The sequence below is a fragment of the Limnohabitans sp. WS1 genome (assembly GCF_003063265.1).
Classification (GTDB): Bacteria; Pseudomonadota; Gammaproteobacteria; order Burkholderiales; family Burkholderiaceae_C; genus Limnohabitans_A.
The window spans coordinates 1-57671 of record NZ_NERU01000004.1 but is presented as its reverse complement, the minus strand read 5'-3'; the positions used below and the strand labels follow the sequence as shown (position 1 = coordinate 57671).

The window sequence follows — 57671 nt, the reverse complement described above, 5'->3', positions numbered from 1 at the left end:
ATGACCTTCTTGATACTGTGCAAGGCCCGCCTTTGCTCTTGGTGCTGGACGGCGTGACCGATCCGCACAACCTGGGCGCTTGCCTGCGCGTGGCCGATGGTGCGGGCGCACACGCCGTGATTGCCCCCAAAGACCACGCGGCCGGCATCAACGCCACGGTGGCCAAAGTGGCCAGCGGTGCGGCCGAAACCATGCCTTATTTCATGGTGACCAACCTGGCGCGGACCTTGGGCGAGCTCAAGGAACGCAGCATCTGGGTGATTGGCACCAGCGGTGACGCGCCACGCAGCATCTACCAAGCCGACCTCAAAGTGCCCACCGCCTTGGTGTTGGGCGCTGAAGGCGACGGCATGCGCCAGTTGACCCGCAAAAACTGCGACGAGCTGGTCAGCATCCCCATGCGCGGAGCCGTGGAGAGCTTGAACGTCTCGGTTGCCAGCGGCGTGTGTCTGTATGAAGCTTTGCGCCAGCGCAGTTGACGGCATCCGTAGGTCGGCGGCTTCAGCCCCGACACAGGGCCTAGGCCGAAGCCAGCCATGTCTGACCTGAAAGCTCCTTCGGTAGCCACGTATCCGTAGGTCGGCGGCTTCAGCCCCGACATGACCCTTAGAGCCATTTCACACAAGGAATTTTCCATGTTGCAAAAAATCAAACACACAGCCCTGATCACCACAGTCATTGGCGTCAGCCTGCTGGCCGCTTGCACGCAAGAGCAACAAAACAAAATCAGCCGCAGCATCCAGAACTGGACCGGCACCAACGGTGTGATGGAGGTGTATGCCGGCGACAAGCTGGTGCGCCGCTTCATCAAGGTGGACAAAGTCAGCACTGCGTTGGGCACCGATGACAAAGCCCCACGCGCTTACCGCTATGGTTACGGCGTGCTCGATGAGAACTTCAATTTTGAGGTCGATCCAGGCGAGAAAAAAGTCTATTTTGAGGTCAGCGATTACTCGAACACGGTGTTCTTCGAGAGCCCGCGCTGACTCGCCTCAGACCCAGCCCAAGCCGCCCAGCAGGGCACCCAGCCCAATGAGCCAGAGCATGTGCACCTGGGTGCGCCAGACCACCAGCGCGGTCAGGGCCGTCAGCACATACAAGGGCCAGTCCAGCGCGGGCTGGTTGTGAGCGAGCGTCAGCAGCCACGACGTTGAAAGCAGCAGGGCAATCACAATCGGTGCCATGCCCGACTTGAAGGCGCGAATGCCCAGCTTGTCTCGGTGTTGGTGCGCCCACCGTGTGGCGGTATAGGTCAGCACTGAAGAGGGCAGCATGATGCCCATCAAAGTGAGCACCAGTCCCAAGCTGGCCAGCCCCACACTCATCCAGCCGCCACCCAGACTGGCTCCGGCGTTCATGCCCACGTTGAAGCCCATCAAAGCCACAAACAGGATATTGGGGCCCGGTGCAGCTTGGGCCAACGCGATGGAGGAGGTGAACTGCGATTCACTGAGCCAAAGTTTTTCTTCCACCAAAAAGCGGTGCATGTCCGGCGCCACGGTGATCGCCCCCCCGACGGCCAGCAGGGACAGCGACGCAAAGTGGTTGAACAGGCTGAGCCAGTCACTGGTGCTCAGCTCCAGCACCGGGTTCATGGATGCCCTCCGGCATTTGCCGCTTTTTGGGCCAGTTGCCAATAGGCCCAACTGCAGGCCACCAGACCGGTGCCCAACAACACATAAGCCAAGGGCCAACGCAGCAAACCCACGCCCGTGAAACTGGCGCAGGCCAAGCCGATGCACATGGGCATGCCCATCGGGTTGTTGCGCAGGGCCGACATCAGTTTGAGTCCCACCGCGGCAATCAGCCCGGCAGAGACGGCCCCCATGCCGCGCAAGGCCCCTTGGGCCCAGGCTGCGTCAGACACGCCTCCAAACGCCACGGCCAGCAAGAGCACCACCACCATCGGCGCGGCCAACATGCCCGCAACGCCAGCCAGGGCGCCGGCCAGCCCAAAATAACGCCCACCAATCATCAGGGCCAAGTTGATCACATTGGGGCCGGGCATGATTTGCGCGACGGCCCAGTCTTCGACAAATTGCTCACGGGTCATCCAGCGTTTTTTTTCAACCATTTCGCGCTGCACCACGGCCAGCACGCCGCCAAAGCCTTGCAGGGCCAGCACCGTGAAAGACACAAAAAGATCGGTTTTCGAGCGTGGTTGATTCAGTGGCAGGATTTCAGACATGCAGCAGATTATCCCCGCAGGGGCTTATGCCAGGGTGTCATCCCTGAGCCACGGCCTCTGCCAACTTGAATTGGCCAAGGCAGTTTCATAAAGACTGAAAACTTCTTTGGAGCAGATCAGCCTACCCGATCGGGCTGAATGCCTGGGTGTTCTCTGAAGCAGATTGTTTTGTTGACCTCCCTGGTTTTCCTGCTGACCGAGTTCCATTCGGATCGACCATAAATGCGGTCTGAGCATGAAGTGTTCTCAGTTGTTTAGGGGCCTGCAGCATCTGAGCTTGTGCCCAGTGGTGGGGGCAAGCCAAGAACGGGCAAAACTCCAAGACAAAGAATTCAAAAAATAAGCAGATTTGTAAGTAAAAAATAATCTTAAAGAATTATCAAAAAATTTTTTGTGAATAATGTCGTTTTTTGTCTGTTTTTGTCGTTTTTTTGCGTGCGATAAATCTAATTTCATGGATTACGATAACTTTTCTTCTTTGTGGTGAAAGAGGAGGTTTTATCGTTTTTGATTTTTACAGACTGTGCTGCAGCAAGTCTGTGGCAATTGAGAAAGGTCAAGCCGTAGTTGAGCGCAAGGTTGGCAACCAGGGAGTCGGATCGAAGCTCACTTCCGTCCGAATTCATAAACATCAATTTTTATCAAAAAGGATCTGCTTCATGTTTGAGCAAGTCGTACCCGTCAATAAAGAACGCCACGCTGGCAAAAAAGTGCGGATGAGCAATGACTTCGGTTTTGCCTCCAAATTTCACATCGCCTACATCACCCTTCATGAGTTCGCACGTGCTGCGTCGATCTATCCGGTGATGTTTTTGGAAGATCAGGCCAACGATCAATTTCGGCCAGTGGTCCTGATGGGCCTGGACGCTGGTGAAAACCTGTTCATTGACGCGCAGGGCCAGTGGTCTGCTTCCTACATCCCCGCCATCATCCGCCGTTATCCTTTTGCGCTGACCAAAGCGCCTGAGGCTGACCGCTACATCGTCTGTGTTGACGAAGGCAGTGACTTGCTGAGCGATACCGAGGGCGCACCCATGTTCGATGAGCAAGGAAACCCCACCCAGGTGATCGAGAACGTCAAGCGGTATCTCGGAGAGTTGCAACAGATGGATCAAATGACCCACGAGTTCAGCAAATTTTTGGTGCAAAACAACCTGTTGACCCCCTTGAACATGCGAGTCAACGCCGCTGACCAAGTCCGAAACATCACAGGTTGCTATGTCATCAACGAAGAGCGATTGAACAATTTTTCGGACCAGAAATTCCAGGAAGTGCGTCAGAAAGGTTATTTGCCCGCGATTTATGCCCACCTGATTTCTCTTTCGCAAATCGAACGCCTCGCTGCTTTGAAAAAGCCCGCTGTGCCATCTCAAGACCTGAGCGCAGCGCAAGCGCCTTCTTCCGAACAGCTTCAGTGATCCATTCTCAGGGGCATGAAGCGATGCAAAACCTCCATGCTCCTGATGGCTGGGACTTTGATTCTTGCCCAAACAAGGCGCCGGTGTGTGCAATCTGATGTTCAGGACTCGCATGAAAAACTCTGATAAATCTTTTCGTCTTATCGCCCCTACTGCACTGATGCTCTCGATCGGTTTGGGGCTGCATGCCGATTCTTGGGCGCAAGCGGTCGCCTCGGCTGGCCGTGAGCCCACCGCGGCGGCACAGCAGCAGGCACTGAGCCTCAAAGAGTTGGTGGAACAGGTGCGTGTTCACAACAAGGCGATCCGATCCAAGCAAGCTGAAAGCAAGATCACGGCCACCGGTGTTGAGCGCGCTGCTGGTGCATTTCAGCGCACGGCCAGCATCAACACCACGCGTGGCATGAGTTCGACCAAAAACACCTTCGAAGAAGACCTGGTCAGGCAGGGGCAGGGGGTTTATGAACGCACCGCCAATGACTACAGCGCGGGTATCTCTCAACTGCTGCCCTCGGGTGGCAAGCTGGAGGTGAAAACTTCGCTTTCGCGATTTATTTCCAACATCAATAACCAAACCACACCCCGTCCGCCAGGTTTGCTGGATAACCGCAGCCAGTTTGGCTTTACCTTGACACAGCCCTTGGCCCGGGATGCGGGCAAGGAGGTGACCAGTGCACGTCTGAATGTGGCCAAGCTGGATGCATCTGCTGCTGAGCTCACCGCACGTGACACCGAAACCAGTGTTGTGGCTGAAGCGACCATTTATTACCACGAATTGACCTTCGCTCAGTACCGGGTGCAGGCTGCGCAAGAACGAATTCGCAACGCTCAACGTTTGCTTCAGGAAGCTCAGGCCATGAAGCGTGGTGGACGTCTGCCAGATACCGACGTATGGGAGGTTGAGAACGCACTCGGTCGTTACCAGGCGGGATTGGGCGAAGCTCTGCAGCAAGAGCGAGAAAAAACCAATCGGCTGCGCACCATGCTCATGACGGTATCGGCCAATGATCCTCGAAGCCTGAGAACAACAGACGCTTTGCCTGAAGTTGGGCTGACTCAAATTTCACAAGAGGACAGTCTTCGCACGGCGCTTGAGCGTCGTGATGACTTCTTGATGCGCAAAGTTCAGGTCGAGCGCGAGGGTGTGCAAGTTTCCTATTCGAAAAACCAGATGCTCCCTCGGGTGGACTTGGTGACAGGCTATGGCGTGGGGGCCTTGGAGTACTCCTACCGCAAGGCGTTGACCGCCTCCAACGCGGTGGACTACCCGACTTGGTCCGTGGGGCTTCAGTTGTCATTCCCCTTGGGTCCCAATCGTCAGGCTAAAGCAGACGTTGAAGCGGCGGTGGTGCGGCGCGAAGACGCGATGCTGGCTCTTGAAGCCTTGCAGGTACAGATTGCGAATGACATTGATACCAGTCTCGCCATGCTCCAGTCGTCTGCCGAAAACTGGCAATTGTGGAAAGACGTTCATGAGCGTGAGAAAAAACAATTAGAAGCTGAGCGGCGCAAATTTTCAGGTGGTCGCAGTGACACCCGAGAAGTCCTGTTGCGTGAAGAGCGGGTGATCAACTCGATGCTCAACGTGCGGGAGCAACAACTGGCGCATGCGCGTGCCCAAGTCATGTTGCAATCTGCCCAAGGCACTTTGCTCGATCGATTCCGCTGAGATGGTCAGACAAAACTCAGGGAGAGATTTTTGACAGAAAAACGAGCAAAACAAAGCAGATGTTGTCCACTTGCAGCGGTCCTTGGACCTGGCTTTTTTCTGCAAGTGGCCGCTGGCTGCTTGTTGGCCACAGTTTCTTTGGCGCAACCCGCTGTGACTGCGCGAGCAGCACCCGCTGGGGGCGCGTCCACTTTTTTGGCCCAAGGTGTGACTCAGGCCATCAAGGACATCAAGTTGGGGATGACTGTGGCCGGGCGGGTCGATGGCGTGTTGATCCGCGAAGGCCAACGGGTTCGGCAAGGTCAGGTCTTGTTGTACCAAGACAAGCAAGCCGAAGAGCTTGAGGTGCAACGCAGGCGCTTGTTGCTTCAAGACAACTCTCGATTGAATGAGTTGCGCAACAAGGAGATCGTGTTGACCGAGCAAGTCGGCTCCTTGCGTTCTTTGTTGACGTCGGGTGCTGTTTCTCGCAAACAGCTTGAAGATGAAGAGATGTCAATGAACGCGGTGGTGTCTGAGCGCAAGGCCCTCGAAATAGCCAAGCAACGCGAGCAAGTTGAGCTGGAAATGGCCATGGAGGCTTTCGAGCGACGTCACTTGCGCTCGCCCATCAATGGCATCGTGACCAAGGTGATTCCGCGTACCGGTGAAAGCATTGGCGCTCATGAGCCTGTTGTGCACGTGGTGGACACCAGCAGGGTACGTTTCATGGGCAACATCCCAGCTGCACAGGGTGCACTGCTGCGTGTCGGTGCTCAAGTAACGCTTCGTCTCGGGGTCGACCCGGGGATCACCCGCACTGCACGGGTGATGTTCGTCTCACCAATTGCCGATCCCGCCAGTGGGCTCGTCGAGGTCATCGCCGAGTTCGATAACCCCGATGGTGCAGTTCGTCCGGGGATCACCGGACGCTTGGTGTTGTGAGGCCGACCGACATGTCCGCGCCATCGAGCCCGCCCCCGGAACAAAATAGCCAAACCGCCAGTGCTCGTTTGGCCAGTTTGGTGCGATTGGGCGGTACGGCGGAGCATTTCTGGTCACATTATTTGCAAGCGGTAGGGCAAGCGCTGTCTGCGCGTCGGGTGTTGTTGTTGACCTCGTCGGTGGGGCGGCCCTGGCAGGCCCGTGCGCAATGGCCTGTGCGTGGCGGCGATCAGCCGGGCGATGTTGATTGGACGCTGGAGTTGGTGGGTGAAGTGCGCAACGGTCAGCCTCGCATGCGTCGCAACGGGGCAAATCAGCTGGCCTTGGTGATGACACCTTCTGCGGATGCGGCCGAATCCGGGGCGCAAGTGCTGGCTGTGGTCGCATTGGGCATCGATGCCGACGCTTGGGACGAGACCCGTTTGTTGGCTTGGGCCGCATTGGCCGAATGGATTCCATCTCAGTGGTCCCTGAACACGGCCATGTCGGGGCACCCCCCCGAGCGCGAGGTGTCGGTTGTTGCCAGCCAGGCATCCGACGCTACAGTGCCTGAAATCGCCTCGGTTAAGGAGCCTGATCAAAGTGCGCAAGATCGGGCACAAACGCTTCACGATGTGATGCGACTGGCCATTCGGCTGCAGGAAGAAAAACGCTTCATGGCCATGGCCATGGCCATGTGCAATGAATTGGCGCTGAGATTTGCCTGCGAGCGGGTTTCATTGGGCTGGGTCGATCGTCATGATCTGAAGCTCACGGCGGTCAGCCATGTGGAGCATTTTGACCCCAAGTCACAGGCCACCCGCTCGCTTGAAGCTGTGATGGATGAGGCGTTGGCGCAGGAATCGGTGCTGTTATACCCCGCCGAACCCGGGACCGACCCTGTGCTGCGTGCGCATCAGGCTTATTGTGAAAAAGTGGGGGCCACCTGCATGACCACCGTGCCCTTGTTGCATGCCGATTCGGTCATGGCCGTGCTGTGCCTGGAGCGGCAGGCAGGCACGCTGACCGCGGCGCAGTTGTGGGAGCTTCAGCTCATTGCGGATGCCGTCGCACGCTGGCAGTTCACCTTGCATGAGCAAGACCGTTGGTTTGGCGCACGCTGGTGGGCTGCCTTGAACCGGCAGGCAAGTCAAGTTTTCAAGCCCAGCCACATAGCCCTCAAACTCACTGCCCTGACGGTCAGCCTCCTGCTGGCTTTGTTGTCTTTGCTGTCCTGGCCTTATCGGGTGGACGCTGCCTTGGCCATTCGCAGCCAGGATTTGCTGTTCATGCCCGCGCCATTCGATGGCTACCTGCGCAAAGTCAATGTGCATGTGGGTGAACAGGTGGCAGAGGGCGCAGTGCTGGTCGAGTTGGACACCCGCGATCTGGCCTTGGAGGCGTCCATGGCCGAGGCGGATTTGCTGCGCCACTCGCGTGATTCCGAAAAAGCCATGGCGGCGCATCAACTGGCCGAGATGCAGATCGCAGCGGCCAGGGCGCAGCAATCGGCTTCGCGCCTGGACATGATTCGTTATCAACTGGAGCATGCGCAGGTACGTGCACCTTATGCCGGCGTGGTGATCGAGGGTGATTTGAAAAAAAACCTGGGTGCTCCCGTGCGCAAGGGTGATCTGCTGCTCAAGCTGGCCCAAACCAGCCAAGCCTACATTGAGTTGGAGATCGACCAAGCGTACATCCACGAAGTGAAAGTGGGCAGCCGGGCTGAATTTGCCTTGGTCGGTCGGCCCCAAGACCGTTATGACATCACGATCAGCCGCATTGACCCTGCGGCAGTCAACCGGGATGGTCGCACCTTTTATGTGGCGCGTGCTGATGTGGACGGCAATTTTGAACCCCATTGGCGGCCAGGCATGGGGGGCAATGCCAAGATTGATGTGGGCCTGCGAAGCCCTCTTTGGATCATGACGCAACGCACGGTGCGTTTCATGCGTGAGTTTTTCTGGTTATGAGTCTCGAAGAAGCCAGCGGCCGGACCTTCAGTGATACGTGGCACCGTGTCGCGGGCGTGCGTGCCCATTTGCGCACCAGCGTGACGGCGCATCGCCAAATTTTTCGTGGCCAACCTTGGATGGTCTTGCGCGACAAGTTCAGCCACGAATGGTTTCGTGTCACCCCTGATGCCTGGACATTTTTGTGCCGCTTGGGCGAAGGCACGACGGTGGACGAGGCTTGGAACCGATCGTTGGAGTTTGATGCAGGCCGGGCTCTGACACAGGAAGAGGTGGTGCAACTGATCGGTCAACTTAACCTTTCGAATCTGTTGCACTTTGACCGTGCTGATTCGCAAGCCAGCCAATTTGAACGTCATCAAAAACGAAAATCACGCGAACTCAAAGCCCTGTTGATGGGCTTTTTGTCGGTGAAGATCCCTCTTTTCGACCCAGACCGCTTACTGGACAAGGCTTTGCCCTTGATCCGCGCCATTTGCAGCCGCTGGGGTCTGGCGCTGTATCTGCTGTTGCTCTTCATGGGCCTGAAGGCTGTGGTCGATGAGTCTGACCGCTTGTTTGACCAGTCATCGCATCTTTTGGTGCCAGGCAATCTGCCTTTGTTGTATGTGGGCTTCTTGCTCTCCAAGACACTGCATGAGTTCAGCCACTCGGCGGTTTGCAAGCTTTTTGGCGGCGAGGTGCACAAACTGGGTGTGATGTTGCTGTTTTTTGCACCGGTGCCTTACATGGATGCCACTTCGGCTTGGGGCTTTCGCAGCCGATTCGAAAGGGTGATGGTGGGGGCCTCTGGTGTTGCGGCAGAACTGGCGATGGCCGCCTGTGCTGCGCTCGTCTGGGCATCTACAGCGCCAGGCACCCTCAACTCTTTGGCTTACGACATCATGTTTGTGGCCAGCATTTCAACCGCGGTTTTTAACCTCAATCCCTTGTTGCGCTTTGACGGTTATCACATTTTGGTGGATGTGCTGGATGTGCCCAATTTGTTTCAGCGCTCGCGTGACCAATTGCGCTATCTGGCCGAGCGGCATGTGCTGCGACTGCATGACGCACAACCGGCTGCACGCACCCCCACCGAGGTGTTCATGCTGCCGCTTTACGGTGTGATCAGCTTGCTGTATTGGGTCATGCTGATGGTGACCATTGTGATCTTCATTGCGGGTGAGTACCTGGATCTGGGGGTGGCCTTGGCGATCTTGCTGACCTTCACGTCGGCGGTCATGCCCTTGTACAAATATGTCAAATATTTGTACAGCGAGCCGCGGCTCGGTTATCGGCGTGGGCAAACAGTGGCGATTTCCGCTGGATTGGCCTTGTTGGCCGTGGGCCTGTTGACCTTGATCCCTGTGCCTGACCGCATTCGCGTGACCGGCGTGGTGGAAGCGGTGCAGTCTCGTCAACTGCACACCGACACCGATGGTTTTTTTGATGAACTGCTCACTCGCCCTGGTAGCCAAGTCAGTGCTGGGCAGCCCTTGCTGCGCTTGCGCCACCCCGAGCTTGAATTTGACATTCGTGCTGCACAAATGCAGCGTGAACAACTCGAGGCCCAGCGCATTCAGTCGGTCTCCAAATCGTCAACCGATCTGGCGACCATTGAGCGTCAGCTCGAATCGGTGTTGCAAAACCTGACCGAGCTGCATCGCCGACGTGATGCGCAGCTGATCGTGGCCCCGATTGCGGGCGAGTGGAGCGCCAGTGATCTGGATGGCATACGTGGTCAGTGGCTGGCCCGCGGTGCATCGGTGGGCACCATCGTGAACCCCGATCAGTGGCGTTTTGTTGCGGTCTTGCCCCAGGTTGGCAGTCATGTTCTGGGCGAATCGATCGAAGGCAGCGAAGTGCGTTTGAGGGGTCAAGAAGGCATCAACATCACCGTGGCTGCCACGTCGGTGATGCCCTTTGAGCAAGGCCTCCTGCCGTCACGCGCCTTGGGTATGTCAGGGGGTGGCGACTTGGCCGTTTCACCGTCTGACCCCAACGGGGTGGTTGCTGCTGAGCCTTTTTTTCGAATTGAATCGCCATTGATGCCCGATGCCGAGCACGCTCCGATGTTGGTGCATGGCCGAATTGGCGTTATGCGCCTGACCTTGAGCAGTCGACCTTTGCTGGTGCAATGGGAGCGGCGATTGAGGCAATTCCTGCAGCGGAGGTTCAGGGTATGAACACCATGGCCAACACCACGTCATGGTTGAAGGGTGTGTCTACCCCTGCAGCGGGACTCATCGGTCATGCCCGCACGCTGGCCCCGCTGACACCGCTGCCTCAGGGGCTGGACGCAGCCTACCAGTCCTTGCAAGGGTACTGGATGCGCTTGCGCAGCCCGCGATCGCAGTTGCTGGCCCAGGCCAAGCGCACTTTGGTGGCCTTTGATGCCTTGATGGGGTTGACGCAGGAGGAGATCCAGGCGCGTTTGAAGCAGGCACGTTCCTGGATGCGACTGGATCCCAAACGGGCAGATGGGCATCTTGAGGAAGTTTTGGCTGTGGTGGGCCAATTGGCTTGGCGGCATTTGGGACTCAAACCTTACGCGGTGCAATTCATGGGGGCCTTGGCACTGCACAAAGGGCTTTTGGCTGAGATGGCGACGGGTGAGGGCAAAACGCTCACCGTTGGATTGGCTGCAGTGCTGGCTGGACTGTCTGGCCGAGCCTGTCATGTGATCACCGCCAACGATTACCTGGCCCACCGTGATGCCGAAGAAATGAGCCAACTTTTCTTGGCTTGTGGTTTGCGGGTGACCTCGATGGCCGGGGAGCTGGAGCCACCCGAACGAGCCCTGCGTTATGACGCTGATGTGGTTTATCTAACGGCCAAGGAATTGTTGGCGGACTATCTGCGTGACCAGATGGGTGAGGCTTCGCCCGCCAGTGATGAGCAGCTGTGTTTTGAGCAGTGGTTACGAGGTGAATTACCCCAAGGAGCCAGCGCCTTGTTGGTGCGTGGCCTTCACACCGCCATCGTTGACGAGGCCGACAGCATCCTGATCGACGAAGCTGTCACGCCTCTGATCTTGGCAGCCCCCCGTGAAAGTCGCGGCTTGCAGGAGGCCGTGCGGCTGATTTCCGATCTGGCCAATACCTTGTTTGAAGGCCCCGACTACCAGGCCAACGCCAAGGGTCAGTCGGTCACGCTGAACCCTCCTGCACTGGCGCAATTGACCGATTTGTCCAGTCAGTTGCCCCCTCTGTGGCGGCCTGCGCCCCGGCGCGAAGAGTTGCTTCGGCAAGCGCTGGTGGTTCGCCACTTTTTTCACCCAGGTCAACACTTTGTGGTTCAAGACGACGAGGTGGTGCTGCTCGACGAGTTCACTGGCCGCATGACACCCGGCCGAAGCCTGACCGCGGGCCTGCACCAGGCCATTGAAGCCAGTGAGGGGGTCACGATCACCGACCCCAACCAGTCCCTCACGCAGATGAGTTTTCAAACCTTCTTTCGGCGCTTTCGCAAACTGTCCGGTTGCAGCGGCACCATCTGGGAGGCTAGTTCCGAGGTCTGGCGTGTCTATGGATTGCAAGTGGTTCGGGTACCTACTCACCGGCCTCGCTTGACGGTTTACGACCCGCCGATATTGGTCAGAGACGCCGTGCACAAATGGGACACGATTGCCCAAGAGGTGTGCAGACAGATCGCGCGAGGTCGTCCTGTGTTGGTGGGCGTGCGCAGCGTGACCGCCAGTGAAGCGCTGGCCCGTGTGTTACAGGCTCAAGGCATCGAGCCCCGGGTGCTCAATGCCTTGGCTCACGCGGAAGAAGCGCCCATCGTTTCGGGGGCGGGTCAGCGTGGCGTGGTCACCATTGCCACCAACATGGCGGGCCGCGGCACCGACATTCGTTTGGGAGAAGGGGTCCCAGAGTTGGGCGGGCTGCACGTGATCGTGGCCGAAGTCAATGAATCAGGGCGAATCGATCGGCAGTTGGCTGGCCGATGTGGGCGCCAGGGTGACTTGGGCAGCGTCTCCACCTATTTGTGCCTGGACGATGACCTGGCCCAACGCATGATGCCCGCGCCCTGGCGTCAGTTGGTTTCGATGGCCCTGCGCACTTCAGCTGGTCGGTCGTCACGCATCGCGGGGTGGGCTTTTGCAAGCGCCCAGCACCGTGCTGAGTCGGTGGCTTTCCAGCGGCGTTGGTCGGTCTTGCGTTCAGATGATTGGATGAGGGCAGCCCTGCCATTTGAAGGGCGTCAGCGGAGAAACCGGTCATGACGCGTGTTTCAACCTGGCCCTGGACAGCAGGTGAGCGCAGCGAAGCTTTGTCGGACTGGCTTGGGCCTTGGCTTCGTCACAGGGGGCAGATACCCGCGACAGGGTATGAGTTTTCGTGCCGTTTTGGGCCCGATGGCGCATGGCCAGACCGTCTGTTGCTGGCGCTTGATCCAGCCCCAATGCGCACCGAAAAAGGCGCACAACTGTTGTCTGACTGGGACATGCCCGATGGCCTGAAGCACTCCTGGCAGCAGGACGCGCGGTATGCGAAGCAGTTTTTGATGGCCGCTCAGGCCTCTCATGACGGGGTGGAGCGCCGTGCCTATCTCGGTTTTGAGACCGAAGAACATCCGCTCATGCCAGGTCTGGTCATGCGCGGTTACAAGTGGTGCAAGGGCCGCGAACGGGTGAGCGATTACTGGCGTGTGCCGGTGTCCGCTCAGCAATTGTTGCAACAAGGCGCCTTGTCATCGGGCTTGCCCATCCAAGCCGAAGCGGTTTGGGGTGTCTTGATGCAGGTCCTGCAAACCGCCTGGGTTCGTGACCAGGGCGTGGACCACATCGAATTGTGGGCAGTGACTGAAGCCGCCACCGCGCGTGGCTCGGTCTGCTTGCGCTTGTACGAAACAGGATTGTGTGTGGCCGATGTGGCCCACGCCTTGAAGCGACTGACGACCCTTTGGCCGTCGTGTGCGCTCGTGTGTGAAAAAACCTTTCAAGCCCTGGGCCCCAGAGCCCTGGGCTGGTTGGCCGCCGGAACCGATGGTGCTGGCCTGCCATTCATGACCATTTATTGTGAAGCTGGACCTCAAGACGTCCAGTCTCTGCTCGAAGTATCAGGAGTAGCTTATGCGTAACATCAAGAACAGAACCTTTCGCACCCCCCCATTTGCGCTTAAAAAGAGCCGTGTGCAGCTGGAGAAGCTTGAAGAGCGCCTGCTCCTGTCGGCAGAGCCCCTGTTGCAAATCAGCAAACCTGCACAGGGAAGCTCTTTGGCTGTGGACAATGTTCTGCTGACGACACGGGTTGGTGATGCGGTCAACAACCAGCAGGACCCGATGTTCGAGGTCAACTTGCAAAACGCCCAAGTCATTGACCTGAGCAAAGGGGTGGACCAGAACAGCAGCTTGCTGTCTTGGGAAGTGCAGGGTGACCTGATGAAGCTCAACCAGGACTTGGGCAGTCTGGTGTTGGATTTGGGCGCGAACGATGACACCGTCACCATTTCTCAGGATCAGCAGGGTCGAATCAAGGTCTCTGGAGATGGTCTCTACGATTTGGTGTTTGCCAAACCCTTGAACCTGCTGGCCATTCGGGGTGGTGCGGGTGTGGACAAGGTGCTGCTGGACTCATTCAGCATGAGCGGTGGACTGCGTGTGGAGTCCGAATTCATCGAACTGACCAAAGAGAAGACCGTCACGCTGGGTGGCGATGTCTTGCTCGATGCAGTCTCACGCATCACCGGTAATCCCGACACAGGCGATGCCCAGGGCACCGCCTCGACCCTGGTTGACGTGCAAGGCACCTTGGTGACCAAAGGATTGGTGACCTTGTCGGCACGCTCTTATGTCGATTACCAGACGGTCAGAAACGGCACATCTGCGGACTTGAATTTCACGGCGCAAACCGAAGCCCGTGCCCGTCTTGGCGAGTCTGCCTCTGTGACCGCAGCAGGATTGGCGGTGGTCGCATTCTCCGACATCAGACTGGTGGCCGAACTGTCGGGCGTGACCGCAGGCACTTTGGTGCTGGACGCCAAACAGACCAGTGAAGCGGCTTTGCTGGGCAACGCCCGCGTGACCATTGATGCAAAAACCGGTGACGGTCAACCCCAAGTGCGGGTCGAAGCCAGTGGTCTGACGCAAATGAAAGGTGTGGTCAGCATGGCCACCCGCGATGCCGAAAACACCATCAATGCCAACACGGTCAATGGCCAGATCAAGCTTGACCGCTCGGTGTGGGCGCGTGTGGGAGATGGCCTGCAAAGCATTCAAGAGGGTCAAAGCACCGACAACAAAGTCACGATGATTTCGGCCGATGGCCTACCTGCGCCTGCTTTGCAAGTCTCTGCCTTGACCGCAGACCGAGCCAGTGGCGGTATTCAGGCCGAGCTGATCAGTTCGCCCTACGGTGTTCAAAACATCCAGGTCAATAACCGGGTAGCGGCCGATGTGAACGGTTCAACCCTGAACCTCTCTCGTCTGGACGTCAGTGCGCTGGACAGCACCACGGTGAGCAACAAGGCCCGACAGGCCAAGAGCACCGGTGTGAACAGCACCAGCGTGCTGCTGCGCAACAGCACGGTTTTTGCCAGTGGCCATGTCAGCTTGGTGGCCCTGGACGCCTCTTCTTGGAACACCGAAGGCGGTGCGTATTCGGTCAACTTCACTGGTGGTGGCAACCTTGGTGCGTCCCGTGCAGGCAACCAAGTGAGCTCGGACGTGTCAGCATTGGTCAGCGCTTCGAGTGTGATTGCTGCGGACCTGCGGGTATTGGCCAAGGGGGCTCAAACGCTCAAAGCCACCATCGCCCCCAACAAGCTCGATCCTTTGAACTCAGGCGAGTTGGACTACTGGGTGGACATGAGTGCGCAACGCGCTTGGAACCAACTCAATGGCGGTGTCCGCATGGACATGAACGCCTCCACATTGACCCTGAGTGGTGGAATGGTCTCTGGTGCCTCCGCGCGTGCACGTTTGAGTGCCAACACGCCTGCTGGTGCCTTGCGTTCGGGCATTTTGAGCGATCAGGAAGAGTCCATGGCCCGCAACGTGGTGGGCTGGAACGAAGGCAATGGCGATACGCTGGATCTGTCCAAGCTGGGCGGTGCCGAAGGCAATCTCAATGGCGTTTCGGCTTACGAAATATTTGCCACGGTGCGAGACACCGAAGTCAATGCCGCCGCAGGCGTCGTGGTGGACGCCCACAATCGACTTCAATTGGAAGCCATCAACGGCGCACTGAGCGTGCCTACGGGCGCGGGTGCGGCTGCACTGGCCTTGCTCGAAGTGGGTGCCACCGCCCTGGTGGCCACCAACCGGATGCGCACCGACACGCGTGCACAGGTCTCAGACAGTGAGCGCAAGAAGAAGTTTGCAGCGGCGGGCGTGGTGAGCATCTCCGCCGTCGATGCGGTCACCGTGGACGCTTCTGTGGGCACCCTGGCCCGCGCCCAAACCACGGCCAGTGGTGTTTTGGTGCTCAACGATGTGCAGCACTTTGCCATGGCCCAGTTCAACCCGAGTGAGGCCAGCACAGGCGATCTCAAGATCGAGGCGCTGGACCAATCACAACTGAGCGCCTTGACGGCGGGCAAGTTGTACGCAGGAGAAAGCCGCGTTTTTAAGAACAGCTGGAGTGCTCTGGCCGACGAAGGCGTGGTCACCACCAACTGGCTGTCTGGCTCCGTCAAGGCTTGGCTCGGAAATGACACCGGTGATGTGGGTGTGCAGCTCAAAGCCACGGGCAACACGTCGGTGCAAGCTTCTGGGGAGGCCACCCTGAAGGCCGGAAACCAGTTGGATTACCAAAACGCCAAGGGTGCGGGGGTGTCCTACAACCGCATTGGCACCTCGGGCATGGCCGGTGTGCTCAAGGGCGAGATGGACGATCTGTTGTATGCCAACAACCAAACGGCTGATCCGTTCATGGTGTCGGCCTTGGTGCGCAACGGCAGTGTCCATGTGGACGGTGACCTGCGTGTGCGTGCTGACCTCAAAATCAGCGCGACCAGTGTGGTGGGGCTGAGCTCTTCTGAATTGGACAGCATCCTCGCGCAAAACGCCAGCTATGCCCGGGCCGATGCCCGCATCGTCATGCCCGCCAGCAGCACGGTCAACCATTTTGTGGGCGGTCTGCTGCAGGTTGCCGCAAGCGACAGTACCACGGCGCTGTCCAAGGGCTCGCTGAGCACCGGAGGGGCTTGGTCTTCGGCTTTTCTGGGGGCTCGAAATGAGGTCAATCACCGCGCCGATGCCTTGATGGACAACGTGATCGTCACCACGGGCGGCGGCGTGCAGGTTCTGGCCAACACCACTCAAAGCCTGACGACCAACTTGTCCGGCAAGGTCGACGGCTTTTTGTTCAGTGCGGCCAACACCCTCACACTCAACGAGGTCGTGGGTGGGACCACAGCGCGTATCCAAGGCGGGCGACTGGAAACAGCCGGTGATTTGTCGGTGGTGGCCGACAACGCCAGCACCATCGACTCTGTGAACCAGGCAACCGTCGATGGTGCCGGTGCTGACAGCCATGTGATCGCGGCCAACGTGATTGGCTGGAGCGGTTTGAATGCATCGCGTGCCACGCTGGCCTCCATTAGCGGTTTTAAAAGTGCTTTGGGCGGGCAATTGACTGGCTCAGCCGGTTCGGCTTCTCCGATGGAAACGCTGGCTTCGGTCGTCAACACCCCCCTGGTGGTCGGTGGGTCCGCCCAAGTCAAGGCCCTCATGCGTGCGGCCCAGACCAGCCGGGTGAGCTCGGATGTCGATGGATTTTTCGGGGGGGGCAGCCAAGTCTTGGCCGTTCAACGTGCCAACACCCGCACACAGGCTTGGATCAGCCCATCGTCTGCGGCCACTCCCGTAGATGGCCGCACGCAAGTGCTCAAAGTCAATGTCGGCGGTGCGCTTCAGGTCGAGGCCAATGACAGTTCAAGCATCCTGTCCAACGCCACCATGTCTTCTGCGGGGGGCATTGCCGCTGTGGGCGGGGCCACGGTGCAAAACCTGGTGTCACAGCAAGTCCAGGCCACTTTGGACGATTTGGCCATCGCTGCAGGGGGCAATTTCTCGGTGCAGGCCTTGAACAAGGCCGTCATCAGCTCTGAACTCAGCGGCATCGTCAGCCTGTCTGTCAGCTTTGGCTTGGTCGGGTCCGTGCCATTTACCCGTCTGTCGGCCGCCAACAACATCTTGGCGCAAGTCGGCGCCGACGTGCGCGACAGCGACGTCACGGCGGGTGGGGACTTTTTGCTGCAAGCTCAAAACAGCGCCAGCATTTTGGCCAACAATTCGGCTTTTAGCCGTTCTTCAGGGGGTGGTGCTGCATCGAGTGTGGTGGCCCGCAATGCCATCGGTTGGGACACCCCGGCCCTGTGGACACAGTCAGATGACGACCTCGATACGCTCAAGGATTCCAGTGAACTGGGGGCAAATGCCTGGTCCAAGGTCTCTGGCAGCACACTCAAAGTCACCGGGGGGGCCCAAGTTTTGGCCTTCATGTCGGCCAACGTGGATGCATCGGTAGATAACTCCGCCACGGGTGGAGCCGGAGGCACCATGGTCGCGGGTGTGCGTGCCTACAACTTGGTCAGCACCTCTTCCAAATCCGAAGTCTTGGATGCCCGCTCTGATACCTTGGGTTTGATGGGCGTGGCCATGGTGGGCGGTGAATTGAGGCTCGAATCGAAGAACGAGCCCATGGTCACCTCTGACACCACCCTCAAGGCGGGCAGTGGCAACACCGAAACCGAGCGCATCAATGCCGACTACACCACCAGCGATGGTTTGCGGAAAGTGAGCTTTGGCGACAGCGTCCGTGTGGATCCGCGTTACCGCAACGGTGGCGAGGGCGGCAAGGTTTACCGTTACATGGGTGGCGGCTCCAAAATGCTGGATCTGAGCAAGGAAGATTACAGCAACGATGGTTACTGGTTGGAGGAATCGCCCTCAGCCTTCAAGTCGGGGGTGCTCGGCCAGTTTGTCGGGTTTTATGAGCAATTGGCAGACGTTTTGCCCATGAACTCCCTCAGTTGGAAAGATGTTGTCCAGTCTGGACGAGGTTCCTCCGGTGTCCAGGAAGTCCAGCGGCTGACCCTGACCCCCGGCATCGATGCTGTCAGCAGCATGCAGTTGGCTCAAGGGGACAAGGTTTCCGAGCCCATCGCGGTGCTCAAGATCGGCACGGCGCAAGCGGAGCGCCAGTCCTTGGTGCTGGTCAATGCCGACCGGGCGGTCGGCTCCACGATTCGCCTGTCGCTGGCTGGGCGTGATGACTTGACTTTCGAGTTGTCAGCTGACCAAGCCGCCCAAGCCGTGCAATTGGAATCGCTGCTTGAGCAGTGGTTCGGTGCCGACAACGTCAAAGTCTCGGTGCAAAGCATGCGTCAGGCTGGCTGGGGTTTCGACATTGTGCTCGCCGGCAGCATGGTGGGCGAAAACATCAGCCCCATCAAGGCCAAGGTCAGCACCTTGGTGGGTGACACACCCTTGGGGCTGAATGTCAGCACTGTGCGGGACGGACTCAAATCTCCGACGCGTGAAGAGCAGGCTTTTTTGATTCAGAGCGCCTTGCGCAAGTCGCTGGGTGACAGTTCGCTCACCGTGACGGCAGGCGCTGGCCTGGTGGCCACTTACGACATCCGTTACGGCACGGAGGGGGATGTGGCGCAGCTGCGTGCCCTGTCCTTGACCGGTGGCACCAAGGCCGAGCTCGAGACCGTGAGCACCGGCGTGGCAGCCGTTGGTGGCATGTACGATTTGCGGCTGGATCAGCAAAGTCCTGATCAATACTTCAAACTGAAATTTGACTACGCCGGGCTCACTTACACCTCCAATGACGTGGTGACGGTGGCCACGGCCAACCAGATGCGAGACGCCTTGCTGGACGCCAAAACCAGCGACGGCAAGTCTTTGCGCAGCCAGGGTTTGTCGGCCACGGTGTTGGCTTTGCCCACCAACGTTGATGGAAAGACCTACTGGAAAATCGCGTTCGACCGGGACAGTGGCGACCGCACCATCGAGAATTTCCAGATCAAGCAAAGCACCCCCACTTTGGTCGGTGGCGTGACGAGCGTGCTGTCCTCGTTGTCGCTTGTAGGTGGCCTCTCGGTCAACGGCATCATGGCCCGCAACATGGTCAGCGGCAGCGCCACGGCCACTTTGCGAAATGTGGACCTGACCGCAGGGGCATTGACCATCGACGTCAGCGATCAGGCGGTGATCGATGCGATGGTCGACAGCGTGACCAGTGCCGGTGGTGGCCTTCTGGCCGGCTTGCCCTCCTTCTCCGACGTGGTGGCCACCAACATGGTTTTGTCGCAATCGCATGCCGATGTGCTGGACGCCAAGGTCAAAACGCTCAACGGCGATGTGGTCATTCGTTCCAGTGAAAACGTCACCATCCGTGCGACCAACCAGAGTGACACCCAGGTCAAGGGCATCGGTATCTCGCGCACCATGGCCTTCAACACCGTGGGCTGGGAAGCCCGGGATGTGTACAAAAGCGCCAACGAAGCCCTGGTCAATGGCAATGTGGGCACCGAGAAAACCTCAAAAGCCCATGCCTTGGTCAAAGGCTCAAGCATTGACTCTGCCGGTGCCATCAGCATTGATGCGCTCAATGAGTCGGGCATCAAAGCCACCGTTGGCAACCAAACTTCCACAGGGGATGGACTTTTACAAGGTTTTGTCTCTGAAAAAATACTCAAAGGCGTTCTCAAGGCCGCCACTTTCAAGGCCAGTTTGGGTGTTGTGCTGACTTCCAACGTCATCAGCTCCGAAGCCAAGGCCATCGTGGAGGGCAATCTGGTCACCCTCGACGCCCGCGGTGGCGGTGTCAAAGTGGCTGGCATTGACCAGGCCAAAATTGAATCTGAAGCCAAGTTGCTTCCCAAGGCCTCGGCCTCTTTGGGTGGCAGCGTGGTCGGCTTGGCCACAGAGGCTTTGCCGGGATTTGAAAGCAAATACACCGATCGCTCGGGTTGGCAGGATGTGAAGGGGGGACAGGTGGTTCAAATTGCCACGCCCGACTATGTCTCCAGCGACACCGGTGAGGACATGCAGACGGGTCAACGCGTCCAGTTGCAAAGCGCCATCGGCGGAGGTGCATATGACGAGGTCTACGAATACACAGGCCAAACCACGCTGAAAAACATCGATTTCAGTGCTCAAAATTTCAAGGACACGAAGTCCTGGCGCAAGATTTTGGCTTTGCCAGGCCAAAAATATGTCTACTACTTTCCGCTTCCGACGACAGTGGACCTCAGCACGGAAGACTATCTGTCCCCCGCCAGAGGTTGGAAGTTGTGGCAAATTGAGGGGGCTGTCAAAGGGGCCTCAGAATTTGTCGGCGAAATCCTGGACACCAAACTCAAAGACGTTTTGGGTGGTGGACAAAGCGCCTCGGTGGGGGCGGGTGGCCTGGTGGTGCGCAACGATCTGCGCAGCTTGGTCGATGCACACATCAGTGGCGCCAAGGTGTCTGCGGCAGGGGATGTGCTGGTCAAGGTGGTGGAGGGCGTGGTTCTCAAGGCCAACAACACCAGTGAAGTCGCTGGGGATATTGGGGCCCTGAACGTGACGGTGGCCACCAACACGGTGTTGGGTTCTGCCAAGGCTTGGATCAGTGGTGGCAGTGTGACCACCACGGGTAGCGGCAATCTGCGGGTGCTCAGCACCAACTCTTCGACCGTCAATGCCACCATTGACGCCTCGGTCGAAGCAGGCATTGCCATTGGCGTGACTTTGGCCTTTAACACCATTGGCTGGCAGCCCACCAGTTTGTGGACCTTGCTCAAGGATTTTTCGTCAGGCAATGCAGCACTCCAGGAAAAAACCCTGTTGACCCAAGCCTGGGTCGATGGCGCGACCCTTGATGTGGCCGGTTCGGTCGAGGTCAACGCCCAGTCGGTTGGTCTGATCAATGCCACGATTGAAAACTCTGCCAAGGCGGTCAATGCCGAATTTGGCGTCGAGGACGATGGCAAGGGATCGGGGGCTTTGAGCATCACGGTGGCGCCGGTGGTGGCCACCAACCGGGTCAGTGCTGACACCCAGGCCTACATCAGCAACCTGGTCTCGCTCAAAGCCGGTGCAGACCTCACCGTGAAGGCCGCTGGTCGTGCCGCGATCATTTCTTCTGTGGAGGCCAGTGCCGTGTCGATTGCCGTGTCCGGCAAGGGCAGCGCTGCAGCCATTTCAGTGGGCCTGTCGATGTCGCGCAACGACGTCGACAACGACGTGTTGGCCTACATCAGTGGTGTTCCGGGGGCGACTGCACCGATCACTGTGGGCGGCAATGTGCTGGTTTCGACCGATCGCAGTGCCACCATCAACGCCTTGGGCTCGGCATCCTCGACCTCGGTGGCGGCAGGTGCCGGGGGCGCAGCGATCAGCGTTGCGGCGGCGGGTACGGTGGCCCTCAACCTGATCAACGGTTTGGCGGATGCCTACATCAGCGGCGTCGCATTGAGCACCCGAGCACTTTCGGGCAGCAAGGGCGATGTGACCGTCAGCACGCTGGACAACGCCAGCATCGATGCCGAGGTGACCACGCGCTCGATTGCCTTGTCGGCTGGCAGCCAGGCTGGTGGTGCCGTGGCGCTGGGGGTCTCGGTGGCCAAGAACATCATCGGCGGTGACGTTCTGGATGTGCCTTATGACTACAAGGTGTCCGACTACAACAAAACCAACAAGCTCACCACACTGGCCAAGGGCAAAAAAGTGCTCAAGGACACGGGCGTGCTGACAGGCGAAGTCTACGAGTACATCGGTGAAACCTTCACCGATCCCAAGGGCTTTGAGTTGGTGACGCAAAATTTCAGCGACGCCGGTCAATGGCGATTGCTCAGCTACTCTGACCGCCGGGCTTCAACGCGTGCACGCATTTTCAGCTCGAACATCGATGCAGCGGGCAACTTGTCGGTGCTTGCTGAAGGCCATGCGGTCATTGACTCCTTGGTGCAAACCACCTCGGCTGGCGTGTCCCTCGCGGGTCAAGGTTCCGGGGCGGCCAGTGGTGCCGGGGTTTATGCCCAAAACCGCATTCAATCGGATTTAGAGGCCAGCATCGATGGTGCGGTGGGTTCGGGACGCAGCAAGATTGCGGGCAACACCATCACCGTGAGTGCCGACAACCAGGCCACGATTGACGCTGTGGCGGGAGCGGCATCTTTGGCCGCGGCCGTGGGCGGGCTGGGTTCTGCAGCGGTGTCGGTGGGCTTGTCTTTGGCCTTCAACAGCATCGATGGCGACACCCTGGCCAATGTGGGTCAGGCCGACATCACCAGCCGTTCAGGCACGGTGAATGTCACTGCACAGTCGGGCGGAGAAAAGTTACTGGAATTCAAGTGGCAGGACTTGGAGGCCAAAGGTGTCACCGCACAAGTGTTGGATGCGGCCACCAACAACAATGCCGAAGTCAGCTACATCAGCAGCCAAGGACAAACTTGGGATTACCTGAGCACAGAGGGCAAGACACTGCTCAATTCGGGGGATGAGGTTCGTGCTGCCTCAGGGCGCATTTATGAGTATGTGGGTACCTCCGGCCAAACCCTGGACTTGGGGCTGCAAAACTACGCCTCTGACAGCGCATGGAGCGAGGTGAGCACCTCTGGCAAGAAAGTCATGTCTGGTTACACCGTGCGGGTGGATGATTTGCACACCTATGGCGGCGTGGCCGGCAAGGTGTACCGCTACATTGGTGGCAAGGTGGACCACACCACGCTCTCAGGCAAAGTCAATGTCGATTCCGGACAACTGGTCCGCATTGAGAGCAACTTCTCGGACAACAGCCTGCTGGGCAAGGTCTTCAAATACAAGGGCGTGGATGGCAAAGGTGGTTCGGCCCTGCTGGACCTGCGTGATCAAAATTTCGAGGACTCCAGCCAGTGGGAATCGTATTCCTTTGAAAAGACCATCGACTTGTGGCGTGAAAACTATGCCAACACAGCCGTGTGGCAATTGGCACAAGACTTCACCGACAAAAAGAGCATGGCGCTCATCACCGCCGGATTGCTGGATCTGGGTTTGTCTGTGTCCGCCTTCGATTCGGTGCGTGCCTCTGCTTATTACAAGAGCACCGATGGCATGTCTTGGGATTACCTGAGCTCAGCCACCGATCAGGTTTCGCTCAAAAAAGGCACCAAGGTCAATGTGGTCAGCGGTACACACGCGGGCAAGGTGTACGAATACATCAGCAAAACCACCCGCAAGGTTGAGTTGGGCACCGAAAACTATGCCGACGCCACGCGTTGGAAAGTGGTCACGGCCGAAACTCGTGAGTTGAAAAAAGGCGACACCGTGCGTGTGGCCACCCAGCACAAGGCGGGTGGCAACTCGGGCTGGGTCTACCGCTATATTGGCAAAAACAACCAAGCCTTGGACCTGACCAAGCAAGACTACGCAGACACTTCGCGTTGGGAAGCGGTTCGGCCTGTTCTCGAGATCACCTCTTTGAAACAGGGCAAGAGCTGGATGATCCACGACGGAGGCGGTGACAGTTACACCCTCATTTTGCTGGATGATGGCAATGCCGTGATCAAGCGCAACAACATCAATGCCACATCGGCGGCCGCATCGATGGCGCTGGGCATCGGTGGCTCAGGTGCTTTGGCCATTTCGGGTGCTGGTGCCGTGGCGCTGAACTCGGTCATGGGCTCCACCGACGCTGTTGTGCGTCAAGGCAGCATCACCGCCAAAGGCGATGTGGTGATCACCGCCCACAATTCCACCATCATCTCCAGCAGCATTGTGGCGGTGTCTGCCGCCATCGCCGGTGGGGGAGCCGGTGCCGTGGGGGCCTCGATCGGGGTCTCAGTGGCCCGTAACCTGATTGGTCAAGAGGGCTTTGGTGCGGTGGGCGAACAAGCCATCGCCACCACCCGTGCCTTGTTGATTGACACCGATGTCACCACCTTGGGCAATCTGAAGCTGCACGCCAGTGCCGAGCAAACCATTGAAGCGCTGGTGGTTGCGGGTTCGGCTGCCGTGGCATCCGGAGGTGCCGGCGGCGTGGCCGCCAGCGGCTCTGGCGTATGGGCGCAAAACCAGATTGGCATGCGTGTGCACGCCGGGGTGGACACAGAAGACATCGTGGTGGGCACGCGTGCGAGCCGCATCATCGTGGGCAACGCCCATATCCTTGCCGATGACAATTCCAACATCCGCTCCCATGCTGGTGCTGCCTCCATTGCCGCGGCTTTGGCGGGTGCATCCGGTGTGGCCGTGTCGGTGGGTGTTTCGCTGGCTCGCAACGTGATCGACTCGGTGGTGCTGGCAGGCCTCAAAGGGGCTGAACTGGATGCCCGTGGCCAGTTGGAGTTGGTGGCCACCTCCAATGCCGCCATCAACGTCAAGGCCTGGGCTGCCTCTGTGGCCGCTGGTTTTGGCGGCGCAGCAGGTGTGGGCGTCAGCGGAGCGGGTGCTTCGGCCATGAACGTGATTCTGGGCGATGTGCTGGCCCAAGTGGACGACAGCGCGATCCGCGCTGCATCTGATGTGACCGTCAAGGCGCTGGCCACCAACCGCATTGAAGCCATCATCGTTTCGGCCTCTTTGGGCGTGGGTGTGGGCGGTGCCAACGGTGCCGGTGCATCGATCGGTGTCGCGCTGGCACGCAACTACATCGGTTACGACCCCCTTCAGTGGGACGGTGCGGTCACTTACACCTCGGGCGTCAGCCAACCGAGCTCGATCAAAACCGGCGATTTGATTCGTTTGGGGGCCACTTCGGGTGCACGGGCCAACGAGGTTTATGAGTACATCGGCACCGATCCCATCTTGGCCCAAGACAAAGACGGTGACGGCAAGCTCGACGAGTTGATCCTCAAGCAAGACTACGGCGACACCAAAAAGTGGAAGCAGCGAACCACCGCTTCGGCCAACCGCATCATCGCTTCGGTGGACCGTTCGGCCATCAGCGCTTTGGACGACGCCACGCTCACCTTGGATCTGACCATCTGGGCCGACACAGCACAAACCATCGAATCGACGGTGGTGGCTGGATCGATGGCGATTGCCGGCGGAACCACAGGTGTGGCGCTCAGCGGTGCTGGCGCGGGTGCCACCAACCTGATTGGCTCTGAAACCCGGGCCTATCTGCAGCGCACCACGGGTGCTGGTGTGGAAGTCGATGGCAACATCCTCATCGATGCCCGAGACCGTTCAACCATCAATTCTTATGTGCAAGCGGTCTCGGTGGCTGCGAGTTTTGCGCCCACCGGTGCAGCTGTGGCCATTGGCGTGTCGGTGGCCGAAAACGAGATCAACAGCACCGTCACAGCCACCGTAGACCGTGCGGTGGTGGAGGCGCTTGGCGACATCACGATCACGGCCTTTGACCTGGCCCGCATCGACACCACCTCGACGGCGGCAGCCATGGCCATCAGCACCGGTGCCGGGGCGGCGATTTCCGGTGGGGGGGCCTACGCCTACAATACCATCAACACCGTCACTGCAGCTGTTGTGGACCGAACGGGTTCAGTCCCGGTTGCTGGCAACCCAGAGACGGGCAAGACCCGGCTCACGACAGGCAAAACTTTGACCGTTCGCGCCGAGGGCAATGCCCAGGCCGACGCTTTGGTCGTTGCTGCTGCCGCCAGTTTTGGCGCCATCGCGGCAGCGGCCGCGGGCACCATTTCTATCAACCGCCTCAACCCCAAAGTGATGGCGGCCATCCGTACTGCCGATATTCTGGCCTCGCTGAGTACCGGCAAAGTGGAAGTGTTGGCCCTGGCCAACCAAAAGGCCTTTGCCCGCAGCGATGCCTTGAGTGTCAGCTCTGGGGCTTCGGTGGGCTCGTCTACAGTCATCGCCACCGACAGTGGTTCGGTGGTGGCCGAGTTGGGTGATGATGTGCGTGTGGTGGCCTCCGTGCTGCGCATCCATGCCAAAGCCCAGGACGACATCTATCAGCGTACCAGCGCCTCCAGCGGCGGCGTTTTCGCAGGTCTTGCGGGTTCTTATTCCGACATGAAAATTGAGGGCACGACCCGTGCGGGGCTGGGCGATCGCAACCAGATTGCCGTTGGGTTGTTGGACATTTGGTCTACACGCAGCCAAAACTTCGACGCAGTGGCTTTGAACCTGGCCGTGGGTGCATTGGCGGGCAGTGGCGCGGCCATGTTCACCACGCTGACGGGCACGTCGAACGTGAAGATTGGCCAAAACAGCAAAGTCGTGGCGGGCAATATCGCGATCCGCGCCGACAACATGGCCGACAAAAACCGCTACTCGGCCACGGAAGAGTCTTTGCGCTCGGGTTCTGCCGGAGCGCTGAGTTTGACGGCTTTGGGCACGGTGACGGACATCGGCACCGATGGCAAACGTTTCGGTGCTCAGGTCGACATTGGCAACGGCACCGAAATGACGGTGTCTGCCGATGCTGGTCAGACCGGCCGTTTCAGCATCGACACCTACTCTAAGGCTTCTGTGACCGACAAGGTCCGCATTGATGCCATCGGTGGGCTGGCCTTGTCTGTGGCGCTGGCTGACCAGGATGCTTACCTGCGTTCGGGCATCAACGTGGGTCAGGCCAAGTTGAGCAACCTCAGCGGTGACCTGGCCTTGACCACCCGAAGCGATGCCAACATGACCGCTGGCTCCAATGTGCTGTCGGTGTCGTATGTGGGGGGGGCTGGTGCGAATGCCGATTCGCGCCTGTATGCCGACAACACCATCACCTTGAGTGGTGCAGATCTGCTGGGCAATGAAGTCAAAATTTATGCAGGTCAAGACAGTGCGCGTGCGCCCAATGTGATGACCGCCACAGCGCAAGCTGACTTGACCCTGATTGCGCTGGGCGTGGGTTTGCCAGTGGCCACCTCCAAGGTGCTTGAAAACAACACCATCGACCTGACCGGGGCGACCCGGGTGCGCTCGATTGGCAACGTGGTCTTGTTGACCGAGCCAGGCATTGGCGGCGACAAGCGGGCCGTCGGTGCAGGTATTGCCATCACGGTGCCCGTGGTGGTGCCCTTGCCATCGATCACGTACACCAGCGTCGAGAGCAATAACCGCGTCAATGTCGGTCAGATGGCGACCATTGAAGCGGGCATCAACTACCGCACACTGGTGCAATTGCTGCCCTACGAGGTCAACAACGAGACCCAGCTGAGCGCTGACAAGGTGGGCAAAGACCTGACCACAGCCGAGAAAACCGCACTGGGCCTGGACGAAGGCCAGCAATACCACTATGCCGCCTTGGACTTGAAGGATGTTGCACTGTCCATCAGTGCCGGCTCCATCGTCGAGTTGGTGGGCACGGCCTATGGCAAGGGCGTGAGTGGCAAGTCCTACCGCTTTGCCCCACCCGGTGGGGCTGCCGTCGAAGAAAACCTGGTGCTGGAAATCGAGGATTACACCAACACCAAACGCTGGCAAGAAGTCAAGCCTGACCACAGCCTCAGTGGCAACGAGGTTTCGCTGACCATCAAAATCGGTGAAACCGTGCGCACTGCGAACGGGCGCTGGTACCAGCGCATGGGTGAGGGCGTGACTTTCAACCCTGCTACAGCCACCTACTCAGACACCGATGGATGGCGCGAGATCGATGTCACCAGCAGTGACAAGGGCCAAAAATTTGCCATGGCCCTGAGCGATGACTTTTACGTGGTCAAGCCCAAGGACATGGCCTTGCCCACCTTGGTGTATGCCAACGTGGCCAACCAGCTGCTCGAAGACCGCGCCAAAGTCGTCGGCTGGATGGAAAGCCATGCCGGTAACGCCGAGGCCATTGCCCGCTACCAGGCCTTGCTGACCAAGATCGACCAACAATTGCAGAAGCTGGGGCTGGCCGACACCCAAACGGGTGCCAACGGCGCCACGGGTGTGTCAGCTCGCGAGAGTTTCGACGTGCTGTACCTGCGCATGCCCAGCATCCAGGCCTCGGCCGGACTGATTTCGATCAAGGCTGATCTGGCCTCCAAGGCCGCGGTGCAAAGTGCGGTCACTGCCAAGCGCATGGTTGCCCATGGCGAAGCCAACATCACAGTGGTCAACAAGACACCGTTTGGTCTGGAGATCAACGACATCGGCATCAACAAGACCGGTGCAACTGAACTGGTGAACAAGCAACGGGTGGTGATGAGCCCCGGTGCCACGTATTTCAATGCCGCCTCTTTGACCGATCCAGGCCCAGCCGGCGACAGCGTCATCAGCATCACACAAGAGGCCTACCCGACCTCTTGGTACACCTCGCTCAAAGACTTGAACCTGCCCAAGTCCCCTCAGGATATTGAAGTCAAGGGGCGAGTGGTCAACGAAGACGGCAAGCTCATCTTGAAAAATCTGAGTGGCAGCATCAACGTCACGGGCGAACTGCGTGCAGGCACGATCGAATTGGCCGCCACCGGTGACTTCAACCTGTCCAGCGATGATTGGTTCCACACCGGGCGTGATCCGCGCCAGTATGTGTCCTTCAACACCGTGTTTGGTCAGCAGGTCTACAACAGCGCAGGCCTGGCCAAATCCCTGAGCTTGAGCAGCTCTGACCTGCGTTTGCAGTCATTGCTCAATGCCATCAGTGATCCTGCCAAGTCTTCCACCATCTTCGCCATGGGCGAGGTGAACATCAACGCCCGATACCTGAACATCGACGGACTGGTGCAAAGTGGCGTCGACAGCATATCCTTGACCATCGATGAGACTTTCAACCCCACTGAGTCGGTCAATTTCACCGATTCCAAGGGCAATGTCCAAAAGGGTTTGACCTTTGGCAACGGCGGTCTGGCTTCGGTCACCGGCGCTTTTGATTTCGCCAGCAAGAAGATCACGCTCAACCCGATCAAGCCCCAAGGTGGCAAGATCAACGTCACGGGCACCATCATCAGCACGGGCAATGGCCGACTGCGCGTGGCCAGTGGCTACACCTCGGTGATGATCGACAACCGCACAAATTTCACCCTGGAACTCGACGAGATCGATGTTTCAGAAAACCGCGTTGGCACCATCTCCATCACGGACAGCGCCACGCTGCGCCAAGAAAACTACACCTACAAGGACGGTCAAGTCACGCACCTGAGCCGAAAGGGCGTGCTCACGCCGGCTAACGGCAGTGGCACGGTCAGCAGCATCACCTACACCAATGTGGGCGATGCTGTTGTCATGGACGCAGGCGCTGCCTTGTTCTACCAACCCGAGCAAGGGCGTTACTACGTCTGGACCGAGGGTCAAGCCAAGACCAACACCACCTTGGAGATTTACAAGCAGCAAAGCTTTAACCTTTTTGGCTTTGATTGGGATGGCTTGGTGCCCGACACCGCCGCCAATTTCACGGACACCCGATTTACCGATGGCACACCGCTCAAGGAATCTGAGCTGGCCTTGCAACTGAGCTTGAATGACTACCTGTTTGTTCAGTACGAACAAAAACGCAATTTGGCGGTGGATGTCACCCAAGACAAGACCCAGGTGCGTGACGTGGCCACCAGCAATCTGTACCTGTACGTGGGTGAGACCACCAAGCTGAATTTCCCGCTGACGGATTTCTCGGACACCAGCAAATGGAAGTTGCTGGAAAAACTCTCGGGCGGCAGCAAAGTGCTGGACACCGCGTCGGTGCTGGCCAATCCCGGGGATCCGAGCAAGTGGGCTTACAAATTTGTGGCCACCCAAAGCAGCCCCTGGAAGACGGCCGATGACCAGGTCTGGAAACCCTCGAAAGCTTTGGACCGCTTTGATAGTGATTTCCAGAATCAGGAAATCACCATTGACGGCCCCACCACCACAGGTGGTGGCTGGATGCGCAAGAAGACCATCACGACCAAAAAGACCACGGTCACCGGTCTGAAGGACTTTTACACCTACTCCCTGCGGGCGGATTTACCTGTGGCGGTCGAGACGGCGCAGGGCCCTTCGAGTCCGAAGATCGACATCCGCACCGTCGGCAAGATGGTGGTGCGTGGTAGCGTGAATTTTGGGGATGCCACGCCACTGACCGAGGCCAATGACGACCAGCCTGAGACCTTTGTGCCGATGGCGCTGGCGGCTGACACCATGGAAGTGGCCGGCAATGTGGAGTTCGTGGGTGCTTTGCCCGATATCCGTGCCAAAGGTGACATCACCATCAACGTCAAGGACCCACGCGGTCGCTTGAATGTGCAGGCCACCGGCAACATCACAGTCAACCAAACGGTGGGCAAAACCGCTGCCGTGCTCAAATTGGGTCAAGTCGTTGCGGCAACGTTCAATGCGGACAACACGCCCAAGACCGTTGGCAACATTGCCATCAATGCCCTCCATGGGATTTATGGCACGACCTACAGTTCACGCGTGTTCGGTGCACAGGTGCTGCTCGACGGCGGGGCCGGCTCGGTCATGGCTCGGGTGGACAGCGCGGTGCTGGGCACCGGTGGTGTGGCTGCCCGGACACAGGGCTCGATCAACCTGGTGGAAACCGACGGCGACATGCGCCTGATTTTGCCGCAGGCCTGGAAGGGTGAGACCGTCTCGGTGCGTTCGGCCAATGCCGACGTCAAACTTGAATCGCGTTGGGGCGCGATCGTTGATGCGTCTTACGAGCGTGTCACCGCCGACCCGGCCGAGGTGGCTGCCCGCATTGCGGCAGCGGGTTTCTCCGAAACCGAATTGCGACTGGCCGGCATGCCCTCGGGCCAAACGCTTGTGGCGCAATCCAAATATCCCGTGTCGCCAGAACTGCTGGCTGCGATTTTCCCGCACCGTGACTTGGGGGGGACTCAGGTCGGAACAGGGGCTGAGCGCATCAACGTGCAAGGCCGCAACGTGACCTTGTTGTCTCAGTCCTCTGAAGGCGGTGTCGGCCGATCCACCGAACGGGTCACGGTGACGAATCTGGACTCTCCATCACAAAGCGAATACCTGCGTGCCGTGATGTCCAAGGCTTCGGCGCGTGATGTGGTAGCGGTGGAGTACCAGCGCTATGAATGGATGGGCGATACCGTCACCTTCGATTTGTCCAGCGCGGGCAGTTTCGTGGTGGATGGTTGGCGACTGGTTGATCCCAGCGAGATCACACCTGCGAACATGCAACTGCTGAAGTCGACGGACGGTGTTCAAGAGGTCACCCAAGGCCAGTGGATTGAAAACCGACACGAAGTCATCAGTGTGGTGTTGCAGGTCTGGGACGACGTGAACATCAGTGCCACCGGTGACGTGGCGGTCAACAGCGCTGGCGACGTGGTGCTCACAGCTGCAGGTGACCTGCGTGTGCGCGACCTCAACGATCTCGAAATCAGTGGCATCACCGCAGGTGGCCGCATGCGTCTGGAAGCCGCCGGGTCCATCTTGACTCAAGGCAGCGACAACCGCATTGACACCGTTGGTGGAGTCGCCGTGTTGCGCAGTGCAGGCGACATGTTGCTGGTGGCTTCGGGCGCGGCTGGGGTGACCGGTGGTGTGATCCGCAGCAATGCGGGCACCCTGAGCATCAACGTGGGCGCGTACGGTCAGAAACTGCCGGGCAACGACGGCTGGCGTGAAGGCACGCTGACCCTTCGTGCCGCTGGCGATGTGAATGTGACCGAATGGACCGATGATTTGTTGTTGTCTTCGGTCTCTTCGCAGACGGGCAACGTGGCGATCCAGGTCCTTCAGGGCAGCTTGCAGGCCTCGGACCGTCTCGAAGACATGAACCAGCTGCATGTGAGTGGCAAGCAGGTCAGCCTGACAGCAGGTGTGGCCACCCAGCTCGATGAGCTGCGCAATCTGGGCACACTCCTGGTGGGTTTAAAGATTGATGCCGACACCTTGCAGGCCACCACCCACACACGCCTGAACAGCATTGTCTCGATCACCGATGTGGACGATTTGACCCTCGACCAGCTGCTTTTTGACGGTGAGTCGAGCATGCTGATCAGCGCTGTGGGCCATTTCCATGTGAATGCCGATTTGGCCATCGCCGGCAACCCCTACACCCTGATGCGCTTGGAGTCGATGGGTGGTGATTTGAATTTGAACGGTGACCTCACCATGGGCGAGGGCACGATCACGCTGCTGGCGCAAGGCGATGTCAAGCAAGGCGCAGGCTCGCTCATTGAGCACCGCAGCGGCGGACTGGACATTGAATCTCGCACAGGCTCTTTTTTGCAAGCACAAGGGGCCTCGATTGTGGTGGCCAAGCGCACGGGCACCAGCATCAGCAAAGCTGAAGGCAAGGTGCACATCCAGGCCGCCAAGGGCATCACCCTGGACAGCATCGATGCAGGTGCTGGCTGGGTGGCGCTGGAATCTTCCGCAGGTGGGGTGTCTGAAGTGGCCGATGATGTGGCCGACGACATCGTTGCCGGCGCATTGTTGATGAATGTGAACACCCAGGTTGGCCAATCGGGGCGACGCCACAATGATCTTGAAATCGGGGTGGATGTGTTGGCCGTCAAGGCTGGGGGGGATGTCTCCTTGCTGGCGAGCCGTGCGTTGGCCATGGGTCAAGTACAAGGGGAATTCAGGCGTGTTGGGGCCATTGGCCTCACGCCCGAGGGCAGGCCGTCGCTGGGTGGTGAACTCAGCGTGGACAGTCTTTCACTCATGGGTCTGAGCGCAGGAAGCGCGACACAAAGTGCCGGAGCTTCCGTTCGCGTGCTGACTGGCGGCCTGAGCTTGTTGGCAAATGTCCAGGTCCATGGCGCTGGGTTGTTGCTCGGGGTAGAGGAAGCAGGGCAATCGCTGTTGGTGGCCGATGGCGTGACCTTGCAATCTGCCGGTGGTGATGTCAGCTTGGTCTCCAAGGGCACATTGAGCTTGGGCGATGACCTGGTGAACAGTGCCGGTGGCGACGTGCTGATGCAAGCCGCCCAAAACCTGAACATGCAGGCATCGACCCGTGTCATGACATCGGGTGGCCATGTGCGGCTGGAATCTTTGCAAGGCAACGTCACACTCGGTCAAATCAACACCGTCAAGGACTTGCAAACCGGTCTGAGTTTGCAAGCCGAGGATGGGTCTGTGGCCGTTTATGCCCGAAGTGGTGCCATTCAAGCGGCACTGCCGGTGGGCTCGGCCGTGGAAAACATCATCGCCAAGCAATTGGGCATGTGGGCTGGCACCGGCATCGGTGGCAGCGCACAGACCGAGTCATTGACCACCCGCGTCAACAAGATCGCTGCACAAACCGCCGCAGGCGATATCCGTCTGAAAGAAACTGAAGTCCTGGAAATCAATGGCCTGGACGATGTGGCTTTCACCCAGGTCAGCCCCACCGGCATGGCCAACCGGGGCCTTTTGTTTGACGAACCCATGACGGGCCTGCGCACAGGCAGTACCGGTGGGGTGTACGTCAGTGCCAGAGGGTTGAATGTGTTCGCGTCGCCTGCCATTGGCGAAGACTTGGGCATTGAGGCCGGCTCCGGTGGCATCACGATCGACACGACCGACCAACTCACGGACATCCGTGCCACGCTGAGTGCCACTGGCGGTGGCGCAATCAGCATCCGCTCGGCCAGCAACAGCATCCTGATGAGCACCGATGCGCTGCTGCGCACCGAGGGGGGGGCCATCACGGTGATGGCCGACGCCAAGTTGCAATTGGCCCGTGTGCAATCGGGTCACTGGGTCTCCAGTCTGTCGCAAAGGCTGGCCAACGGCGTTGCGGCGCAAGCAGGCAGTGTGCTGCTGCAAGCCAAGACGGGCAGTGTGGTGGTTGCCAATGGCTTGGACCTGACACGCGATCCTTTGGTGTTCGCTGGCAGCTTGAGCGTGCAGGCCGCGCAAAGCATCGACGCCATGCAAGTGGCTGCGGACAGTTTGGAGGCCCTGGCAGGTCAGGGTGATTTGATCTTCTCGGACCGTGACGGTTGGGGACAGAACACGGGCTTGACACTGGGCGCTTTGCAGACCTTGATGGACGGGCGCATCCAGATCACCACCGAGGGCAGTCTGCAGGGGCAGGCCGCATTGAAAGTGGCCAATGGCATGGCGGTGGATCTGATCGCTTACGACGCGATCAACCTGAGTGACAACAGCACCTTGGTGGCTGTGAGCGGCTTGGTCGGGGAGATTTCCCTGGTGGCCGGTGGCCTCATCAGTGCCGCAGCACGGGCTTTTGTCCGCTCGGGCACCAACGACAAAGCCCGTTGGGGTGAAACGGTCTTGCCCACCACGGGTGTGACCACCATCACAGCGGCCAATGTGGACGCTTTGAACAATGTGCTGATTTCCGGTGATGTGGTTCTGAGCAACATCAGCTCGGCCAGCCTGAGCAGCCTCACCTTGAAGGTGAGCGGCTCGCTTTGGATCACGGGGGCTGTACCAGCGAACCTGACGCTGAACCTGGAAGTGGGTGGCGATTTGGTGGTGGACACCGCTGTGAACGGCGCAGCCGGTGAAGTCGTTGATCTGGGCGCTGGCCCATTCACAGCCCAGGTGAGCGGCGATGTGGATTTGCGCACAGCAGTGCGCACCACGGGCGCGGCCAAGCTGACCGTTGGCGGTGATCTGCGCGGTCGTGCCGCACCTCGCATCGGTCTGAGCGATGTGTCCAGCCTGGCGGGCCATGCAGCCTTGCAGGCCACACACCTGACACTGAATGTGACCGGTGACATCGCGGCCAATCCCACAGCCTCAGGCAGTGCGGTCGGTCAGGCGGCATCGGGCCTTTCGATCGCCAGTGAGCAACTGTTGGTGACCGGCGCGGGCAAGGTCTGGCTGGACAACTTGTCCACGGCTGCCTTGACGATCGAAAGTTTGACCGCAGGATCCGACGGCGGACAGGCCGGCGATGTGGTCCTGCGCAGCTTGGCCTCGGCCATCACCCTGAGCGGGCATGTTCAGGCTGCGGGTGCCTTGGGCAGCATCACCTTCGATGCCGCAGGCTCAGGCGGCAGCTTGACCGTGGTCGATGGCGTCATGCTGCAGGCCAACACCGTGATTCTGGATGCCCAGTTGGCCATTGAAAGCGCCGGCAGCGGCAAGGTGATGGCCCATGCATTGGAGTTCAACACATGGCTGGGCGGGGGCGTGGGCACCTCGAGTTTGCCTTTGAATGTGCAGCTGCAAGGCAACGACGGCGAGATTCGTGGGCGTGTTTCGGGCAGCATGAACCTCAAGGCAGTCCAGGGCGATTTGGGCCTGAACCGTTTGCAGGTGGGGGCTGACAGCCTCAGCGCGACCACCCGACTGGAAACCCAGTCAGGCCGCATTGTCGGGCGCGGTGCCAACGCGGGTGCCAGCCACTCTGCAGATTTGGTGGCCAGCGATGTGCAATTGATCGCCAACGGCAGCTTGAACTCGGCGGGCATCGGTGCTGACGCGAACCCATTGCGTCTGCGCAGCACCACCGGCACGGTCACCCTGGGGGCCATGGCCACCGGTGCCGTGATTGGGGACGTGGTCATTTCCTCGGCCTCCAACTTGCGCATCCGCAGCACCGGTGTGAGCGGCCAGGCCGATGTGTATTTGGCCTCAGACCGTGATCTGACAGCTCAGCGCAACGGCGCTGAGTTCGCCACGGTGTCCAGCAGCCAAGGCGCTGTGAGCCTGGTGTCTTGGCAGCGGGTTGAAATGCTCTCGCAGCAAGACGGCGGGCTGAACCTCGGTCGTGTGACCCTGGATGCGCCCAACTTGAACGTGCAGGCGGGCAGCATTGAGTTGGTCTCTGGTGCCGGTTCCGTGAACATGGGTCAAGACACACGCATCTCCATCACCAGTGGAGGTGAGATCCGCGTGAGCGCGGGCGAATCCATGACCGTGTCCCAGGTGGATGCAGCGTCTGCCAAAGTGGCTTTGGTGGCCCGTGGCGGCTCCATCATCGATGGCGATGTGACCGAATCGGCCACGCCCGACATTCGAGCTGCACAGATCTTGCTGCAGGCGGCCGAAGACATCGGCAGCAGCCGTGCCGCTGGCGGCCAGTCTGTGGGTGTTGCCAATGCGCTGGAAGTGGCGGCGGGCTCTTTGGCCGCACGCAGCGGCTTTGACTTGCGTGTGAGCGAAGTCGACGATGTGACCTTGGACTCCGGCCTCTCGATCACCGTGGCGCGTGCTGCTGCCATGCTCAATGCCTTGCCGCCTCTGACAACCGCTTTGAACGGCTTGCAAAGCACCGGCGGTGGCGACATTGTGGTGAGCGCAGGCAGCCTGACCCAAGCCGGTCGTCTGACCTTGCAGGAGGGCACTTCGGTGCAGACCACGGGCACGGGCGCGATCCGATTGAGCGCTTTGGGCACCGATGCCGTGGTGATGCTCAAGGGCGATTTGTTGGCGGACCAAGGTCCGCTGGAACTGGCCGCCACGCTGAGCGTGAACAAAATGAACGCAGCCCAGCTGCAAACCCGTGGGGACATCATCGTTCGTGCCAGCAATGGCTTGAAACTCGTGGACGCGGCGGGCAATTCGGTGGCCGGTACCTTCGCACGCACCCACTCACCTGGCTTGCTGCGCATTGAGGGCAATCAAACCATTGCGGCCAATCAGCACCTGGCTTTGATGCTGACAGATGCCAAGCAAGGCGATCGCCTGGAAGTGACCGGTACCCTGACGATGGCCTCGGGTGCGACGCTGGACATCTTGCGCTCCAGCAGTTATGTGCCGCAGCGCCTGCAACACCATGACATCGTCAAGGCGGGCACTTTGGCCGGCCAGTTCACCGAGGGCACGGGCCTGTTTGGATTTGGTGATGGCAGCGTGTTGCTGCAAGTGAGCCAATCAGGACAACAGCTCTCGCTGGACGCTGTGCAGCGTCCTTTGGCCGATCTCTTGGACATCACGGTTCATTCGCAGGCCGATGCCGACAAGTTGGGCATGTTCTTCAACGCCGATTATTTTGGCGTCGATCGCAACTACACCGTCGGCATGATGCTGCGGGCGGCCGATTTCCTGACGGTTGACGGGAATTTCGTTCTGCGCAACAGCGTGGCCGATGTGAGCCTGACCGATGGCAGCGCCAAGACACGCCGCTGGACCGTGGGTGGGGCCAACCTGTCCGCCTTTGTGGGGCTCAACGGACCGTACCGGACCGACCTGAACCATGATGGCGATTTCAATGACGAAGGTGAAGGCCCGAACGCCGCTGCGGCTGGCTTTGACCTGCAGGGCGTGGATGTGGCGCTGGCCCTTCACATGGAGACGACCGCCACGGGTGGACGTGCCTTGCCACGCAGTTGGCTCAGCCTCAAGGCCACTGCAGACAGTGCCACCGAAGTCGGCATTCCGTTCATGTCGCTTCAGGCCTCGGCCATGGCGATCGATATCAACGCTGGCACCGCCGGTGACAACGTGGTGGACCTCAAAGCGGGCAAAGCCCTGAGCGTGGCCACGGGCGATGGCAACCAGACCGTGACGCTGGACTTTGATTCTGCGCGGGGCACCCAGGTCAAGGCTTCTGCGGCCTTCATCCTCAACATCGCCGATTTTGTGACCGCTTCCGGAACGCTGGGCTTTGAGCGTTCCTTGCGCGATGTGGTGCTGGCCGACGGCACCAAAGCCAAGACCGAAATGCTGACTTTCGGGGGTGAAAATCTGCACGCTTTTGTCGGTTTGAATGGTCCTGCAGACGGTATTTACAACGCCAGTTCACACCCCGACGCCATGGGGCTGGCTTTGACCGATGTGGATTTTGCGCTGGCGCTGTTCTCTGCGCGGGCTGGCGAAACGGCCTCCAAAGGCCTCAAGTGGGCCGCTGTCAAGGCCACTGCAGGCAGCGTCGAGGTGGTGGGCATGCCGGAGTTGACGCTCGCGGCCCGCAACCTGTCGCTGGACCTGAATTTGGTGGACTCCACTGGTTTTGGCCGACCTGTCAACGGTGACAACAAAGTGATCGATTTTGCTGGCGGCGGGGGGACCCGCAAGCTGGATGTGGTCACCGGAACCGGTCGCAGCACGGCCATCACCTTCGATGGCGGTTTGGGTGAGTACATCCGGGCCACGGGTGATGTGGAATTGCTGGTGGGCGACTTCTTTGCCGTCAAAGGCTCATTGGGCTTTGAGCGACGGGTGCAGGATGTCACGCTGGCCGATGGCAGTCTGGTCAAAACCCAGCTCATCAGCATTGGCGGCAGCGGTCTGGATGCGTTTGTGGGCTTCGGTCCCTATGAAATTCAGCAAGATGGCCAGACCATCGTCAACCCGGATGCACGGGGTGTGAAGATCAGCGACGTCGAATTTGGACTGGCGCTGTTCTCCTCCAAAGACGCGGGATACACCGACAAACGCTGGACCGCTTTGACGGGCGTGGTGGGCAAAATCGATGCGCCCATTGGATTGCCCGACAACGTGGACTTGGACATTCACACTTTGGGCATTGATTTGAACCTGGTGAATGGTTTCAGCGATGCGGCATCACCCAACAAGGTGATTGATTTTGCGTCCATGAAAGATGTCAACGGTGTGGCGGGCATGCAAATCGCCACCGGCACCGGCAAGGCCCTGCGCCTGATGCACGATGGTGACCGAGGGCAGCTCGTTCGCGCCTCAGGCGGCATGGACCTCCAGCTGGATGGCTTTGTGCAGGCCAGTGGCACCATGTCGATCGAACGCTCAGACGTGACCTTCAAATTGGCAGGCAATGGCATTGCACCTCGTCCAAGCGTTGACACCCGCGTCTTGACCATTGGTGGCACCGGGCTGAACGCCTTTGTGGGCATCAATGGACCTTACCGCAGCGACACCAATGGCGATGGCGTGGTCGACCTGAGTGACGACACCAACCCGTCGGCCATCGGCGTGACGGTGAGCAACGCCGAGTTTGGCGTGGCGCTGGCCTGGGACAAAGCCGCCGCAAGCCAACGCAGCTGGGTGGCCGTGCAAGCCACGGCCAGCGAGGTGGCCTTGGTGGGTGTGCAGGGCGTGACCGCCACCGCGCAAAACCTCAAGGTTGAGCTCAACCTGGCCAACAACCCGCTGGCCAGCACCCTGGAGCGCTACCAAGTGTTGGATTGGGCAGCGCAGCCGTTCAAAGTGTCCACGGGGTATGCGACACACATTGAACTGAAGATGGACGGCTCGCGGGGTGAGCTGATCCGGGCCACCGGTGACTTCGAAGTCGGCGCGGCCGGTTTTGTTCACGCCCGCGGCTCGATGGGCCTGGAAAAATCGACCACCACGGTTCAGCTGGCCGACAAGAGTCTGGTGGTGGTGGACCAGTTGTTGTTGGGTGGCCAGAACCTGGATATTTTTGCGGGTGTGGGCGGTCCTTATCGGATTGACAGCAACCTCGATGGTGTCATTGATGCCAACGACCAAGTCAACGCCTCGGCCGTGGGTTTTGCCATGACAGGTGGCGAGTTTGCCGTGGCCATGCTGAGCCCGACAGCTGGACAGCCTTTGCGCTACAGCGGCATGAGCTGGCTGGGCATTGAAGCCGGTGCCAGTGTGATCCAGTTTGTGGGCGTTCCCCAATTGGATCTGAAGGTCAGTCGCCTGGAAGTGGTGGCCAACCAAGTGTTCAACGTGCCCGACGGCGTGGACGAAGCCACCCAGGTGGTCGACTTCAAGGCCAAACCGGTGCTGGTGCCCACAGCAACAGGCGTCACCCGCACTTTGGATGTGCAGGGTGACCGGGGTGCGCTCTTGCGAGCCTCTGGCGACATTGAAATGCGCGTTGGGGACTTCTTCTACGTGGGCGGTTCGCTGGGCTTTGAAAAGTCCACACGCTTGATCACCTTGTCGGATGGCCGCATCGTCAGCCACGATGTGATGACCCTGGGGGGTGCCAACTTGCAGGCTTTTGCCGGCCTCAATGGCGGTCCGCTGGTGGACTCCAACAACGATGGCAAGATCGACAGCAACGACACACCGGCTCTTGGGGCCATGGGCTTTTCGCTGGCCGATGTTGACTTTGGCCTGGTGTTGGCAGCCGAGCGAGAAATGGTGCGTGAGACGCTGGCGGAAAAACTCGAGTGGCGCGACATCGCTGTCTCGGCCAGTCGCCAAGTGGCGCTGGCCAGTGCATCGGCCGACCCCACGGCCAGCAGCCTGTGGTTGTCCACCGACGGCGGACAGCGTTGGGCCCGAATCACGACGGCCCCTGTTGGCTTGCGTTACACCTCGATCACCATTTCAGAGGATGGTCAGACCATTTTGGCCACGGTGGACGGTGGCGGGATTGTCCGCTCCACCAATGGTGGGTTGAGCTGGTCGGCCACAGCCGCCGCACAGGACCGTTACACCGATGCCGTCATCGTGCGCGATGGTCGCATCGTCAGTGCCGACATCCCGGCACCGGTGCGCAACGATGTTTTGCGCCTGTCGGGTGACTGGAAAGTGGGTGACATCATCACCATCACCGGTTTGGCCACGGCCAATGTGAGCTACACCGTGGTCAAGAATGACCTGAGTGCAGACGGCAAAGGCGGCTCCAAAAATGGCTCGGCTGACGAGATCAATGCCAATGTGGCTGCGCAGGTTCGCAAAGCCATCAACAATGCGGCCGGCTCCCTGGCGCTGGCCGCGGGCAATGGCTCGGTGGTGACGCTGGCCGCCAGATCGCAGTCCACCGATGCGGGCTGGATGCGCATGAGCGTCACGGTCAAGGGCAAGGGTCTGGTTGAAAGTACCCGCAGCGCCGGTTTCATGGTCAAACAACTGGACATGCTGGTTTTGACCAGCCGTCCGGCTGAAGGCGATGTGATCACCCTGTCGGGTGTCACGACCTATGACATTGGGTACACCGTCACCCGCAATGACCTGACCGCCAAAGGCGATGGCACCGGCGGTCTGGCCACAGACTTGCAGGTCCAGACCCATGTGCTCAACCAGATCCAAAAGAGCTTTGATGCCGTGGCCCAGATGGACCTGAAAATTGGCACCGCTAAAAAGCAGTTGGCTGAGCTCAAGAGCCTGTTGGTCTTGGACATTTTTGGCACTGGCAAATACCAGGTCAAGCTCTTGGAGTCGTCCATTGCGGCCATGCAGCTCATTCGTGACAGCTTGCCCACATCCTCTGCGGTGGTGACTGTCAAGGCCACCGCCAATGCGCTGGCCATTTATGGCAAAACAAGCGGCCAGGCCTTCAGCCTGACGGTCACGACCACGGGCAAAGCCAAGGCTCAGCTGGTTCGTGCGGCCGACCGGGAATTGCTGCGTGGCACCTTGCAGGTGTCCGGCCAGGCCGAAGGCAGCACTTGGACAGAGGCGACGCAGTCCTCTGGCGACCGCAATTTGAGCTGGAAGCTGCTTGCCTCCTTCAACGCGGGCACCCAGGTGCTGGCCGCTGCGGCGGATGGCATCTTCATTGGCCAGGTGAATGCCGATGGCAGCAACAGTTGGACGCGGCAAACTGCCGGTTTGCCCAGCACGGGCTGGGTCAGTTTGGATGCCAGCGAAGCCTTGGTCAGTCCCAGTGACCCCACCGTCCAAGGCGCTTTGCTGGTGCTGGCCCGCCCCGGTGATGCCTTGTACCTTGCCGATACACGCCAAGCCAATTGGACTTGGAAGAAGATCGCCAGCCCGCGCGACTGGACGTCGGTGGCGGTCTCGGCCGACGGCAGCACCATTGCTGCAGCGGCCAACGGTCTGAATGGAGGCATCTGGGTTTCCAATGACGCCGGCATCAACTGGCGTCTGGTCAATGCTTCAGCCGGTCTTGACTGGCGTGCTGTGGCGCTCAACGCCAATGGCACTCAACTGACCGCTGCCGCCTCCGGCAAAGGTTTGTTCACCACTGCCGTGCAAACGGGAACCCAAGCCTTGCCCACACGTTTGGCTTTGGAAGCCACCGCGGGTGCGGCCCGCTTGGTGGGCTTGCCCTCGGTCACGGCCGAAATCAGCAATGCCAGCGTGTCCATGAACCTGGGCGATGCCATCAGCCATCGTGTGATGGATTTCTCGGCCAATGGTTTCGATGTGGTCACCGGCACAGGTTCGACCCGCACCATGAGCCTTGGTGCTGTCGATGGCGAGTTCATTCGTGTGACGGCCAATGCCAAACTCGACATCGCGGGTGTCTTGCAGGTCACAGGTTCTGCCGCTTTCGACAAACGCTCTGCCACCGTGATACTGGCCAATGGTCAGTCGGTTTATGCCGATCAATTGACCTTGGGCATGTCCAATGTGCGCGGGTTCTTTGGTGTGGGCGGTCCCTACCTGGTGGACAGCAACCAAGATGGGAAAATCGACAGTGCTGACACGCCCAATGCCAATGCGGTGGGCTTGTCTCTGGACAACATGAATTTGGCCATGGGTGTTTTCACGCCCATCACCATCGCATCGGGCGACAACCTGTACGCCGATCCGAAGTACAGCAGCACCAAGGCCTTACAAGGCGCTTCATGGATGGGCCTGTCGGCCAGCGTGGGTGCTGTGGAACTGGTGGGCTTGCAAAATGTGTCCCTGTCGGCCACCTCTTTGGCGATCGATCTCAACCGGGTGCAGAATTTGCCCTCTGGCTTGAGCTCGGATGCCAACGTCATCGATTTCAAGAAATCCCCGGTGACGGTGCGTACCGGCCCCGGCACGTCCACCCAACTCACGCTCGATGGACAGCAAGGTGTGCTCACCCGAGCCAGTGGCACGGTCAATGCCCAAGTGGGCGATGTGCTCTCGTTCAGTGGTTCTGTGGGCTTTGAGATCGGGCAACGCCAACTGGCGCTGACCAGTGGCGGCAGTGTGATGACCCAGGCCCTCATCATTGGTGGTGAAAACCTGGCCGCTCGGGTCAGCACCAGCTCCGATGCTTCGGGTCTGGGTTTTGCCCTGAATGGCTTGGACTTTGGTCTGGTGATTGCCCGCTCGATGCTCAACGGCGACACACGTTCTTGGGTATCTGCACGCGGTGTGGCCGATTCGGTCAATGTCCTGGGCACCTCCGCCTTTGGTGTGGACATGTCGGGTCAGAACCTCAAATTGGGTCTGAACCTCGGCTTGGGCAAGGACAGTCTTGGCCAGGCCAACGCCACCACCTTGGACTGGACCGGCTCCAACAGCTTGACGGTGAAATGGGGGACATCCACCGGTGCAGTTGCTTTGGACTTCAAGGGCGAGCTGATGGAAATTGGCGGGACCATGACCGTGCAGCTTGGCAGCCAGCTCAGCGCCAGTGGCTCCTTGATGATCTCGCGCCAAGAGCGCGACATCGTGGTGGCCGGCCGCACTTTGCGTGCAACCGGCTTTGTGATCGGTGCCAGCAACTTGCAGGGCACTGTGGGCGGGATCAACCTGGGCGGTCAAGGCATTGACTTGGCCATGGCCTTGCTGCGCCCGATGAATACCGATGCGAAAGACAACCGTTCATGGATGGCCTTCAAGGCCAATGTGGACGGTTTGACGCTGGATGCCAGCCAATTGGGCTTGCCGATGGACAGCCTTTCTGTCGAAGCCAAGGCCATGACTCTGGAGGCCAACCTGGCCTTGGGCAGCGTGGGCGGCATCGCCGCAACCGATGTGCTGGACTTGGGCCTGAGTGGCTCGTCCGACAAGCGCATACAGGTGCAAACCGGGCAGGTGGTCAACAACGTGGCCGAGACCCTTTCGCTGGACTTTGTGGGTGCGGGAGGGGCATTCTTGTCCCTGGCGCTGGATGCCAAGATCAACATTGCAGGCTCAGTGTTGTTGCAGGGCACCTTTGGTATGGCCCGTCTGGGCAACCGAACCGTCACCCTCAGCGATGGCAACAAGCGTGACATGTCGATCACCGCCTTGTCCGCTCGCAACGTTTTGGCGCAGCTGGGTACCGGTGTGGGCACCGACGCCTTCGTTGGCGCATCCCTCAGCGGTGCCAGTGTGGGCATGATGCTGTTGACCGACACCGAGGGTGATGGCACCTTCATTGGCTTGCGGGCGTCTGCCGACAGCGCCACCATCCAAGGCTTGGGGGATCTGACCCTCAAGGGCGGAACGCTCACATTGGGTGTCAACATGGGGCCGGGTAGCGGCGCATTGGCCGGCACGGTGGTCGACTTTACCCAGGGAGACTTGGACGGTGATGGCCGAAATTCGGGCATGTCACCGGTTCGCCTGCGTGGCACGACGGTCAGCACTCTGGATTTCCGTACCCAGACCTTCGAGGCTGGCGGGACCCTGTCGCTGGAGTTGCGTGAGACCGGTGATGCCATGAGTGCATTGCCATTGTTTGCAGGGTCAGGCAGTTTTGCCGTGCGCGTCACGGGCTCGGGCAGTGCCCTGCGCACCGTGCTCGCCGCCAACGGCCTGGAGGCCATGGTCCATGTGCAAGGGCAACATGCGGGCGTCAGCAATGGCTCCTTGCTGTTGGTGCTGCCGGGCAGCGGCTATGCGCTGAGCCTCTCAGCCACGGCCGCCATCGCGGTGCCAGGCCTGGCGGGCACGTCGGTGTTTGGCGACGTGACGGTGGAGCTCAACCGTTCGGGCCAAGCCATCAATGAAAGCATTGTGGTCGGTGGCAAGACTTTGTTGGCGAAGTTTGATACCGGTGCCAACGCGACCCGCTTTAGCCTGACCAACCTGGACGTCAGTTTGGGAGGCAGCCTGGGCAGCACCTTGTTGGGTGTGGCTGCGCAAATGACACAGGCACGCGTGTCTTTGCAAAACAGTGCTGTTTTGCCGTTGGTCAACCAGACACTGGACGACATGCTCAACCTGTCCCCTGTGGTGAGTTTGGGCGACTATGTGCAAAGCTACATCAATGGCTACATGAATCCGACCTGGATTCCGAGCCTGGAGGGCATGCCGGTGCCGCAATACGGTGCCTTGGGCGTGCCGACTTTGGGCGGATTGAAGTCTTATCTGGACGCAAATTGGGCACCCAAAGCCGGTGTCAGTGCGGGCCTGAGCTACAAGTTGGACCAAAACGGACTGGCCCTGTCTTTTGACGGCAGTGTCAAATTGGGCAGCGACAAAGTCGCCGTGGACTTGAATGCAGGCTTGGCGCAGTACGGCATCAGTTTTGATGCCGATGTGCAGTTGCAGGTGGCAGCCACTGCCGTGGTCGACCTGGATCTGGCTGTGGATTGGACTCAGGGCTTGAAGGCCAACTTCAACCTCAACAATCTGGCCTTCTCGGGCAGCCTGAGTGCGACGGACATTGTGCTGGCCGCCCGCATGGGCCCTCTGGACATCGGGATTGGCAAAAACGGGCTTGACGCCAATGCTCAGCCTTACCAAAAAGGCTCGCTGACCCTGGATCTGGGCGGCAGCATTTCTTACACCCAAGGCGTGTTCAGCCTGAAGCCGGGCACCAACCAGCTGAGCATGTCATTGCCGCTGTATGCCTCGGTGGCCGGTGTGGACTTGGCCCAAGGGACGACGCCAAGGATCACGGTCACAGGCAATCCGCTCAGTGGCGACCTGCAATTCACTGCGCTTGGTTTGGAGGCCTTCACCGACTTCTCCAAGATCCGCATGGAAGATGTGCTGACCGCCATTCCTGGGGTGCTTCAATACCTGGAGACCGTGGACGTCTCCAAACTGGGCTTGGGCAGTCTGCCTTTCATTGAGACCTCGCTGCAGGACCTTCTGAATTTGGGTTCCGCGTTCAAGACGGGCGTGGTTGACAAGATCAACTTCAACCGCCCCTTGAAGGACTGGACCGGCAAGACGGGCGAAAGCCAGCTGTCGACCGGCAAGGCCGCCAGTGTCAAGGGCGTGTCCGGTCTGACGGGGGCCGCAGGACAGTTTGCCGCCTCCATGAAGGGTTTCTATGTGTCCGTGGGCAACCAGGTCCTGGAAATCACGGATGTGGCCATCGATGGCAGTGCCTTGACCTTGGGCGGTGCCATCACCAGCTCCAACACCGAAATCTCGTATCGGGTGCATCAAAAGGTGGAGCGCATTGTGACCATGGGTGAGTTTGTCAATGCGCTGAATGCATCGACGCTGCTCAAACCTGGCACTTTCGCCAGCTACAACGCCAGCACAGGCGAGTTGAGGATCCCTTTCAGCGCCATGTTGAGCATGCCATCCCAAGTGGCCGCACTCAACCTGAATCTGTCGGCCAACTCTGACCTGTCTTTGTCGACGTCGGCCACAGCGGCCATCAACGTCAATGTCGGGGTCGACTTCGACCTGCTCTTGGCGCTGGGAGGGGGTAATTTCACGGTGGCCGTGGACCATTTTGTGGCGGCTGCGAGCATTGATGCCAATGTCAAAGACTTGGAGGTGTTGGCCAAACTGGGCTTTGTCTCTCTGCAGGCCGGCGGTGTAGGCACCGGCTCCGAAGTTCATCTGGGTGCACGAGTGACTGCGGTGCTGGACCGCACACCTGGCCTGGTGGGTGGCGAACGCTTTAACCTGCCAACTTTGCTGACGGAGGCCCCTGCGGCTTTGAGGTTCGATTTCAGCGGCGACGCTTATGCCCGCCTGCGTGGCTTGCAGCTCAAGACGGCGGGTGCCGGCATGGACATTGGTGCAGGTCTTGAGCTGGGCCTGTATGTGCAAGACCTGAGCAATTGGTCCAGCTTCAAGCTGGTGACCACCAGCCAGTTCGATATCAAGAACGCTGCACAACGGCAGGCCTTGGGCCTGACCGACAAGGACGTGGTTGCAGTCCTGCCGGACTTGGGGGCTGTGCTGGATCTCAGCCGTCTGAATTTCTCGGACATCATGGGTGGTTTGCGCATGGTGCTCGATGTGGTGGACACCTCCATTGGCAGCCAGCCTTTCTACACGCAGAAATTGCCCTTGCTGGACAAGTCTCTGAGCGAGATCCTGAACTTTGGCGACATCTTGTTGGCCCGCATCGAAAAAGCGGGCGCCACACCGGCCGCTGCGCTCGATGAGGCGGAGAAAATCATTGAAGAAGCGTTTGGTTTGCAGCCGAACATGTTGGATTTCTCGATCGACAGCGTGAGCAAGCGTTTGTTGATGGATTTGCGCTTGGACATCGGTGTGAGCAACGAGTTCCGGGTCAACCTGGACTTGGCCACCTTGGCGGGCATGGTCGGTCTGGAGTTGCCTGCGGACTTTGCCAATTTGCTCGATGCCTCGGGCAAAGCTGCGGGCACTTATTCCGTAGGGGCCAACCTGGTCGCTCGCGTGGGCATTGCCCTGCCCGGCGCACCGTCGGGCACACCGGCCGTGGCGCTGCTGGACTTCGACGAGAAAACCGGAACAGGCACTCACCTCGATTTGACAACCAGCCTGCGTGCTTCCGATCTGATGTTGAGCTTCAGTGTGGGCAAGGTGGCTTTGGGCGTGTTCAACGGCAAGGTGGTCATCGACGAGGACGGCAAAATCGAGACCCTTGCGCCCGCTGTGCTGCGCTTAGCGCTGGACAAGGGTGCGGTGAAAGTCTCCGCCAAGGGCGCGATGGACATCGACTTGCCCGTGAGTCTGGTGGCGCTGTCGCGTCAAATTCCGCTGGGCAACCTGCACATCTACACCGACCCCACGTTGGGCTCGGCGGGTCTGCCCACGCTGCTGGCCCAAATTGCGGGCTTGCAGACGGGCATGGCGCTTAAGTTGGAGTTGCCTGACTTCGGTCGTGCTGTGCCGGACGATGTGTCTTTGTTGGATGTCATTTACGACCCCACCTTCTTGCTGGACGGCATTGACCTTGGCTTGGGCAGCGTTCAGGACATCTTCCAAAACAGTCTGACAGCCGATATCCCCTTCATCGGGACACATCTGGCCGATGCCGGCCAGCTGATTGGCAACCTGCGTGCCGGTTTGCTGACCGATCTGCGTGGCAAGTTGGCTGGACCGGGCAAACCGATCGAGTTGGCGCGTGATGCCCTGTTCAACACCTTCAGCGGTTTGGGCATCTTGCTAGACACCAACCTGGACCAGGCCATCACCATCGACGACGTGATGATTGCCTTCTACAACGATTTGGGCGTCAAAACAGCGGTCTGGACACCCGGTATGACGCTGCCCAAGACGGGCGTGGATTCGATCCGATTTGACATGGATCTGGGCGGCCGTTTGCTGGCGCTGGGCGTGGACATTCCGCTGGACCTGAACATACCGGGCTTCGAGTTGGCCGTCGATGGCGGCTTTTCGCTGAGCGGCGACTGGCAGTTTGATTTTGGTTTCGGCTTGTCGGCATCGTCAGGCTTTTTCTTGAGCACCAACGCCAAGAAGGACGACCCAGAATTGAGCCTTGACATCCGTGCATTCCTCAACGGTGATCCGACCAATCCCGACCTCATCACACCGTTTGAAGGCAGGGGCAAACTGCTGTTCTTTGAAGCCAGTGTCAAAGACCAATACGTTGATCCGGTGACGGGGGTCAAGGGCAGCGGGCTGGCCGGGCACTTGGGGCTGGATCTGAATGGCGACAAGGCCAACCGCCTGACGCTGGACAGCGTGTTGTCCAACCCGAGCAAGGCCATTGTGGTGGACTTTGGTGTGTCTGCCAACATGGACCTGGGCGTCAAGCTCAGTGCGGTGGGCTTGCCATCGCTCATGGCCGATTTGGTTCTGAAGTGGGACTGGCGTTTGGGTGACACCAAGGTGTCGGTGCCGGACATTTCGATCAACAACATTCGTCTGGACTTGCGTTCGTCGGTGTTGGACTTCCTGATGCCCATTGCCAAGAAGGTCGCTCAGACGGTTGAACCCTTCCGTGATGTGGTCAATGCCTTGACCACCCCGATCGTTGGACTGGACTTGGTCTTGCCTGATGATCCCACCTTGCGTGGGCTGATCGACCTGGTCTGGAGTAAAACCATGACCGACAAGCCTTCGATCAACTGGGCCTTCCTGGACGCGGTCAAATTTGCTTTGGACATGCCCTCGATTTTGCAAAGCCTGGTGGCAGATGGCGGGAACGTGGCCATCGGCAGCATCAAGGGTTTGGCCTCTGGACAGGTCACGTTTGAGCGCAGCGCGGAACTGGATTTGCAGACCAACGACTCCTCGTCGATCATCAGCCAATTCAATGACAAGTTGAAGCAAGTGGGCAATCAGGCGTCTGGTGGCAAGCCCGGCAGCGCGGCCGCTCGTTCAGGCCTGCAGTTCCTGCCTTACATCACGGACATCTCGAACTGGGCCAAGTTGATGACGGGTGGCAGCGCCACTTTGTTCACCTACGAGATGCCGTACCTCGAATTTGAACTGGCCAATTTCGATGTGCTGGTCTTTGAGGCCAATTTGGCCGTCTTGTCGGCAGGCATCATCCCGATTCCGCTGGTGATTCCGGTGTATGCCTTTGGTGGCGTGCGGTTGTATGCCGATTTGTCGTTCGGTTACGACACCTATGGCGTGCAGAAAGCGTTCGCGGGCGGCAGCGTTCTGGATGTGCTGGATGGTTTCTATGTCAACGACTGGTCCATGCCCGCTTTCCGCAACGGTGCCTTCGTGGCGGGCACAGGCGGCCTTGAAAAGCCCGAGCTGAGCATCAGCATCGAGATGGGACTCAAAGCCGGTGTCGGCATCGCAGGCATCAAGGGTGGTTTGGGGGCCAGCCTGGAGTTGGTTGTGGATGCTGACCTCAACGACATCAAGGTGGGCACGGTCACCCGCGATGCCGAAGGGCAGTTTGTCACGGTTGACTACAAAGGTGATGGCAAGGTTCGCGCTTCGGAAATGCTGTCCATGATGGCCTATCCGGGTCTCATTCCGGGCGTTCCAGGCGGGCCATTTAACCTCTTTGACCTCAAGATCACGCCTTACATCAATGGTTATCTGTGGGCCAAGGTTTTGTTGTTGAACATCAATGTGCCTTTGTTCAGTCTCAAGTTGGCTGAAATCAACCTCCCTGCGCCCACGGTCAAACCCGTACTGGGCCAGATGGAAGGCAACACCCTGGTGCTCAACGCTGGCTCGCGTGCGGGCGAGCGTTTGTTCATCAGCACTCAAGACGTGTCAGAGACTTTCATCCTCAGCGGCCTTGAAGGCAGCAACATTGTGGGTGTGGAATTCCAGGGTTTCTATCAGGAGTTCAGTGGCGTCAGTCATGTGCTGGTGGACATGGGCGAGGGCAATGACACGCTCGATGCCAGCCGCCTCAAGGGCAGCATGACCCTGGAAATCACCGGTGGTGCTGGCAACGACAACCTGTTGCTGGGCGCCGGTGGCGGCAAAGCGATCGACCTGGAAGGTGACAACGTGCTGCGGGCTTTGGCCAGCAGTGCGGCACCGGTTTTGCTGGTCGGGGGTCGGGGTCGTGACAAACTGTATGGCAGTCTGGGCAACGACGTGCTGTACGGTGGTGCCGGATCGAACGAGATGGACGGTGGTGGTGGCAACGACACCTTGTATGCCCTTCAAGGCATCAACAAGCTGCTGGGCGGCCAAGGCATTGACACTTATGTCTTTAGCGGGTCCTTGGGCATCAATACCTTGACCGAAAACGGTCAAAACATCAGCCACGTTGACTTCTCGGGCGGTCTGCCTGCCCAATTGCTGGGCATTGTTGGACCCTTGCCAGATGCTCCGACCGTGTCGGTGCCTGCAGCCTACACCGTGGTGGTGGGGCAGGCCTCGGCGCTGAATTTCTACGGCAAGCCTTTTGGTGGCGACTTGGCCGGTCAGGCGACGGTCACACTGTCTTTGGCCTCCGGGTCCATTCAGGCGGTGAGCGCCGATGGCGTGACAGTCTCGGGTGCCAACTCGGCCAAGGTCACCTTCACCGGTTCGCTGGACAAGCTCAACACCTATTTCACAATGGCCGATCGCATCCAAGTAGTCTACAGCGGTGGTGACGCCAGCCAGGCCCTGAATGTGGTGGTCGATCAGGACGGCTTGAGCAGCAAAGCCACGGCCAAGCTGCAAGCGGCGGTCACATCGCCTGTCTCGCAAAATTGGCGTGAAATGGCCGTTGGCAAGGACATCTTGGTGGCGATCTCTCAGGCTGCGGACACAGAGTTGGGCATTTACATCTCGCGTGACCAAGGCCTCAACTGGCTGCCCGTGAACGTGCCACGCGGCATGGATTACGAGGCTGTGTCGGTTTCCCCCGATGGCCAGACCATTGCTGCCTTCACCGTGTCTGGCCAGTACGTGCTGTCCAGGGATGGTGGCATCACCTGGATTCAGGGCAAGGCACCAACAGACAACTACACCGAAGTTTTGGTGCAAAACAACGCGAGCATGGTGGCGCTGGACAAGACCGACAGCAACAGGTATTTCTTCTTCAAGAACATCTTCAACTGGGGCTGGAAGACCGACTACTCTCCTGGCCAGATGCGTGTGCTTGATGCTGACGGCACCACCTGGCGCACCTTGGACGGCGCGGCCAATGCGAACTGGACGGCCATGACCGGCAATGCCGATGGCTCGCGCCTGTTGGCGGCCAGCGCTGCTTCGTCGAACAAAGGCACAAATGGGGCTTTGTATTTGGGCGAACCTGGCACCGACGGTGTCCTCACTTGGACGGACTGGAAGAACATCACCCCTGCGGGTGTCAGCAATGGCGATTGGTTGGCCGTGGACATGAATGCCTCGGGCACTCTGCTGGTGGCAGCACGAGCTGGGGGCCAAATTTACCTGGCCGACACCCGTCAGACCGACTGGAAATGGCGTGAAACCGGCTTGTCGGGCAACTGGACTTCGGTCTGGATGAGCGACGATGGCCTGACTTTGGCGGCCACCGCCAACGGCAGTGCCGGCGGCGTGTGGGTTTCGCGCAATGGTGGCGTGAGCTGGACCCCTGTGACGGGCAACTTCCCAGCCGGTCTTGATTGGCGTGGTGCGACAGTGGACTTGCTCACTGGCCATGTGGTGGCCATGGCTGCGGGCAAGCCAATCTACCGCTTCGCGCCTGTTGCTGCAGGGGCGGCTCCCAACATCTCCTTGCCGGACACCCTCTACGCCGCGGGCAGCAAGCCAGGCGACTTCAATTTGCCTGCCGGGGTCTTGGTGGATGCGGACTCTTCACGTTTGACGGTGACCTTGTCGGCCACCAGCGGCCAGTTGCAGTTGACCCCGCAGGGTCTGGCGCTGGCTCAGTTGAGCAGTGGTTTGGCCAAGGCCAGTGTGATTCAGGTGACCGCGTCTTCACCCAACAGCCCGAACAACGAGCGTGTTGACAACATCCAAGACGGCAGCAACCGCACCAAGTACCTCAACTTTGATGGCCCCGGCAGCGGCTTGGTCATGACCTTGTCTGCCCCAGAGGTGATCAAGGAAATGAAGCTGACCTCGCGCACCAATGACGAAATTCCTCAGTGGGATCCTGCCACCTATGAGCTGTATGCATCCACAAGTGCTTTGGCTTGGGACAGCGCCGACTGGGTCAAGGTGTCTTCTGGTGATGTGGGTCTGCCCAATGCCCGGGGTTCGGTGGTCACGCTGGCGATCGACAACAACACGGCCTACCAGTTCTACAAAGTGGTCTTCCCAACGGTCAAAGGCACCAACGGCGGCAAAGCGTATGTGCACCTTTCCGAATTGGCGCTTTATGCAGCCACACTCGACGTGAGCCAAGAAAACGGCATGCTGCAGTTGAGTGGCAATGCTGCCGACATCAACGCCTTGCTCACCCAGCCGGGCAACATCGTGTTCACGCCGAGTGCGCAGGGCGCGAATGGTCAATTCGTCTTGACAGCCAACGACGGACTGAACATGACGGTCAAACGCGTCACGCTGGAAGAGCGTGAACCATTCGCCATCAAAGCAACGTACAACGCAGGCAACTTCGAAGTCCTGGGCTTGACGGGCAATGGTGTGCGGGTCGTCCGGGCAGCGCTGGACACCATCCGATTGGGCGCTTTGGCCGACGAGTTGTCGGTGCTTAAGTTCACCGACAAGCCCATCACTTGGGTGTCTTCGGGCGGTGCTGACAATGTGGTGGTCTGGATGGGCAACACATCGTCCGGTACGGGCCAGTTGAACCTCAGGGAGACAGTGGGCAGCGAGCTTCAGTCTGTGAACATCGTCTCAGTCACTGCTTCTTCGGCCAACAACCCGGCTGGAGAGGGTGTCAGCAACATCATTGATGGCAATACAGGCACCAAGTACCTCAACAAGGACGGTGTGGGCAGCGGCTTGACTCTGGCCTTGGCCGAGTCGACCGTGGTGACCAGCCTGGCTTTGACGACCCGCACCAATGACATCATCGCTCAGTGGAATCCGACGTCTTATGCGCTGTACGGCTCCAATGACGATTTGGCTTGGAGCGACAACGCGTGGACGTCAGTGGCCCAAGGCGATACCGGCTTGCTCGGTGCCGACAAGGGGGTCACCCGACAGGTCAGTTTTGCCAACAGCACGGCGTTCAAGTTCTACAAGCTGGTCTTCACCGGCAATGGTGGCAGCTGGAACAACCAGTCGTATGTGCATGTGTCCGAAGTGGCGCTGTTCACGCCGATGCCCACCACCGATTTGAGCAACGACACCCTGACGGTGCAACTCAAACCGCTGGCTGTCAGTCCGACCAAAAACGTGATTCAGCTGGGCACAGGCGAGTTGATCAGTGGTGTCGAAAAAATGGTTTGGGATGACACCCTTGGCACCTTGCACATCGTGGGCGACAGCGTCCAGATCACCTTCATGGAAGGGGCTGTGGGTGAAAAAATCGAGCTGGGACGCAACACAACCCTCAAGGTCACGGCGGATCGCCTCACGGTGATTGGCAATGTCTATGCCAAAGATTACGACCTCACCATTGCCAAGCGTTTGATCCTCAAAGGTGGCCTGTACACCTATGACAACACCAACATGATGCCGCCAGGCACCGTGTTGTCGACAGCGCCGCTGGCCGATGGTGATTCGTTTGACCTGAGCACCGTCCAGACACCGCTGTACGCGATTCAAATCACCCCTGCGGACGACACCACGCCGATCCGCCTGGGTGGCACGGGCGGTGGAATTTTGCTCGATCCCGCCAAACTGGCAGACATGCAGGCCAGGGAGTTGGTGCTTGGTGCCAATGGCGGCAACAATCCGATCTCCATCGGCGGTAATGGCCAAGCCATCATCGTGCCGGTGCCTCTGGTCATTCAGGCGCAGGGCGAGAACGGCAAGATCGCTGTCCAGGGTGACCTGACAGGTACGGTGCTCGAGATCTATGGTCCCGGGAACACGACCACTTTCAGCTCGGGAACGGTCACGATGACCGAAGGCTTGTCGATCAACGACTCGGTGCGCATCGTTGGCCAAGTCACTTTGGCGGTGGGTACGGCCAATGCCGGTGCCGACATGCTGGTGACGGGCCGACTCAATGGCAGCACGGGTGATGACGACTTTCTGAGCCTGGCAGCTCAGGGCGGTGACATCACCATTGAGGGCAGCGTGGGCGATGGCGTGGGCACCATCAGCATCGTGACGGCAGGCGCTGGCTTGGTCGATGGCATTTACGGTGAAGGCGATCTGCGTGTGGGCCTCAGTGGCGGCAGTGGTTCAGGCGCCACGGCTCGCGTGACGGTCAGTGGTGGCGTGGTGAGCGATGTGCGCCTGTTCTCTCCCGGTAAGGGCTACAAGGTGGGTGACCGCCTGACCTTCAACCAGAAGGAACTCTATGGGGCTGTGCTGGAGGTCACCGGCGTCAACGATCTGGAGGGCCTGACGGTCTCTACCGCTCGAAATGTGACTTTTAACGACAAAGTCTTTGTGGATGGCGATGTGACCATCACGGCCACCGGCAAGGTGGTCTTCTTGGACAGCGTGGTTCTGCGTGGAGGCGGTCAGTTGTTCATCAACGACGCTGCCGAAGTGGAGTTCCTCGGGGGTGTGAAGTCTGACACGGGTGAACCCGTGCTGGTCTTCAGAGGTGCCCAAGCTGGCCCAGGTTCCAGCTTGAGCTTCAGCCAAGGCCTGGTGGTCGGTGGTTCGGACTCGGTCTCATTCACCGGGGTGAGCAACTTGTCACTGGCTTCGGCCACGATGGGGCAGTCGTTGCCGTCCTTGGTGATCGATGGCCAGGATTTGGGCCTGACACCACCCTCTGGTGCCTCGACCCTCCGTTTGGATGTGTCGGCTCTCAAGATGACCGGCCAGACCTTGGCCTGGCCTGTATCCGGCATGAGCCAGGTGCGCGCGGACGATCTGCAACTGGCCATTGCGCAAGGCGTGGGCAGTGCAGCCAACCCGCTCGAGGCGGTGGTCAAAACGCTGTCGGTCAGCAGCCAGACGGGCGACATGTTCCTCAAACACGATGGCAATGTGACGCTGGTGCGCGAAGGCTTGAGCGTGCGCGAGGGTGCTGGCAGCATCACTTTGCAGGTCAGCGGCGATTTGGGCATGCAAACCCAGTCGAGCGTGAGCACGTCGACCGGTTCTGTTTTGTTGCAGACGGGCGGCGGCATGGCGACTTCAAGCGTGGTCAGCCTCAGCGGTGACATCCGCTTGGAGTCGGGTGGGCGCATGGACATCGGTCAGGTCAGCGATGTGCAAGGGGATGTGTCATTGACCGCCATGGGCGACGCCTTTGTTCATCGCATCGACAACACACAAGGCGCGATTGTTGTGGAAGCCGCCTCGCTCACCCTGTTGGACGGGGGGCTGGTGAGCAATGTGTCTGGCTTGACCCGCGTTCAATTGCGTGGTGACTTGGCCATGGAGGCCGGCAGCTCGGTGCAATCGGACAGCGGAAACATCCTGATCGATGCCGCAGGTGCGGTGCAAATCAGCCGAGTGGTCAGTGTCGCGGGACGCATCGACGCGCGTTCGGGTGGTGACATGGAGATTAACCAGATCTCGAACACCCACGGTGACATTGCGGTCACGGCTGCAGGCGATGCCACGGTCAGGAACATCGACAACATCCTCGGTGCGGTGGGTCTGGAGGCGTCCTCACTCACCCAAGAGTCAGGTGGTCAGATCACCGATGACAGTGGTTCGATCACGATCACGCTGCGTGATTCCTTGAGCATGATGGCGGGCAGTGTGATGAGCACGGTCAGCGGTGACATCCGTGTCATGGCCCAAGGCGCTGGCTTTGTCAACCGCATGCTCAGTGACAGCGGTGATGTGTCGGTGATGATGGGGGGACAAGCTTGGGTGTCCTTCATCTCCACTCAAAGTGGGGACATTTCTGTTGCCGCTGAAGCTAACGCCAAGGTCTTGTTCCTCCAAAGCCAAAGTGGCGACATTCGCCTGAACACGGGGGCCACGGCAGAGATCCACCGGATCGATGCTGTCACTGGCAACATTTCTGTTTCCGCTGTGGATGACGTCATGTTCGACTACCAGGACTCGGGTCTTGAAGTTCACCAGGGAACCGGAGCCATTGAGATTGACGCGGCGGGTGATGTGTTGATGGTCGGTCGTCAGACCCTGCGAACAGATGCAGGCACCATCACGGTCAAAGCGGGCGGCGACGTGCAGATCAGCCGCATGGAGTCCGCCACGGGCGACTTGTCGCTGCAGGCGCAGCTCTCGGTGAGCGTGACGGGTCACTATGGTGCGCCTCAAATTGTCACGGCTGGCGATTTGTCGGTGTCTGCGGGGACGGGCATTGGTGCAGACCTGTTTGGCCGACTTTTTGTGGATGTCAACAGCTTGTCGGTGCAGAACGGCGATGCTGGCGATGTGGTGATTTCTGGCTGGAAGGGTCTGAACTTGGCCTCCGTCCATTCGGACTCCGATGATGGCTGGATGGTGCTGATGTCCGGCCCTGCCGGGCGCGTGACCGGTAACACGCCAAGCGCTGAAGGGGGGCGTGTGGCCCGCATCAGTGGCAAGACCATCATTGCCCGGGATGTTTTGCCTGCCCGTGAGATGTACAACGCCAATGTGTTCTACACCCCACCGCCTGCGGTCCATGCCTCGGTCAATGAAGACTCTTTGGACATGTTCAATGCCCAGTTGGCGCGGGACTGGACACAGCAGGTGCAAGGCGCTTCAGCGCGGGAGGCACTGTCTGCACGGGCGTCAAGCCTGAGCAGTCAGCCCCGCAGCTTCGGACGTGCATTGGGCGCAGGCGGTGCCTTTGGCGATTCGCCGATGGACACCAGTGGCTCATTGCACGACACCGCCACCTTGCTGGACGCCGCTTTGCGCTTGTCCAGCAGCTTGCCACGCGAAGACGTCTTTGGTGGAGACATGCTCAGCAGTTGGGCCCAACGCTCGTTCGCTGAGCGCCAAGCTGCCCATGCAAGTGCTGAGCCGTCGACCAAGGTGTCCACACCAGACTCTTCTGCTCCAGTGGGTTCGCCTTCCAGCAAGGCTGCCGTTCCTGATCTGGTCCGTGAGGTCGCAGCGGTGCAGCTCAAGCAGACGCCGACAGAGGCGCAGGTCTTGCGCAACAAAGCCGAGTCTGTCAAGGCGAAAGCTTGGGTGTCCAAAGAGCCAGAGTTTGAGCAGGGAAAGCCTGTCATCGGCTTGAAAAAGTCGGACAAGCCCCTGAGCGATCTCGAGCCTCAAGCCCAGTCGGGTGCCGTGAAACCAGCGAACTCTGCGGAGCAGGCTTTGGCTGAGGCTTCTCTGGATGGGGTTCAGCCTGCGGCTTCGGCTGCTGAGGCTCCTGCTGCCGACCAGGGGTCGGGAGCGGCTTCATGAGCTGAGTTTGCTGCACGCAAGGTCGCCCAAGTCACACATCGCTTGTCGATGCCATGACTTGGGCGACTGAGGTGTGTGAATTCACCAGAGTTCATTGGGAATAGGTCAAGGCTCGCTCGTGTCAGTGCAACAGGGTGCCCGCAGTAGCTTCTTGATCTGGTCCAGTGAAGTTTGAAGTCAAAGGCTCGTCTTGGGCTCAGCGATCTCTGTGGGAGCCCCGCCCTCGGGGCGATGGGTGGTGGTCTGCGAGGCTTATCGCGACGAGGGCGTCGCTCCTAGTGCGCCCGTGAAGGCGCGTACACAGCATGGTGAGAGTCCATGTCGGGGTAAGCCAAGGCCCCGTAGTCGAAGGTAACTGCGTCGCTGCGAAGCGGGGTGGAGAGCAACCGGA

12 protein-coding genes (1 of these 12 running past the window's edge) are annotated in these 57671 nt (G+C 59.4%); 10 read left to right on the top strand and 2 right to left on the bottom strand.

Going from position 1 to position 57671, the window contains the following annotated elements:
• Positions 1 to 479 carry the 3' portion of a 23S rRNA (guanosine(2251)-2'-O)-methyltransferase RlmB gene (rlmB, locus tag B9Z48_RS07305; RefSeq protein ID WP_089960603.1) on the top strand. It extends 256 nt beyond the left edge of the window, so the window shows 479 of its 735 coding nt (coding positions 257-735); its start codon lies beyond the left edge, outside the window; the stop codon is at positions 477 to 479.
• A gap of 156 nt (positions 480 to 635) precedes the next feature.
• Positions 636 to 986: a hypothetical protein gene (locus tag B9Z48_RS07300; RefSeq protein WP_089960601.1), complete on the top strand. Its 351-nt coding sequence runs from the start codon at positions 636 to 638 to the stop codon at positions 984 to 986.
• A gap of 6 nt (positions 987 to 992) precedes the next feature.
• On the opposite strand, the gene B9Z48_RS07295 is transcribed toward B9Z48_RS07300, so the two are convergent.
• Positions 993 to 1595, bottom strand: a complete 603-nt coding sequence (locus B9Z48_RS07295) for a chromate transporter (protein WP_089960598.1) — start codon at positions 1593 to 1595, stop codon at positions 993 to 995.
• Entirely contained in the window at positions 1592 to 2188 is a 597-nt protein-coding gene (locus B9Z48_RS07290) for a chromate transporter (RefSeq protein ID WP_108377668.1), read from the bottom strand. Before B9Z48_RS07290 ends, B9Z48_RS07295 begins: the two co-directional genes overlap by 4 nt.
• A gap of 539 nt (positions 2189 to 2727) precedes the next feature.
• On the opposite strand from B9Z48_RS07290, the gene B9Z48_RS07285 reads away from it, so the two are divergent.
• The 8 genes from B9Z48_RS07285 to B9Z48_RS07250 all read left to right on the top strand — a co-directional run bounded on the left by B9Z48_RS07285 (position 2728) and on the right by B9Z48_RS07250 (position 57280).
• On the top strand, positions 2728 to 3606 hold the full coding sequence (locus B9Z48_RS07285; RefSeq protein ID WP_199233474.1) for a SapC family protein: 879 nt from the start codon (positions 2728 to 2730) through the stop codon (positions 3604 to 3606).
• Positions 3607 to 3718: 112 nt separating this feature from the next.
• Positions 3719 to 5275 carry a TolC family protein gene (locus B9Z48_RS07280; RefSeq protein WP_158273231.1) on the top strand — a complete coding sequence of 519 codons (1557 nt, stop codon included), beginning with the start codon at positions 3719 to 3721 and terminating at the stop codon, positions 5273 to 5275.
• A 123-nt stretch (positions 5276 to 5398) separates the two neighbouring features.
• On the top strand, positions 5399 to 6199 hold the full coding sequence (locus B9Z48_RS07275) for an efflux RND transporter periplasmic adaptor subunit (protein ID WP_158273230.1): 801 nt from the start codon (positions 5399 to 5401) through the stop codon (positions 6197 to 6199).
• 11 nt (positions 6200 to 6210) lie between these two features.
• Positions 6211 to 8151 carry an efflux RND transporter periplasmic adaptor subunit gene (locus B9Z48_RS07270; RefSeq protein ID WP_108377665.1) on the top strand — a complete coding sequence of 647 codons (1941 nt, stop codon included), beginning with the start codon at positions 6211 to 6213 and terminating at the stop codon, positions 8149 to 8151.
• The gene (locus B9Z48_RS07265; protein WP_108377664.1) at positions 8148 to 10316 is read left to right on the top strand and encodes a hypothetical protein; all 2169 of its coding nucleotides are present in this window, start codon (positions 8148 to 8150) and stop codon (positions 10314 to 10316) included. The genes B9Z48_RS07270 and B9Z48_RS07265 overlap by 4 nt, the downstream gene beginning before the upstream one ends.
• Positions 10313 to 12358 carry a hypothetical protein gene (locus B9Z48_RS07260; RefSeq protein ID WP_158273229.1) on the top strand — a complete coding sequence of 682 codons (2046 nt, stop codon included), beginning with the start codon at positions 10313 to 10315 and terminating at the stop codon, positions 12356 to 12358. Before B9Z48_RS07265 ends, B9Z48_RS07260 begins: the two co-directional genes overlap by 4 nt.
• Before the next feature lie 179 nt (positions 12359 to 12537).
• Entirely contained in the window at positions 12538 to 13215 is a 678-nt protein-coding gene (locus B9Z48_RS07255) for a hypothetical protein (protein ID WP_108377662.1), read from the top strand.
• Positions 13208 to 57280 (top strand): hypothetical protein, encoded by a 44073-nt coding sequence (locus B9Z48_RS07250; protein ID WP_108377661.1) that lies wholly within the window; start codon positions 13208 to 13210, stop codon positions 57278 to 57280. The genes B9Z48_RS07255 and B9Z48_RS07250 overlap by 8 nt, the downstream gene beginning before the upstream one ends.
• The last annotated feature ends 391 nt before the right edge of the window (positions 57281 to 57671 follow it).

Excerpts from the sequence above, each read along its gene's own strand:
- B9Z48_RS07250 (WP_108377661.1), top strand. The coding sequence starts at position 13,208 with ATGCGTAACATCAAGAACAGAACCTTTCGCACCCCCCCATTTGCGCTT.
- B9Z48_RS07270 (WP_108377665.1), top strand. The coding sequence starts at position 6,211 with ATGTCCGCGCCATCGAGCCCGCCCCCGGAACAAAATAGCCAAACCGCC.
- B9Z48_RS07260 (WP_158273229.1), top strand. The coding sequence starts at position 10,313 with ATGAACACCATGGCCAACACCACGTCATGGTTGAAGGGTGTGTCTACC.
- B9Z48_RS07280 (WP_158273231.1), top strand. The coding sequence starts at position 3,719 with ATGAAAAACTCTGATAAATCTTTTCGTCTTATCGCCCCTACTGCACTG.
- B9Z48_RS07295 (WP_089960598.1), bottom strand. The coding sequence starts at position 1,595 with ATGAACCCGGTGCTGGAGCTGAGCACCAGTGACTGGCTCAGCCTGTTC.
- B9Z48_RS07255 (WP_108377662.1), top strand. The coding sequence starts at position 12,538 with ATGCGCACCGAAAAAGGCGCACAACTGTTGTCTGACTGGGACATGCCC.
- B9Z48_RS07265 (WP_108377664.1), top strand. The coding sequence starts at position 8,148 with ATGAGTCTCGAAGAAGCCAGCGGCCGGACCTTCAGTGATACGTGGCAC.
- B9Z48_RS07290 (WP_108377668.1), bottom strand. The coding sequence starts at position 2,188 with ATGTCTGAAATCCTGCCACTGAATCAACCACGCTCGAAAACCGATCTT.
- B9Z48_RS07300 (WP_089960601.1), top strand. The coding sequence starts at position 636 with ATGTTGCAAAAAATCAAACACACAGCCCTGATCACCACAGTCATTGGC.